Here is a 57,671-nt window from a genome sequence, read left to right as displayed (position 1 = left end):
GCAATAGAGAAGAGCTTGCACAGCTCCACACGGTTCTCAGCCGTCAGCGGGTCGATTTTGAGGTCCAGAGGTTTGGAGCGGTCCCATTGGTTATGTATCCTTCTGTAATTGTGTTCGCGGAAGAAATCGCCTTGTGCCATGGCCTCGACCGCCTCCTGCTTCAGATTGATCAAGGCCAGTTCCTTGCCTGCGGGCGGCAGCTTGCTTTGGGCGATGCTGTCCGATAGGGCCTGATAACGGCCGATGACATGCTGTGTGTATTCGGCAGCCGTCATCTTGTAGTCGGCAAACTCGCCTGTATATAAGTTCATACCATAATACTTATCCGAATACAAAGACGGCGCCGACAGGCCCGCGTATGTGCCCGAGAAGTAACAGAAAGGAATGGTCTCGAATGCCGGCAACTGTTTCTTTTCAGCCCGGCGCTTCAGAATATACTGCCCGCTACGCCGCATGTCCACGTAGAGGTCTATCTCCTCGCCCGGCGCCAGCCATATTTGTCCATTTCCCATGCCTACGCTAATCAAAGCCTGTGCAGGTCCGTATTGCCAGAACTTGAATTCGGCCCTACCCGTTGCAGAGTCGATAGCAGCTGTATAGGGCTGCTGGCCGTTCATCAGCGTATTGAGGTAAATATTAGCTTCCTTGGCCAGCTCCTTCCGATAGCCCGAAAGGTGCATGTGTACCACCGTTTCGCCCACCTTGAACTGAGGTTCGGGCACGGCATCGGGAGCGGTTTCCGAAGCACGGATGACGTCGGCAGGGATGTCAGAAAGGCGGTCGAAAGCCTTCTTGCCCGTCAGGTCGACACCGAACAGCTTGAAGCAATCCTCGCAATCACCCTCGATGAAATCGAACGAGCGCGTGCCGCGCGGCAACGGTTCGAAGGTCAGCTGGAAAGAAGCCTCGCCCGACTTGGGCATCCAGAAGAGCGAATCGGCCTCGATGCCTTGCGTGCCGGTCAGGGCGTAACGCTTGCCGTCGGCCAGCAGGTAGGATTCGGAAGTGATCTTGATCCAATAGCCCGGACGGAAATAGGCATCCGTATGAAGCACGGTGGCCGTGTCGCTCAGTTCTACCTTGGAAATGTCGAGCGTCATGGTGTTGGCCGACTCAATCAGGGGGTTCTCCACGCATTTGTCCCGTTGCGTGCACGAGGCGGCCAGCCACAGGGCTGCGGCTGCCGTCAGAAAGGCAATCTTGTTGTGCATAATGGTCTTGATTTAATGTTGCTACAAATATAAGTAATATTTATTTGCCACATACATCGGGAGCTGATAAAAAATCGGCCGACTTCGTCCGCCGCCTATTGACAGATTGACACTTTGATTTTCAAACCGCCCGAGAATCGCTTGTTTCGATCCGAAGGCAAGGCCGATGCAAAAGAACGGAGCGCGGAAGGCCTTACTTGTTCACCGACAAACGGATAGCGAAATCCTTACAAAAATTTTGGAAGAAAAAACGAGGCGGAAAGCCGCCCTTCGAGACTTCGGAAGCCCGAAGGCAGAGGTTTCGAAGCCCGAAAGCGGGGAAAACAGTGCCTTTTCCCTCGGAAAACAGTGCTTTTTCCGAGAGAAAACATACAACCTGACGAGGGGAAACAAGCAATCTGACGGGGGAAAACCTACGTTCTGCCCCGCTCAAACGGACGTTTTCGGCCGTCTGAACCTGCTGGTTGATGCCACGGACGAAAGGGACGTGTAAGCAGAAAGGCACGTTTCCGTACAAAAGGAAAGCAAAAAGACTGAAAACAAAGACAGACTGTCACTCACTTCTTCCCCGCCAGATAGACGCCGCACAGCACACAAGCCGCACCCAGCAGGGCCACAGGCGTCAACGGTTCGCCCAGAAAAAGCAGGGAGCCCACGGACGTGAAAATGGGGTTGAGATAAATGTAATTGGAAGCGCGGACGGTGCCCAGCCGCTTGAGGATGACGTTCCACACCGCAAAGCACACCAGCGAAGCCAGCACACTGAGGAACAACAGGTTCATCCACACGGCAGGACGGGCGAACGCCTCCAGCGGAAATTGCCACGGGCGCACCAGGAAAGCGGGCAGAATGGTGAGCACGCCATAGAAGAAGACCTTGCGGGTAATGAAGGCCGTGGAGTAACGGTCGGCCACCTGACGCATGATCAGGCTATAGAAAGCCCAGCAGAGGGCGGCCGTCAGCGAAAGCACGTCGCCCAGCGGCGAAAGCTTCAGCACGAAATTGCCGTTGAAGATGACCAGCCCCACGCCCAGCAGGGCCAGCAACGAACCGCCCACCAGCCACCACGTGGCCCGCTCGCTCCGATAGAAGAGCCTGGCCAGCAGCATGGTGAGTAGGGGCGTGCTGCACACGATGAAGGCCACGTTCGTGGTGAGCGTCACTTCGAGGGCCGTATTCTCCGTCAGGAAGTAGAGCGAACCGCCCGTCACGCCCGCCAGCAGCATCCAGCCCTCGTCGCGCCAGGTGCGGCACAGCAGCGTCCGAGGCGAGATGAACCAGATGCCCACGTAGGCGATGAGGAAGCGCAACAGGAAAATCTCCTGCGGCGTGAGCCCGTTCTCTATCAGCACACGCGTCGAGATGAACGTCATGCCCCAGATGCCTACCACTACGATGGCCGTCAGGTGCCACTTCCAATCCTTGCCGCCTTCCATCCTCTTCCCTCCTACTCTGCCTTTGTATCCAGATTTCCCTGCTGCTTCTCAGCCTCGTAGGCCTCCATCTCGGCACGGCTCTTGCTGGAAGTCACCAGCCAGACACCGCCGAAAATCATCACTACGGAAAAGACCTTGGTCAGGTTGAAGGTATCCATGCCCCAGCACACGGCCACAATCGTGGCGACCAGCGGCTGGATGTAGTTGTACATGCCCGCCACGGTAGGACGCAGGTTCTTCTGTCCCACGATGATCAGGATGTAGCTGAGGAACGTGGCGCCTACCACCACGAAAGCAATCGAGGCGATGCGCATCCCGTCGAGCGCCAGCCAGTCGGTGGCCAGCAAGCTGTCGTACGAGAAAGGAAGCAGGCAGATGAACGCGTAGGTGAACATCCACTTCATCACGGTAATGGCCGAATACTTGGCCACGAAATTCTTGAACAGCACAATGTAGAAGGCATAGCTGCACTGGGCCAGCAGCACGAGCAGGTCGCCCAGGATGGGATTGCCTCCCTTCGTGGCCGCCGAAGCCGACGCCTGCGAACTGCCCATGATGAGCAGCAACGCACCCGAGGCACCCAGGGCGATGCCCAGTATCTTCTTGGCCGTGACAGGTTCCTTCAGGAAGATGGCCGCCAGTATCATGGCGATGAGGGGCATGCTGGTGGTGATGATGGACGCATCGACGGGCGACGTCAGTCCCACACCGAAGATGTAGCTGCCCTGATTGAACACGATGGCCAGCAACGAAGCTCCGAAAAGTTTCATCAAATCCTTGTGACCCACATGCTCGGGCTTCTGGAAGAAGGAAAAGATCCAGAAAAGAATCATGGCGCCGAAGACGCGCAGGTCGGTCATCACCAGCGAGCTCACCGCTCCTCCTATCATCACGAATTTGGCCAGGGGAGCCATCAGTCCCCACATGCTGTTGGCGGCCAGCATGGAAGCATGGCCTTTCAATTTTGCTATGTTCATAACTCGAATCTTCTTTTTTCGGGCGCAAAATTACGAGAAAAGTAAGCAACGTATTCCCGCAACCCAATGTTTTTTATCGACTTGATAAGCAAATCTGAAAATAAACCTGTAAATTTGCAACGGTTTATTAACCGACCTATAAACCGAAAAAAGAAGATATAAACACGTTTTCAACAATTTATTAATAGATATCAGTATGGAATACAATTTCAGGGAGATTGAACAGAAATGGCAGAAACGATGGGTGGAAAACAAAACCTATCAGGTAACGGAAGACGACACAAAACAGAAATTCTATGTACTGAACATGTTCCCCTACCCCTCGGGTGCAGGCTTGCACGTGGGACATCCGCTGGGATACATCGCTTCGGACATCTACGCCCGCTACAAACGACTGCAAGGTTTCAACGTACTGAACCCCATGGGCTACGACGCCTACGGCCTGCCCGCCGAGCAGTATGCCATCCAGACCGGCCAACACCCTGCAATTACTACTTCCGCCAACATCAACCGCTATCGCGAACAGCTCGACAAGATAGGCTTCTCGTTCGACTGGAGCCGCGAGATACGCACCTGCGACCCCGAATACTACCACTGGACGCAATGGGCTTTCCAGCAGATGTTCCAGAGCTATTACGACAACAAGTTGCAGAAGGCACAGCCCATCACCCAGCTGGTGAAGGCTTTCGAAGCCAACGGCACCGAAGGACTGGACGTGGCTTGTAGCGAGGAACTGAGCTTCACGGCCGACGAGTGGAAGGCTATGAACGAAAAGCAGCAGCAGGAGACGCTGATGAACTACCGCATCGCCTACCTGGGCGAAACGATGGTGAACTGGTGTCCTCAGTTGGGCACGGTACTGGCCAACGACGAAGTGGTGGACGGCGTATCGGAGCGCGGCGGTTATCCTGTCGTACAGAAGAAGATGCGTCAGTGGTGTCTGCGCGTGTCGGCCTACGCCCAGCGTCTGCTCGACGGACTGGAGACCATCGACTGGACCGACTCGCTGAAGGAAACGCAGCGCAACTGGATAGGCCGCTCGGAAGGTACCGAGGTGCAGTTCAAGGTGAAGGACAGCGACCTGGAATTTACCATCTTTACCACCCGCGCCGATACGATGTTCGGCGTGACGTTCATGGTGCTGGCGCCTGAAAGCGAACTGGTTCCGCAAGTGACCACCGAATCCCAGAAGGCCGAAGTGGAAGCCTACCTGGACCGCACCAAGAAGCGTACGGAGCGCGAACGCATCAGCGACCGCAGCGTCAGCGGCGTGTTCTCGGGCTCGTATGCCATCAATCCTTTCACGGGCGAGGCAGTGCCCATCTGGATCAGCGACTACGTGCTGGCCGGATATGGAACGGGTGCCATCATGGCCGTACCTGCCCACGACTCGCGCGACTACGCCTTTGCCAAGCACTTCGGCCTGGAAATCCGTCCGCTGGTCGAGGGTTGTGACGTTTCCGAAGAAAGTTTCGACGCCAAGGAAGGCATCGTCTGCAACTCTCCGAAGGCCGGCGCCACTCCCTATTGCGACCTGTCGCTGAACGGACTCACCATCAAAGAAGCCATCGCCGCCACCAAGAAATACGTCAAGGAACACCACCTGGGCCGCGTCAAGGTGAACTACCGCCTGCGCGACGCCATCTTCAGCCGCCAGCGCTACTGGGGCGAACCGTTCCCCGTCTACTATAAGGACAACATGCCCTACATGATTCCTGAAAGCTGCCTGCCGCTGGAGCTGCCCGAAGTGGCCAAGTTCCTGCCTACCGAAACAGGCGAACCGCCATTGGGACATGCCACGAAGTGGGCTTGGGACACGGTGAACAACTGTGTCGTTGAGAACAGCAAGATTGATAACCAGACCGTCTTCCCGCTCGAACTGAACACCATGCCGGGCTTCGCAGGCTCCAGCGCCTACTACCTGCGCTACATGGATCCGCGCAACCACACGGCACTGGTTTCCAAGAAAGCCGACGAATACTGGCGCAACGTAGACCTCTATGTAGGCGGTACGGAGCACGCCACCGGCCACTTAATCTACTCCCGCTTCTGGAACAAGTTCCTGCACGACCTGGGCATCTCCGTTGTGGAAGAACCGTTCCAAAAGCTGGTGAACCAGGGCATGATCCAGGGACGAAGCAACTTCGTGTACCGCATCAAGGATACCAACACCTTCGTGTCGCTGGGCCTGAAAGACCAGTACGACACCACCCCACTCCACGTGGATGTGAACATCGTGTCGAACGACGTGCTCGACGTGGAAGCCTTCAAGAACTGGCGTCCTGAATACAATACCGCCGAGTTTATCCTCGAAGACGGCAAGTACATCTGCGGTTGGGCAGTTGAAAAGATGTCGAAATCGATGTTCAACGTCGTAAACCCCGACATGATTGTCGAAAAATACGGTGCCGATACGCTGCGTATGTACGAGATGTTCCTCGGCCCTGTAGAACAGTCCAAGCCCTGGGATACGAATGGTATCGACGGCGTACACCGCTTCCTCAAGAAATTCTGGTCGCTCTTCTACGACCGCTCGGGCCAGTACCTCGTGACCGACGAAGCCGCCACAAAGGACGAACTGAAGTCACTCCACAAGCTCATCAAAAAGGTGACAGGCGACATCGAGACCTTCTCATATAACACCAGCATCAGTGCCTTCATGATTTGTGTCAACGAACTGACCGGTCTGAAGTGCTACAAGAAGGAAATCCTGAACCCGCTGGTAGTTGTGCTGGCTCCCTTCGCTCCCCACGTCTGCGAAGAGTTGTGGGAGACGCTGGGCAATGCAGGTTCCGTATGCGATGCCCACTGGCCGGCCTACAACGAGGAATATCTGGTGGAAAACACCGTCAACTACACCATCTCCTTCAACGGCAAGGCCCGCTTCAACAAGGAATTCCCCGTTGACGCCACTTCCGAAACCATCCAGGCAGAAGTGCTGGCCGACGAACGTTCGTCCAAATGGATGGAAGGCAAGTCGGTTGTAAAGGTCATCGTCGTGCCGAAGAAGATTGTGAACGTGGTAGTGAAGTAAATCTAATTGAACTATGCATATCAGTAAACCAAGTAAAACAGCATTGATGAGGGAGCTGAAAGATTACATCGTAATCACCCTCGGACTTATCAGCTATTCGCTGGCATGGGCGGCTTTTCTGATTCCCTACCAGATAACAACGGGTGGAACGACAGGTATCGGTGCCATTATCTATTATGCCACCGGCTTTCCCATCCAATGGTCCTACTTCATCATCAATGCTGTACTGATGACTTTTGCCATCAAGATACTGGGTCCCAAATTCAGCATCAAGACGACCTATGCCATCTTCATGCTGACATTCCTGTTATGGCTGTTCCAAAAGCTGGTGAATGGCCCTGACGGCATCCCGCCCCAGATTCTGGGACCCGGACAGGACTTCATGGCCTGCCTCATCGGTGCCTCGATGTGCGGTGTCGGCCTGGGTGTAGTGTTCAACTGCAACGGAAGTACCGGCGGAACGGATATCATCGCCGCCATCATCAACAAGTACCGTGACGTAACACTGGGACGCATGATCATGGCTTGTGATGTGGTCATCATCAGTTCGTGCTACTTCATCTTCCACGACTGGCGCCGCGTGATATTCGGCTTTGTGACGCTGTTCGTCATCGGTTTTGTACTCGACTACATCGTAAATAGTGCCCGCCAGTCGGTCCAGTTCCTCATCTTCTCCAAAGAATACGAGAAGATAGCCGACCGTATCACCAAGGAAACCCATCGCGGCGTAACGATACTCGACGGTACGGGCTGGTACAGCAAGGGGCACGTCAAGGTGCTGGTAGTCCTGGCCTACAAGCGCCAGTCGGTCGAAATCTTCCGTCTGGTCAAGGACATCGACCCCAATGCCTTCATCTCGCAAAGCTCCGTCATCGGTGTATATGGTGAAGGCTTCGACAAACTGAAAGTAAAATAATTCTATCGCGATATGAAGAAATTTGTCTTTGCAACCAACAATGCCCACAAGCTGGAAGAAGTGAAAGACATCTTAGGTGACAAGATAGAACTTCTCAGCATGAAGGACATCAACTGCCAGGCAGACATTCCCGAAACAGCTGATACCCTGGCAGGAAACGCCTTGATAAAGGCAAGATACATTTATGACAATTACCACCTGAACTGCTTTGCCGACGATACCGGCCTCGAAGTGGAAGCGCTGAACGGGGCGCCGGGCGTCTACTCGGCCCGCTATGCAGGCGATACCCACAACTCCGAAGCCAACATGAAGAAGCTGCTTCATGACTTGGAAGGCGTGGAAAACCGCAAGGCACAGTTCCGCACCGTCTTCGCCCTGATTATCGACGGAAAGGAACATCTGTTCGAAGGCATCGTCAAGGGTGAGATTGTCAAAGCACGGAAAGGGACTTCCGGCTTCGGCTACGACCCCATCTTCGTGCCCGAAGGCTATACCCAGACCTTTGCGGAAATGGGCAATGCCGAAAAGAACAAGATCAGCCACCGGGCCAAAGCTACGCAGAAGCTCTGCAAGTTCCTAAAATCCATCTGAAACAACACAAAATAAAAACCTGTCATTATGTGGATTACCATAAGCATCCTCGCCCTCTCAGCCATATTTTTTGTAAACGGTAAAATCCGTTCCGACTTAGTAGCCTTATGCTCTCTCGTAGCCTTGCTGATATTTCAGATTTTGACTCCGGAAGAAGCGTTGTCGGGATTTTCAAGCTCGGTGGTCATCATGATGATAGGATTGTTCGTAGTAGGCGGTGCTATTTTTCAGACTGGACTGGCCCGGATGATAAGCTCGCACCTACTCAAATTTGCGGGAAACAGTGAAACCAAACTGTTCCTGCTTGTCATACTAGTCACTTCTGCCATCGGGGCGTTTGTAAGCAATACCGGTACCGTAGCATTGATGCTTCCCATCGTAGTAAGCCTGGCCGTCAGCGCAGAAATATCTTCCAGCCGCCTACTCATGCCGTTAGCCTTTGCCAGTAGCATGGGAGGCATGATGACTCTTATCGGTACGCCACCCAATCTGGTCATACAGGATACATTGGTATCAGCCGGATACGAATCACTTTCCTTCTTTTCTTTCCTGCCTGTCGGCATTGTCTGCGTCATTGTGGGCATCATCGTATTGATGCCGCTCAGTAAAATTTTTCTTTCGAAAAGAAAGAAAGAAGAAAAGAACCAAAGTGGAAAGTCACTACAGGAACTGGTAAACGAATATGGATTATCGACCAATCTCTTCCGCTTGCAGGTGAAAGAAAATTCAAATCTGCTAGGAAAGACCATCATCGAACTGGATATACGCCGAAAATATGAACTGAACATATTGGAAGTGAGACGCAAGGACTTATCAAAACATCGCTTCCTGAAGACTATCACACAAAAACTGGCCGACCCGGATACGAAACTCAACGAAGGAGATATTCTCTACGTGACAGGAGATTTCCACAAAATCAAGCAATTCGCTGAAGAACACCTGTTAAACTTACTAGACGGACACGCTTCGGAAGAGACTAATGGGAACTCACTCGACTTCTATGACATAGGCATCGCGGAAATCGTACTAATGCCTACCTCGAACCTGATAAACCGCACAGTGAAAGAAGCCGGATTCAGAGACAAATTCAACGTCAACGTACTGGGCATCCGACGCAAACGTGAATATCTGTTACAGGACTTGGGAAACAAATCCATACACAGCGGCGACGTACTGCTGGTACAAGGAACATGGGGAAATATCGCCCGTTTGAACAAAGATGAAAACGACTGGGTGGTATTAGGACAACCTCTCGCCGAAGCAGCCAAGGTGACATTGGATTACAAAGCACCGGTAGCCGCCCTCATCATGTTACTAATGATAGCCATGATGGTCTTCGACTTCATACCTGTCGCGCCGGTTACAGCCGTCATGATAGCCGGCATCCTGATGGTACTCACCGGATGTTTCCGCAACGTAGAAGCCGCCTACAAAACCATCAACTGGGAAAGTATCGTGTTAATAGCCGCCATGCTGCCCATGTCGCAAGCGCTGGAAAAGACAGGTGTATCAGATTTCGTATCAGACTCGTTGGTGCAAGGACTGGGCACATACGGACCTTTCGCCTTGATGGCAGGCATCTATTTCACTACCTCGCTACTCACCATGTTTATCAGCAATACGGCAACGGCTGTGCTCCTGGCTCCCATTGCATTACATAGCGCCGTGCAAATAGAAGCCAGTCCTGTGCCTTTCCTTTTCGCCGTAGCCGTAGGCGCCAGCATGTGTTTTGCCTCGCCTTTCTCCACCCCGCCCAACGCACTGGTGATGCCGGCCGGCCAATACACGTTCATGGATTACATCAAAGTAGGCCTGCCGTTACAAATCATCATGGGCATTGTCATGGTGTTTGTACTCCCTCTCCTATTCCCGTTCTGACAGACGGAATTTACAGCCCTAATTGTGCCGATATCTCCAGCATACGTCTAATGGGACGAACCGCCTTCTCGGCAATAGCGAAATCAACGGTAATCTCTGGAGTTTCGTTCTTAAGGCAGTTGTAGAGCTTTTCCATCGTGTTCAGACGCATGAAGTTGCATTCATTGCATCCGCAGGTGCTGTCCACGGGAGGAGCTGGGATGAAGGTGGTCTGCGGACACTTCTTACGCATTTCGTGCAAGATACCCGCTTCGGTAGCCACGATGTATTCTTTCTCCGGATGCGCTACGGCATACTTCAACAAAGCAGCGGTAGAACCTACGACATCGGCCAATTTCAGCACAGCACCCTTGCATTCGGGATGAGCCAAAATGACGGCCCGGGGGTGCTGTTTTTTTATTTCAACCATCTTTTCGACCGAGAACTGCTCGTGCACATGGCAAGCTCCATCCCATATCAGCATATTGCGACCAGTAACAGAGTTGATATAACTGCCCAAATTCCTGTCCGGACCAAAGATTATTTTCTCATCTTTTGGGAAGCTCTCCACGATTTGACGGGCATTGGTGGAAGTAACGACCACGTCAGTCAACGCCTTGACGGCTGCTGTCGTGTTAACGTATGAAATGACGGTATAGCCGGGATGCTCCTTGACAAACTGCTCGAACTTGTCGGCCGGACAGCTGTCGGCCAGCGAACAGCCGGCTGCCATGTCGGGCACCAGCACTTTCTTTTCAGGGCAGAGCACCTTGGCCGTCTCGCCCATGAAGTGAACACCACACATTACAATGATGTCGGCCGTCGTCTTGGCGGCCTGCTGGGCCAGAGCCAAACTGTCGCCGATGTAGTCGGCAATATCCTGTATTTCACTGCGCTGGTAGTAGTGGCCCATGATCAGGGCATTCTTCTCTTTCTTGAGCTGCTCGATGGCTTGTATCAGATTTTCCATAATCGTTAGTAATTTGTTCAGATGCAAAGTTAATAACTTTGGCAGACACCTGCTATATGTTTCCGTACAAATTCTATTTGCGTATCGCGCCCGTGCATGAAATCGGCTACGGTAGAAGGTACCACGTAATGGGGAACAATCCCCTCTCCTTCCAGCGGAAAGCCATGATGCGAACGGTCCGGCTCACGGGTGGGAATACGAAGCCAGATGCCGTGTGAGGTACAGAAATTCTTCGGTCCGTTGCCCGTATCTCCAGCGGTAGGTTCACCCACCAGCGTCACGTTACCGCTCTCCTTCATGTCCAAAGTAAAACTCTCGGCAGCCGAAAAAGTATCAGGTCCCGTCAACAGAAATACCTGTCCACGGTAAGCGTCTTGAGCGGGCTCCAACTGACGGGAATCGGAAAGGCAATGAAGCTGCGGACGGTTGATGAAATATTCGCATAGGAGTGCACCGTTGGCACTGCTTCCGCCTCCGTTGTCTCGAACGTCAACAATGAGATAAGGCAAGTGGCTCACCACAGGATAACACGTTGCAAACTCTTCCATGACGGGAGGCATCATGGTGTTGATGGCCAGGTAACCGATGCTGTCGTCCAACACTCTGGCCGCAACGGCAGGCTGTTCTTCATAGGAGACACAATCGTTCCGCCGTAACGGCAAGTTCCGTGTCAGCGTGTCGGTACCGCGCTGAACGGTGTAGCTGACCAGTGTATCGACATAACTGCGGAAAATGCTCCGTGCCGAACGGTAATGACGGTCGGAAGCCGTGGAGCCGCAGGCATATTTCTCGTGCTCGGCCACCCATTGTCCGACGGGGATGCCGTTAATGGCCGTAATGCGATCTTTATCACAAAAGCCGGCAGCACGCAGGTACTCGTTGGGCTTGCTTATGAACAACGAATCGTTGATAACCCTGGGTGCAGTAGCAGCCGTATATTTGCTGAAGAAACTGTTAGCGTGTCCTGCCCCCAAAGCAGCTATATATTCCTGTACCAACAGAACATATTCAGCCGGCTGCCTGGCAGCACCAATCCGAGGTGCAAAAACACGGTAAAGCGAATCCATGTCCAATCCCTTCTGACGGTAGAGCGAATAGTTGTCCACCACAATCTGATGGATTTCATCAAAGTCGGCAACATATTGGTCGGGAGTCAACGGGAGTTCGTCCGCATAATACCATACACCGGTACGGGAGTTATCCTTCTTATACGTATAATAGGCATAACCCACCAGTCCGCCAAACGCCAGCAGAAGCACCAGCACAACAATTCCTGCGATTTTCAATACCTTTTTCCAAATAAGACCATTGTTTTTCCATCGATAGTAGCTTTTTATCATTAAAAATTTTATTTCTCTTTTTTCTTTTTAAATCCCCATGGTGGTAATAATAGGCGGTTGATACGGTGGAAAAGAAAATCCGTTTTTTCTTGCAGAAATGGGTTATGAGTCTCCTGCCTCCGGTTATCACCAGCTTATCAACGGGGGAAGACGAGGTGAAAGGCTGATAATAAGCCCTCTTCCGTCTGTTATCAACATCCTGTTTATAACGTGCAAAGTTAATAACTTTCGTAAAATAACCTGCGGAAAAGATGCTGAAAAACCGGTTGAAGAATGGAGAGAAAAAAATGGCTATCTTTTTTGCATTATTCATAACTGGCAGCGCATATAGTTTCTTTTGAATCGTGCAAGAAAAAGTTTTCATTTTCTTTTCATCGAGTTTCCACATGTTTTCAACGGTTGTTAACCGCTCTATAAACGGAAAAGGGGCGCTTTGAACAAGACGGGCCGCACTTCGGTAGAATATTCGGGCGAGCTTGATGTTTCTGCCCTTGATTTGTCGTATCTTTGTGCAGCAATTTTAATACATTCAACTTATGGAGCATCGTAAACTGAAGATTACCGAACTGAACCGCATCAGTGCTGAAGAGTTCAAGAAGGCCGACAAACTGCCTCTGGTTGTGATACTTGACAACGTGCGCAGCCTGCACAACATTGGTTCGGTTTTCCGTACGTCCGATGCTTTCCGTGTGGAGTGTATCTATCTGTGCGGCATTACGGCCACTCCTCCCCACCCCGAGATGCACAAGACGGCCTTGGGAGCTGAATTCACGGTCGACTGGAAGTATGTTAATAACGCGGTTGAAGCTGTTGATAACTTGCGTCAGGAAGGCTACGTCGTGTTTTCGGTAGAGCAGGCCGAAAACAGCATCATGCTGGAAGACATACGGTTGAAGCAGGGGAAACGCTATGCCGTGGTGTTGGGCAACGAAGTGAAGGGTGTCCAACAGGAAGTGATTGACCATAGCGACGGTTGCATCGAAATCCCCCAATATGGCACCAAGCATTCGCTGAACGTGTCGGTAACGGCAGGTATCGTCATCTGGGACTTGTTCAAACAGTTGAAAACCTTGTAAGCATCCGCCTCTTTCCGTAGAGGCAATCCGAGGTATCTTTTAAAGGAAACGGAGGAAAGAAACCGCTTGCAGGAGGAGGCATGGTTCATAAGTTATGAACAGAACCAATTGTTTGATTCATAGCCTGCTGTATTCTTTCAGCTTTGATAGTTAACCGCTGTTTCAACAAGATATGAACATGTTTTTAAAGCCGGAAAGGGGCAGGAGCGGAGAAGGTTCAGAGCTGTCCGCTCTCCACAAGCAGGATGACGCGTTCCGTCAGGGCATCATCGCCTGTAGCGTCGTATTCTTTCTTGAGGCTGGCGCCGAACAGAGCGGCGAACGTCTGGTAGAAGCCGGCACGGAAGGGGCCGAGGAAAGCCTTTACCAATTCATATCCTGTTGAGCTGGTTTGTCTGTCCACCAGCTTTATTAACAGTTTTCCTTGGGCAAAAGTGAGCTTCTTCATGCGGGGCATGTATTGTTCCTTCAGTCCTTTTTCTACCCGCTTCAAGTGTTTCTGCCGTTCTTTGGGCGGAAGAGTCTGCAGGTATTCGTAGGTTTCGATGATAATCTGGTTCACCTCCTTGGCGATGGGCAATACCTTCTTGACGTCGCGCACCAGCCGGTAGTACTGCGTGCGTGCCCGTTTGTTTTTGAACTTCAGCGGTTTGAAGATATAGACGGTGGGCAGCTTGACGTAAGGAATGGTGTCTCCTTCGTAAACACACATGGGGGTGAGGTACACCTTGCCGGATTGTTTACTTCCCTTCTGTTGGGCACGGACGGAGGAAATGCCAGTTATCAACAGGAGAACGGTTAATATGAGGAGCTTTCTGTTCACAGACGCAAAAGTACATCATTCTTTGAAATCTTTTTTTAATACTTTTGCTTTTTCCTTGTGCCGTTAACTTATTTAAGGTAACTTAGACGGCCATAAACAAATTACGATACTATGAAATACATCAGAATAGCCGTCGGATGGATGCTGACCCTGTTTGCTTTGGCCTTGCAGGCACAGACTCCCGACCTGATGCTCTGGGAGGAAAACCTGGAGCAGCTGGCCGCCGAGGCCGAGAGCACCGACTGGGAAGACGAGCTGGAAGAGCTTTCCCGACGGATGGAACAGAAGCTGAACCTGAACGCGGCTACCCGCGAACAGCTGGAGCAGTTTCCCTTTCTGTCGGAAGAGCAGGTAGAGAATCTGTTGGCCTATGTGCATGTGCATGGAGCAATGCAGACGTTGTACGAACTCCAGCTGGTGGAAACGATGGACAAGGAGACCATCGGCCGCCTGTTGCCCTTTGTCTGCGTCCGTCCTCTGGAGGAAGAAACACGTTATCCTTCGTTGAAGAATATCCTGAAGTATGGCAGGCACGAGGCGACGGCCCGCTTCGACCTTCCCTTCTATAAGCGTAAGGGGTACGAGAAAGACTATCTGGGGCCTTCGATGTATCATTCCTTGCGTTACAGTTTCCGCTATGGCGACCGTCTGCAGGTGGGCGTGACGGGCGAGAAAGATGCGGGCGAGCCTTTCTTTGCTCTGCACGACCGGCAGGGATATGACTACTATTCATTCTATCTTCTGCTGAAAGGGTGGGGCAGGCTGGAAACGTTGGCTGTGGGCAATTACAGAGTCAGTTTCGGGCAGGGGCTGGTGCTGGGCAACGGATTCGGGTTGGGCAAGACCTTTTCGCTGGCTACGGCGGAGTATCGCACGGAAGGCTTCCGCAAGCACAGCTCGTCCGACGAATACAATTATTTTCGGGGAGTGGGAGCTACCGTCCGTCTGGCTTCCCGCTGGAGGGCATCGGCCTTCTATTCGCACCGCAACCTGGACGGCGTGGTAGAGGACGGCGAAATCACTTCCATCTACAAGACAGGCCTGCACCGCACGGCCAAGGAAGCGGCCAAGCGGCATGCCTTTGTGATGCAGGCGGCAGGAGGAAACGTTGCCTACGAAGGCACGCATCTGAAAGTGGGTGCGATAGGGCTCTATTACTTCTTCGACCGTCCCTACGAGCCGGACTTGAGGGAATATGCCCGCTACAACCTGCGGGGCAATCGTTTCTACAACGTCGGCGTAGATTATGCCTACCGTTTGGGGCGTTTTGCCTGGGTGGGCGAGGCGGCCAAGGGCAAGCAGGGATATGCCTTCCTCAACCAGCTCCGCTATCAGGCGGGCGGGCAGTATAAGGTGATGCTCATCCACCGCTACTATTCGCACGACTATTGGGGGATGTTTGCCCATTCGTTTGGAGAAAGCAGTGCTTTGCAGAACGAAAACGGCTGGTATCTGGCCGGCGAAGCATCGCCTTTCGCCCGCTGGCGTTTCTTCGGTGGCATCGACCTGTTCTCGTTTCCCTGGTGGAAGTACCGCATCAGCAAGCCGTCGCAGGGAGTGGACGGACTGTTTCAGGTAACCTTCACTCCCAACAAATGGTGGTCGATGTATGCCAACTACCGCCTCAAGCGCAAGGAGAGGGATGTGACGGGCAGCGGCGGCGAAACCATTCTGCCCACCCTGCATCACAAGGTACGCTATCGGCTCAGCTATGCGCAGGGCTTGTGGAGCCTGCGTACGACGGCCGACTACAACCGCTTCGTCCAGGCACCGCTACAATGCAGTCAGGGATGGCAGGTCACGCAGATGTGTGGCGTGCGCTTGCCTTTCCTTCCGCTGGCCGCCACGTTGCAGGGCACTTATTTCCATACAGACGACTACGACTCACGTGTCTATGCCTACGAGAAAGGGTTGCTGTATACTTTCTACACGCCTTCTTTCTACGGTCGCGGCTTCCGCTTCTCCGCCCACCTGCGCTATGACTTTCGCGACTGGCTGATGCTGATAGCCAAGTTCGGGCAGACCCTTTATCAGGACAGGCAGGAGATAGGTTCGGGCAACGACTTGATACGTGGAAACAAAAAGTTGGACCTGCAAGTGCAAGTCCGACTGAAATTCTGACCTATGGTTTCGTGTATTTATTTCTTTAGGAAGTCGGCTCTGTAAGGGCTGAAGCAGTCGATGAGCAGTCCGGGTTCGAGGCAGACGCAACCATGCTCTACGTTGGGTTCCATGTAGAGTGCGTCGCCGGCCTTCACAATTTTCTTTTCGCCGCCGATGGTAAATTCGAATGCGCCGCTGGCTACGTAGGTCACTTGGGTATGTTCGTGCTTGTGGGCACTACCGATACCACCCTTTTCAAACTTTACCTTTACCATCATGATGTCTTCGTTGTAACCTACAATCTGGCGGGTGGCTCCCTGGCCGGCAGGTTCCCATTCCATGTCCTTTTCATACATGAATACTTTGCTGTGATTAGTCATATCTTTCTGATTTTGTTGTTGGGCAAAGCTGCCGGTGGCAAACAGTGCCGAGAGAATGAATGCGGATGCAAAAATCTTGAATGTTTTCATATTCAGTGTCTTTATGATATTATTTTCGCAAATGTAGTTAACTTCAATCAGAATAGAGATGAATTTTTCGAAAAATAATGTATTTTGTTTTATTTTTGAAGGAAAAGGGAAGATTTCATCCTTTTTGCCTTACCTTTGTTCCTGCTATTCATGATTGATAAAAACAGGAGGTTTGTATGACTGTCATCTATCCTTCGCCCATCTTCGGGCCTATCCACTCCCGCCGCCTAGGAGTTTCGCTGGGCATCAACCTGATGCCGGCCGACGGCAAGGTATGTACGTTCAACTGCATCTATTGCGAATGCGGCTTCAACGAAGATTTTCGTCCGAAGCTTCCCCGCCCCACGCGTGAAGAAGTCCGGGCTGCTCTGGAGGCCCGCCTGCAGGATATGAAGGCCAACGGGCCCACTCCCGACGTGCTGACCTTTGCCGGCAATGGAGAGCCGACGGCTCATCCGCATTTTGCCGAGATCATCGACGATACGCTGGCCCTGCGCGACCATTATTTCCCTGATGCCAAGGTCAGTGTGCTCAGCAACTCCACCTTTATCCACAAGCCTGCCGTCTTTGCCGCGCTCAACAAGATAGACAACAACATCCTGAAGCTCGACACGGTGGATGAAGCCTATATCCGCAACCTCGACCGTCCGACAGGCAAATATGCCGTGGCCGACATCATCGAGGGCATGAAGGCGTTCAAAGGTCGTTGCATCATCCAGACGATGTTCCTCAAAGGCGGATACATGGGCAAGGATATGGACAATACGTCCGACAAATACGTGCTCCCCTGGCTGGAGAAGGTAAAGGAGATAGCGCCCCGCCAGGTGATGATCTATACCATCGACCGCGAGACGCCCGACCACGACCTGCGGAAGGCTACGCACGAAGAGCTCGACCGCATTGGTGCGCTGGTGAGGGAAGCGGGGATTGAGGTGAGTGTGTCGTATTGAGTCTTTATTAGTTCCACTTTTTCCAATCGTATGATGCTTCTACCTGTTTCTCCACGTCGTCGGGCAGGGCGGGGAAGAAGTCGATGCCTGTGATGCGCTCCACCTGGTCGACTGAGTTGGTGTAGCTGTCCAACGGATGGTTGCCCGAGGTGTTCTTGTAGATGAAACCAATGGCCCGAGGAGGGCGGCTGTCGGCACATAGGATGACCTTGAAGAAGGCTTCGGGCACGGTCACTTTGTGTTCTTTTCCGATGGTACGATGTTTCTGGTTGTAGAGGATAGGGCCGCAAACGATGTAGATGCGTCCTTCCTGTTCGGCCCACACGCGGCAGCGGTCTTCCAGTTCTTTCCAGTCGCCTCGGTTCAGGTTGTGGTGTTGGGGGCAGATGTTGGTCATGTAGAAACTCTCCTGCATGGCACGCCAGTGCCAACGATTGTCGGCGGCGGGGCACATGTGGCCGCGGTCCCAGCCTGAACCTTTGTAGTCGTCGGTAGTGACGGCCTCACTCTCGGGCAGGTTGGGGTCGGGCAGGAATTTGTCTGTGCGGCTTTCGCGCTCTACCAGCTTGTCGCGGTTCAGCTCCCACGCCACCCAGTTGGGCAAATTCAATGTACGGTTATAAGATACGGTATATCCTTTGCGCTTCAGGATAGTTTCGTCCGCGCCCTTCATCGGGGCGGGGATTTCAAGGCCTTGGGCGGCGGAGGCGTTTGTCTGTGTTTCAGATTTGTCTGTCTGTACGGCAGACTTTATACCTTCCGGCAGGTGGTCGAGGCTGATGAGCCCCGATTGCCAGGCATTGCTCAGCGGGCCGTAACCGATGAAGGCGGCACACACCAGCAGGATGAGGTACAGCAGACCTTTGGAGTCTTTCTTCTTCGTTTTTCTTTTGGGCATGACGATGAGTTTGTTCAGGCTCCAAAGGTAGTGAAAGTCGAAAGCAGAAAAAACAAGCTTGCTTGATTTTTTTGTTGAGGTGCATAAGGGTCAATTTTAATGTCATCCTGAACGAAGTGAAGGATCTCAATACACAAACAACTGCTTTCGAGATTCTTCGCTTTGCTCAGAATGACAAAATGTTAGATTTGAGGTATCCTCAACATTTGCGTCACTTCATCGGCTCCACCGTGTATCCTTGAGCTTCGAGCAGCTTCAACAGGCCGCGGGAGCCGGGCAGATGGCCGGCGCCTACCACGAACAGGGTGGGGGCCTGCTTCATGATGTTGGGTAACTGGCGGGCCCAGTCGGCATTGCGGTCGAATATCAGGACATCTTCCTCCTGGGGGGTGCTGTCGCAGGAGTCGTTCTGCTTTTCTTCCATGATTTCAAGCAGGGTGTCGAGGTCCTGGTTCATGTATGCCTCTGTCATGCGTTGGGCCTGTAGGGTGGCGTAGTCGATGGTGGTAGCCGCACAATAGAGCAGGTGGGCCTGGCGTTGCAAGCTCTGCGAACGGTAGAGGATATCTATCTGTTGCTCCATGCTCTCCAGCCCTCCTACCTTCTTTCCAGCTTGCTTGGCCTGCGCCTGAAACCAGGTGTCGAGTTGTTCTTGCGGATTAAAACCTTTTACGGACTTGGCGGCCAGTGCTACGGACAGCTGGGTAGTGAGGGCGGCGGGTTTCAGCTTGTCGAACAGAGCAAGGTCCATGCCGATGTATGTCTTCACGACCGAAGCGATGCTGTCGTATTCGGCCGGTTCGAAGAGGCTTTTCAGCGTGGTGTCGGCTGGCAGCATCATGGCCTGCTGCATCTTCATCAGCATGTCGGGCTTCATGGCGTTCTCCATAATGAGTTCGCCATAGACCTGTTGCGTTTCGTCCATTGCCTGCTTCATGCCTGCGATGCTGTCTTTGATGCTGAGGGGAGCCAGGTGGTGCGTACCCATGACGTACGAGGGTCGGTCGAGGCCGTTGCCCGATATTTTCCATAACAGTTGCGCCTGGGCGCCGAGGGCGATGCAAAGGAGCATCACAAGTACGAGTGTCTTTTTCATTATAGTGTTCTTTGGGGATTAATGGTTCTTTTTATAGATTGGTCGCAGAAGAGAGAGGTTTCTTGCAACTTCTCCGGCTTTTTATTTCAGCGCTTCGTTCGGGTTGAAGGTTTCCGTCTGTTGGAGGATGTAGTCCTGGCGGGCATCGCTCCACACGTAGGTCTTCTTGTCCGTCACCTGTCCCTGCGCGTTGTAGGTGAAGTCCATCTTGAAGAGGCGCTTCAAGTATTTGCCGTCTTCCACGCTGAACACTTCCTTGTTCGTCAGCCGGTTGTTTTCTATTTTTACGTTATATACTAAGTTGGTAGATACGCCTGCGGCCGAAATCAGTGAGGCCATGATGAGATTGGTAATCATATTCGTTTCAGTTTTATGAGTTAGACATTTCTATTTCTTTGTTTCGATGTCGCAAAGGTAGGGCGGCGCGGTGGGGATTCAGGTTAACGTTACGTTAAGTTTAGGTTAAGGTTGTTGTCTGTGGAAGGTGGCTTTGTTTTCTGTCAAAACATTGCTTTCTTTGTCGCAAAGCATTGCTTTCTTTGATGGAAAACATTGCTTCTTTTTCGGAAAGTCATTTAATTTGCTTTTCGGCTTTATTGGAGGGAAAATGATAAAAAATCGCCGGTCGCGTATAGTTTTCGGGCCGCTTTGTGGTCTAACAAGTAAAAACAGCAACGGAATGAATGCGAAAGAACAACAATTCATAACTGTCATCCGAGAACATGAGCGGACCATCTACACCGTCTGCTACATGTTTTCGAGTGATACGGACGAGGTAAACGATCTCTATCAGGACATCCTCGTCCGCTTGTGGCAGGGCTTCGATGCCTTCGAGGGGAAGAGCGACATCAAGACGTGGATTTACCGCGTCAGCCTGAACTATTGCATCAACTTCAGCAACCGCCGGAAGAAGCGGCGCGAACGGCTGGACTTGGGCGCAGGTTTCCCTTCGGAAGGAAGAAGTCTGGAAAAGAATTTGCAAATAAAGCAGCTTTATAAGCGGATCAATGCATTGGGACTGGTGGACAGAAGCGTGGTCCTGTTGTGGCTCGAAGGCCTGAGCTACGACGAGATTGGCGCTATCCTGGGTATTTCTGTCAAGAACGTCTCGTTTAAGCTGGTCCGTATCAAGGAACAACTCAAAAAAATGTCTAACATCTAAAAGTATGAATCGTATGGAAATCAATATCGAAAAAGAAATTCAGACGCTGAAATTGGAGTATAACGTGTTTAAGGAAGGGCTGGAAAAACAGGAAATGCTGAACGAAAAGTTCTTCAAATCCCTTAGAAGGCGCCCTGCGATGGCTATCAGCAAGGAAATCAAGGACCGGATATTGGGTGATATCGTGACAATACCCACGATTATCGTGATTTGTATCAACATAGACTGGCCCCTGCTGTTTGGCATATTGGTTTCATTGTGGGCTTTGATTGATTTGGGTGTCAGCCTGTGGGTCAGTCGCAAGCTGGGTATGGATCATCTGCTGGACGACGATGTGCGGACGGTGACAGGCAAGATTGCCGGTTATCGCAAATTCTATGCAGGGTCGCTCATTGCCGCCATAATTCCCCTGACGGCTATGGTCACCTATATCTTTATGCGCCTGTATGCCTTGGCGGACGATGCTGCTACCGTACAGCTCATCACCGTGTCGGGCATTGTTTCCATCCTTGTTGCCATTGCGATAACCCTATTGCAATATAAAAAGCACGTGAGAAAGTGCAGGGAACTGCTGGATCAGTTCGAGGAATAGTGGTCGATATAGAAATCCTTTCTACGGGATGGTTATGGATCTTCTCAAATAAGAAGAGGATGTATCAAATATAGATAGACTGACTTCCTGTTATTTTAGGCACGGATTACGCGGAAAAACGCTGAATATGTATAGATATTAATCCGTGAAATCCGTGTAATCCGTGCCTAAAGAAAGCGAACTCCTATTTTGATACATCCTCTTCTTTTTTTATGCAGAGGTCGTCTGTTTACAACAGCTTCTTGGCCCGCTCCAATGCTACGTTGATGTTGGGGCAGATGTTCTCCTCACCCAGCAGTTCGTAGAAGCCCGATTTTTCCAGTACCTTGTGTACCTTCTCGTTGACGCCCGAGAGGACGATGGTTATCTTTTCCTTCTGCGACATGCGGCAGAGGCTTTCCAGGTTGTGGATACCCGTAGAGTCGATGAACGGCACCTTACGCATGCGGATGACCCGTACCTTGGGTCGGTCGCCTAATTGGGCCATGGTTTCTTCAAACTTGGTGGCGATGCCGAAGAAGTAGGGGCCGTTGATTTCATATACTTCCACACCTTTCGGAATTATCAGATGCTCCTCGTGAGTGGCGATATCCGACTCCTTACTGGGATCTATCTCGTCTTTGATGACCGAGATTTCCGTCGTTTCCATCACGCGGCGCATGAAGAGCACGCAGGCGATGACCAGACCCATTTCGATGGCTACGGTCAGGTCGAAGATGACGGTCAGGAAGAAGGTGATGAGCAGCACCGTGACGTCCGACTTCGGATTGCGGAGAAGCGCCTTGAACGTGCGCCAGCCGCTCATGTTATAGGATACGACAACCAGTACACCTGCCAGACAGCCCATGGGGATGTATTGGGCCAGTGGCATGAGCAACAGCAGGATGAGCAGCAGTACGATGGCATGTACGATGCCGGCTACGGGCGACTTGCCGCCGTTGTTGATGTTGGCCATGGTACGGGCGATGGCTCCCGTGGCGGGGATACCTCCGAAGAGCGGAGTGATGATGTTGGCCGCACCTTGTGCGATAAGCTCCGTATTCGAGTCATGCTTGTCGCCAATCATACCGTCGGCTACGGTAGCCGAGAGCAGTGACTCGATGGCACCCAGTACGGCAATGGTCACCGCTACGGGGAAGAGGTTCTTTATTGCCTCCCAATCCAATGCGGGAATAGCGGCGTCGGGCAGCTCGGCACGGATGCTGAAACGGTCGCCGATGGTGTCGATGCAGGTGATGCCGCCGTAAGTCTTCATCAGCCAGACGGCCACGGTTACCACCACAATGGCGATAAGCGAGCCGGGTATCTTCTTCGAGAACTTGGGCGTCAGGGCGATGATGGCGATGCTCACTACGCTCACCAGCGTGTTCCACCAGTTTACCGTGTCGAAGTGACGGAAGTACACCAGCCATTTGCCTACGAAGTCGCCCGGTACCTTTTCACCACCGAACTGAAGGCCGAATACATCGGCCACCTGTGTGGTGAAGATGGTGACGGCGATACCGCTCGTAAAGCCCACGATGATGGGATAGGGGATGAATTTGATGACTGCTCCCAGCTTGAACACACCCAGCAGCACCAGGATGACGCCTGCCATCAGTGTGGCCACGATAAGTCCCGCTTCACCATATTGCTGGATGATGCCGTAGATGATGACGATGAACGCACCTGTAGGTCCGCCGATCTGCACCTTGCTGCCGCCCAGCAGGGAGATGATGAAACCCGCAATGATGGCGGTCACGATACCTTTCTCGGGCGATACACCCGAAGCGATGCCGAAGGCAATGGCCAGCGGAAGGGCCACGATGCCCACGATGATGCCGGCCATAAGGTCGGCCATAAACATTTCTTTGGAATAATTCTTCAGCGCCGTGTAGAGTTTCGGCTTGAATTCGAACGCTTTCATTTTCTGTTTAATAGAACTTTATTTTACCTATTGAGTTTGTTGCCTTTTTGAAAAAGAAAGTGCAAATTTAGGTAAAATAAAGCAAACAGACGCTATTATTCCGATTTTTTTATGAATGTGTCGTTGTCTCGATAGCGGTAAGTCACCGTTTGCTGGCGTGTGGAGTCGTTGGGGATGGCGGTAACGTCGCCCTGCGTGGTGAAGTAGACGTAGCTGCCCGAATAGGTGTCATAAAAGCGGTAAACGCGGCATCCGTCGTGTTCGAAGAGGTAGCTGACGGTATAGTCGGGATTGTTGACGGCTTTGCTGACCGAAACGGAACGCTGTACGAAACAGGCTGAAAAACTGATGCAGGCCAAAGCCAGCAAAAAGAGAGAACTGAGATGTATTTTCATGACCGATGGAATATTTATGAAGTTTCTATGAACCCAAAGATAGTGATATTTGTTTCTTTATAGCATGTGACCGTAGACAATTATTGTTAATGTCGCAAGCTATCCGGCGTTTGATAGATTTAATTTATGAAACGATAGAAAAATCCGATAAGGTTGGATGCAAGGCATTTGAAGCCTTTTGCCTACATTTGCAACACAGAAATCAACAAGAACAAAATATTAACCCTTTTAAAAACTGAATGATTATGACTAAGAGTATCAAAGGAACCCGCACAGAGAAGAATCTGATGACTTCGTTTGCCGGCGAATCGCAGGCACGCATGCGTTACACTTACTTTGCCAGTGTAGCCAAGAAGGAAGGTTACGAACAGATTGCCGCTATCTTCATGGAGACAGCCGACCAGGAGAAGGAGCACGCCAAGCGCATGTTCAAGTGGCTCGAAGGCGGCATGGTGGAGATTACGGCCAGCTATCCCGCAGGTGTCATCGGCACGACGCTCGAAAACCTTCAGGCAGCCGCTGCCGGTGAGAACGAGGAATGGTCGCTCGACTATCCCAAGTTTGCCGACATCGCCGACGAAGAAGGCTTCCCCGAAATCGCCCTGATGTACCGCAACATCGCCATCGCCGAGAAGGGACACGAAGAGCGCTACCTGGCTTTCGTGAAGAACATCGAGAATGCCGCCGTATTTGCCAAGGAAGGCGAAGTGGTATGGCAGTGCCGCAACTGCGGATTCATCCACGTGGGCAAGGAAGCTCCCGAGGTATGCCCCGCCTGCCTGCATCCGCAAGCCTACTTCGAGGTGAAGAAGGAGAACTGGTAAGACTTGGATTGACATCCACATATATCAGTAAGAGCTGTCTCGAGAACAAAGAAGCGCTAATATCTTGTCATCCCGGATCAAGGCCGGGATGACGTTGTATTTGCTTCTGACTTTATTTCTTGAGACAGCTCTTGCTCTTTTCAGAATATAGATACCTGTTACTGGTTAATTTATTTTACAAGGTAGAGCCTGCATCCAATTCTGCCCAAAGTCGGGTTTAAACCACAGGAGCCTTATGTTTCAAACCCACAGGGTGTATGTTTGAAACATAAGGCCTCCATGTTTGAAACATTCACGCGGGCCGTTGCCAAGGCCTTCTGAAGCCGGTGAGGAGAATGCTTTCTGCCGGTTGCGATGAATGTTTACAACCTGCTGTCATTTCTTTTTCCCGTCGGCCTCGTCGGCGTGGTGCGGATAGTCGATGGTGTAGTGCAGGCCGCGGCTTTCCTTGCGCTCCATGGCCTGCTTCGTGATGAGGTAGCCCACGTTGATCATGTTGCGCAGTTCGCACAGCTCGCGGGTGGCCTTGCAACGCTTGAAGAGGCGTTCGGTCTCCTCGTAGAGGATGTCCAGGCGGTTCCAGGCGCGGGTGAGGCGCACGTTGCTGCGCACGATGCCCACGTACGACTCCATAATCTGGTTCACCTCCTTCATGCTCTGCGTGATGAGCACGCGTTCCTCGTTGCTGATGGTGCCCTCGTCGTTCCATTCGGGGATGTCTTCGTTGAAGTCGTAGCGTTCCAGCACGCTCAGGGCATGCTTGGCGGCCGCGTCGGCATAGACCACGGCTTCGATGAGCGAGTTCGAGGCCAGGCGGTTGCCGCCGTGCAGGCCCGTGCACGAACATTCGCCGATGGCGTAGAGGCGGCGGATGCTGCTCTGCCCGTCGAGGTCCACCTTGATGCCTCCGCAGAGGTAGTGGGCGGCGGGAGCCACGGGGATGTAGTCCTTCGTGATGTCGATGCCGATGCTGAGGCATTTCTGGTAGATGTTGGGGAAGTGGCGCTTCGTTTCTTCGGGGTCCTTGTGGGTGACGTCCAGGTAGACGTGGTCCTCACCGCGGAGCTTCATCTCGTTGTCGATGGCGCGGGCCACGATGTCGCGCGGGGCGAGCGACAGGCGCGGGTCGTACTTCTGCATGAACTCCTTGCCGTCCATCGTGCGGAGCACGCCGCCGTAGCCGCGCATGGCCTCGGTGATGAGGAAGGCGGGGCGGTCGCCCGGATGGTAGAGGGCCGTGGGGTGGAACTGGATGAACTCCATGTCCTTCACCGCTCCCTTGGCGCGGTAGACCATGGCGATGCCGTCGCCCGTGGCCACCAGCGGGTTGGTGGTGTGGCGGTAGACGGCCTCACAGCCTCCGGTGGCCATGACGGTCACCTTGCTGAGGAAGGTGTCCACCTCGCCCGTGGCCTCGTTCAGCACGTAGGCGCCGTAGCACTTGATGCCCGGCGTGTAGCGTGTTACGATGATGCCCAGGTGGTGCTGCGTGATGATTTCTACGGCATAGAAGTTGGTGAATATGGTGATGTTGGGATGCTGCTTCACGGCTTCGATGAGCGAAGTCTGTATCTCGGCTCCCGTGTTGTCCTTGTGGTGCAGGATGCGGAACTCCGAGTGTCCGCCTTCCTTGTGCAGGTCGAATGTTCCGTCTTCCTTCTTGTCGAACTTCACGCCCCAGTTGATGAGCTCCTTGATTTGTGCGGGCGCGTTGCGCACCACCTTCTCCACGGCGGCGCGGTCGCTGATCCAGTCGCCCGCTATCATGGTGTCTTCGATGTGCTTCTCGAAATTGTCCACGGCCAGGTTGGTTACCGAGGCGATGCCTCCCTGTGCAAAATAGGTGTTGGCCTCTTCCATTCCGGCCTTACAGATGAGGGCTACCGTCCCCTTTTCCGCCACTTTCAGGGCGAAGCTCATACCGGCTATCCCAGAGCCGATGACGAGGAAATCGAACTTTCTTACCATAACGATTATGTATTAGCTGGATGCAAAACTACAAAATAAGTGCGTTGCTTGTGCGTTTTGCCGCCGAAAATCCATATCTTTACCGCAAAAAAAGAGAAATGATGGACCGAGTTTTCCATGCCCGCATCGGTGCGGCCCAGTATCTGGCACTGCTTCTGTTTACCTTCATGCTGGTCTACTGCCTGTGGGTGAAGTATATTCTGATAGCCGTGTTGTGGGGCATTCTGTTGCTCCGTTTCATTGAGAGAATCATCCATACCACCTATACGCTGACTGCCGACGGGCGGCTGATTGTTTACGGCGGGCGTTTTTCGCGCAGCCGCGAGCGCCGGTTGGCCGAGGTGGTGTCGGTGGAGCGCCGTTCGTCCATGCAGGTGGCAGGCCGTGCGCTGGTGCACTATGTGCTCGTGATCTATCAGGACGGCAAGCACGATGCCCTCCAGCCCGTCAACGAGGCGGAGTTCGTGCGGGTGTTGGAGAAGAGGAAGCGGGAGACGGCTTCCTGACACGGTGCTTCTGATTTCACTCTTTTGGAAAACAAACTGATGGAGAAAGCGCTTTTTGGCTGACCACACCTTTTCCCCATCCGTGCCAACGGAAGGGAGAAACAGGGTGTGGGCAGCCTTTTTTGATGGGAAAACGTCGGTTTGGGCGGGGTAAAGTGTATGTTTTCCCTCGGCAGCGTGCAGGTTTTCCCTCGACAAATCGGATGTTTTCCCTCGATAAAAGCATTGTTTTCCGAGGGGAAAGGCATTGTTTTCCCCGCTTTCGGGCTTCGGGGCGGCTGTTTTCATGGTTCCGGAGCCTGGAAGGGCGGCTTTCCGCTCCGTTTTTCTTCCAGAATTTTTGTAAGGATTTCGCTATCGCGTTGAAGCATAGCGGATAAGGCTCTCCGTGCTTCGTCCGTTGCCGCCGGCCTGTCCTTCGGGCCGAACGGAGCGATTCTCAGGCGGTCGGCGTGTCAAAGTGTCAATCTGTCAACGTTCCGTTTTCGATTCACTGGTTGGTCTCAAGCAGCCCGATGAGGAACTCGCGCTGGAGGGAATAGCTGCCGCTGTGCTGCTGGATGTATTTCAGCAGCTGGACGCCTTCCTGGCGGAGGCGCGACTTCAGCAGGGGATTGTCCTCGTCCACCTCTTCGGCCAGCTTCAGCATGTTGACGGCGGCCAGCTCCAGCTTCTCCATGCCGTCGGGCGTGCCGGCATAGCGGGCCGTCAGCTCGTCGGCACTGGTGTTGAGCAGGTCGCGGGTGTCGGTGCCCAGTATCTGGCGCGTCAGGTGGTCGTAGTCGTCCCAGTCCTTCTGGCGGATTTTCTTCTTGTGGAGCAGGGCCTCCACAATCATGGAGACAATCTGCTGTATCATGCGTATCAGGTAGTCTTGTTTGATCATCGTTCGGTGCTTTTCTGTTATCAGTCGTCGGCGGGGCGCGTTTATTGCAGCCGGGCGGCGAAAAAAACGTATTTCATCGTCAAAACTGCCCCGTTGGTCTATTCTGTTTTCATATTATCGGGCAGCCCGCTACATTTGTCGTGTCAAATCCAATGAACCCAAGGAGGAACAGCATATGAAACTGAATATGAAACCCGTTTTGCTTTGCATCGGCCTATCCATGTTAGCCCTGCAGGCACAGGCTCAGGAGCTTCCTGAGGCAGCTCCGGCTCCGGAGAGCCGGGCGTATCGCGAGGTGCCCAATCCCGAAAAGGCTGCACGGAAAGAAACGGACCGCCTGAAGGCTGCCCTGAACCTGACCGACAAGCAATATAAGAAAGTCTACAAGCTCTTGCTGAAAGAGCAGCGCGAACTGCTGGAGAACCGCATGCAGCGTCCGCCCCTGATGGATGGTGAAGGCGGCAGGGGTCCCCGTCCGCCCCACGGAGGCGGCATGCTGCCGATGGGTATGGGCGGAGGCCGTCCCGAAGGCATGCATCGTCCGCCGATGGGAGCTCCGAAGCCCGAAAGTGCCGACGACCTGCAGAAGCGAATCGAGAAGAAGAACAAGAAGATGAAGAAGATACTCACCGAAACCCAATACGACCAGTGGCTGGGCATGAGCCGCAAGCCGATGCCCGGACACAAGCCCGAGGGTGCGCCGAAGCAAGAAGACTGATGATGAGTGAGGAGTGATATCGCCGGCGCATGAAAGGTGAACCAGCCGTCGTTTCCTGTGTAAGGGTCAGGGAATGGCGGCTGTTTTTGTGAGGGAATGGTTGGGCCGCCGTTCGCGTACGGGCATAAAAAAAGGAGTACCGCTGTACTCCAACCTTTGTTAACCTTAAAATCTAATACTATGAAAACACATTGCAAAGGTACGGACTTTGGGGAAACCTGCAAATTATGGGGCGGGAAAAAGCTGTTTTATAACATGTATTAAAACATTTACAGCTTTATTTGGATGTTTTCCTGCATTTTGCAGATTCGTTTGCATCTCCGAGAGATTCGTTTTCTTATCTTTGTTGCATCCTGCCAGGGCGGGGTAAAACGATGTCATGTCCAACGATGTTATACGATTGCCTATGAAACCTTTGCTTTTTTTGTTCTGTCTGTTTCTGTGCAGCTTCGACGGCCTTTGGGCCGACAGTCACGAACCCCTCCGGACGGCTGTGGTACAGGGCCGCATCCTGAACCGGGAAGTCTATCCGAATGAAAAGGAACTGCAGCTGGTGCTGGTATCCTTTACCCCCAGTCAGGAGACGGTGTACAAGGCTCCTGTCAGGGAAGACGGCACCTTCTCGTTCAGCGTGCCGCTCTGCGGGGCGGTGTGCGAGTTTTCGCTTCGCAATTACGCACCGCGTCTGTATCTGGCGCCGGGCGACAGCCTCCGTCTGCAGATTGATTTCAAAGACCTGTTCCATCCGGTGGTGGAGGGGACTTCGGCCACACTGAATCAAGGTATGCTGGCTTTTACGGAAGGAGGTTTCTACAGGCCGGATTATGTTTATATGGACGATGTCGGCTCGTCGGCAGAGGCGTTCGGGCAGGCCGTGCAGGCGGAGTATGCGCTCCGGCAGCAGAAGCGGGAGGAGTTTCTGGAGCGTTACCATCCCACAGTCGAGGTGGCTGAGCTGACGGAGCGTCTGTTGCGGGCCGACTATTACGCCGAACGTTTCCGATATGCACAGCAACGGATCAGGAGGCTTTATGGGCAGAAGCAGGTGGACTGGCAGAAGGAGATGGCTGCCTGCGAGGCGCTGATGCCCGAGGTAGACGCGTTGCTGGCCGACAAGATTATCACCTCCGCTCATTTCCGGCTGATGTATCAGCTGAAGTTTTATTTGAGGTACCGTCGCGCCGTGGCGGGCGACCTTGATTTTACCGGCAAGGACCTGGTGGACGAGCAGCAGGGCAACAGGGTGGCCCAGTTCCTGCTGGCCGACCTGTTGGGCGCTTCGCTGGCGGCCAACGATACGGTGGCCATGGATTCCGCCCGTCAGGAATATGACGCGCTGGTACAGGTGCCCGTGCTCCGCCATTCCCTGAGCTTGCTTTACCGGCGGACGGCCGACTACTTGCGTCGTCCCGAAGCCTTTTCCCGCTACCTGCTGCATGGCGATGCCGACACTCCCGAGGCGGAACAGTATATGGCTCCCCTGCGGTCGCTGATAGACAAGCATCGGGGCAAGGTGCTCTACATCGATTTCTGGGGCGTGTTCTGCCCTCCCTGCCTGGCGGAGATGGAGCCGCTGAAGCAGTTGCGTGCCCGATACGACACGGACGAGGTGGCGATGGTCAGCCTCTGCGTCAGCGGGAAACGCGCTGATTACGAGCGGATATTGCAGCGTTTTTCGTTGAAGGAAACGGCGTTGGAATGTCTGTACTGGGAAGACTTTGCCACGCGTGAAGTCTTGCAGAAAATGTCCAATCATTTGGGGCAGGACAGAGTACCCTACTTCCTGCTGGTGAATAAAGAGGGGGTGATTGTGAATTACGGTTCGGCCCTCCGTCCCAGTTGGCCGGAGACGGCTGTCCAGATAGACGGCTGGAAGGCCCGGTGAGCAGGCCCGTTCGCGTACGGGCATAAAAAAAGGAGTACCGCTGTACTCCAACCTTTGTTAACCTTAAAATCTAATACTATGAAAAACACGATGCAAAGGTACGGACTTTTGGGAAATCTGCAAATTCTGCAAGAAAAAACTGATGTTATATAACATGTTTTATGAATATGCGCTATTTTGTTAAGGGTTACTAAGGAATGGGAGCCTGCAGATGCTTGTTTTCTAAAAAAGATTTATCTTTGTTTCTGTTTAGTTTTTAAGCCGATACACATGAACGAAGATATTGTCCTTACACCGATGATGAAGCAGTTTCTCGACCTCAAGGCCAAGCACCCTGACGCCGTGATGCTGTTCCGTTGCGGAGACTTCTACGAAACCTATTCGACCGACGCCATTGTGGCCTCCGAAATCCTGGGCATCACGCTGACCAAGCGTGCCAACGGCAAGGAGAAGACCATCGAGATGGCCGGTTTCCCCTACCATGCGCTCGACACGTACCTGCCCAAACTGATCCGCGCGGGCAAGCGCGTGGCCATTTGCGATCAGCTGGAAGACCCCAAACTGGCCAAGAAGCTGGTGAAGCGCGGCATCACGGAGCTGGTGACGCCCGGCGTCAGCATCAACGACAACGTGCTGAACTACCGCGAGAACAACTTCCTGGCTGCCGTGCACTTCGGCAAGGGGGCCTGCGGCGTGGCTTTTCTGGACATATCGACGGGAGAGTTTCTGACGGCGGAAGGTCCCTTCGACTACATCGACAAGCTGCTCAACAATTTCGGCCCCAAAGAGGTGCTCTTCGAACGGGGCAAGCGGCCGATGTTCGAGGGCAACTTCGGCAGCAAGTTCTTCACCTTCGAGCTGGACGACTGGGTGTTTACCGAGACGACGGCGCGCGAAAGGCTGCTGAAGCACTTCGAGGTGAAGAACCTGAAGGGCTTCGGCGTGGAGCACCTGAAGAACGGCATCATCGCTTCGGGTGCCATCCTGCAATACCTCATCATGACGCAGCACACGCAGATAGGCCACATCACGTCGCTGGCCCGCATCGAGGAAGACAAGTACGTCCGGCTGGACAAGTTCACCGTGCGCAGCCTCGAGCTGATGGGCTCGATGAACGACGGGGGTAGTTCGCTGCTCAGCGTCATCGACAAGACTATCTGCCCCATGGGTGCCCGCCTGATGAAGCGCTGGCTGGTGTTCCCGCTGAAGGATGTGCGCCCCATCAACGACCGCCTGGACGTGGTGGAATACTTCTTCCGCCAGCCCGACTTCCGCGACCTGGTGGAGGAGCAGCTGCACCGCATCGGCGACCTGGAGCGCATCCTGTCGAAGGTAGCCGTGGGTCGCGTCAGTCCCCGCGAGGTGGTGGCGCTGAAGGTGGCCCTGCAGGCCATTGAACCCATCAAGCAGGCCTGCCTGGAGGCCGACAATACCAGCCTGAACCGCATCGGCGAGCAGCTCAACGTCTGCCAGTCCATCCGCGACCGCATCGACCGTGAAATCAACAATGACCCGCCGCTGCTGGTCAACAAGGGCGGCGTCATCAAGCAGGGCGTCAGCGCCGAGCTCGACGAACTGCGCCAGATAGCCTACAGCGGCAAGGACTACCTGCTCCAGTTGCAGCAGCGCGAAAGCGAGCTGACGGGCATACCGAGCCTGAAGATAGGCTACAACAACGTCTTCGGCTACTACATCGAGGTGCGCAACGTCCACAAGGAGAAAGTACCCCAGGAGTGGATACGCAAGCAGACGCTGGTCAACGCCGAACGCTACATCACGCAGGAGCTGAAGGAATACGAAGAGAAGATACTCGGCGCGGAAGACAAGATACTGGTGCTCGAGACACAGCTCTACAACGAGCTGGTGCAGGCTCTGAGCGAGTTCATCCCCGCCATCCAGATCAACGCCAACCAGGTGGCCCGCCTCGACTGCCTCCTGTCGTTTGCCACGGCCGCGCGCGAGAACAACTACATCCGCCCCGTCCTCTCGGACGACGACGTGCTCGACATCCGTCAGGGCCGTCATCCCGTTATCGAGAAGCAGCTCCCCATCGGCGAGAAATACGTGGCCAACGACGTGATGCTCGACAGCCGGACGCAGCAGATCATCATCATCACCGGTCCCAACATGGCCGGTAAGTCGGCCCTGCTCCGCCAGACAGCCCTCATCACCCTCATGGCACAGATAGGCTGCTTCGTGCCCGCCGAGAGCGCGCACATCGGGCTGGTGGACAAGATATTCACCCGTGTGGGTGCCAGCGACAACATCTCCGTGGGCGAATCGACCTTCATGGTCGAGATGAACGAGGCGGCCGACATCCTGAACAACCTGTCGCCGCGCAGCCTCGTGCTCTTCGACGAGCTGGGACGCGGTACGTCGACCTACGACGGCATCTCCATCGCCTGGGCCATCGTGGAGTACATTCACGAACATCCCAAGGCCAAGGCACGTACCCTCTTTGCTACGCACTACCACGAGCTGAACGAGATGGAGAAGAGCTTCGCCCGCATCAAGAACTACAATGTGGCGGTGAAGGAGGTGGACGGCAAGGTCATCTTCCTGCGCAAGCTGGAGCGGGGCGGCAGCGAGCACTCCTTCGGTATCCACGTGGCCAAGCTGGCAGGCATGCCCAAGAGCATCGTGAAGCGCGCCGACGAAATCCTGAAGCAGCTGGAGCGCGAGAACCGCCAGACGGGCACCGTCACGGGCAAGACCATCACCGAAGGGCCTTCGTCGGCCGGCGGCATGCAGCTCAGCTTCTTCCAGCTGGACGACCCCGTGCTGTGCCAGATACGCGACGAGATACTGAACCTCGACGTGAACAACCTGACGCCCCTCGAAGCATTGAACAAGCTGAACGACATCAAGCGCATCGTCAAGGGGAAATAAGATATTCCGGTTTTTTGAAAATGATTGACAGGGTGGGGCTTTTCTCCATCCTGTTGTTTTTTGCTGCCGTAGGAGAGGTTTCAACCCCGAGGGGCTTATGTTTGAAACATAGAGGCCGAATGTTTGAAACATACCCCCCCTTAGGTTTGAAACATTCTCTGGGAGAATCAAAAATGCAAGGAGGGAGCCGGTGCGGGCATTGTCGCGGATGGTTGGTAAAAAATAGTTATCGATGTAAAACCCTTACTCTACTCTTATAGCTATGTTTCCATTGGCCGGCCAATTATATCAATTCTTATTTCGAACTTATGTTGTTATTATTTTTAAGAATTATCAATATGATATGGCATAATTTAATATATTTGTAAACGCACATGAAAAATCTGGCCTTTTTGTGTGTTCAAACAGTTAATGAGGTCTTAACTTAAAATGTTTTTATTATGATGGACAACAAGCTTTTTACTTTTTTCGAGTTGGTATGGGGGTATATTGACAGAGGAACTTTCTATCGTGAACCTTTCAGATGGCTGTATGGAACTGTATCTGTTTTGAATCTGTTATTTCCGCCTTACATCATCTACACTGTCACCGACAGCGGAGTATTTGAATTCCTCTCCGGCGGCGATATCGTTGCCTGCGTGCTGGTCTTCTTGCTGCTGATATTTTTGGGAATCATGAGTTTCAGCCTATGGATGGACCGGAAGAAAAAGATGAAAGACATCCTTTTGGACAATAGCGATTTTGTAGCTATCCCGATGGTTTCTCATTTCATTCAAACCTTGGGCGAATGGCTTGGTTTCTATTTTGGAGTGGGCGGATGTGTGATTTCGCTTTTTTTTGTCGTTTTCGGATTAGGAGACTCGTTGGGTCAGCTGTTTGGAATACTTCCTTTGGGAACAGGCTTGTCAATGGTTGTGATTTATCCTATTGTGGGTTATTTGATTGTTGTCTCCGGCCGTTTGATAGCTGAGTTGTACAGGGCATTGGCATCAATAGCCAATAATACGAAACGTACAAATCCCGCCAAGGGACAGGAAGATACTCCGGCCGATGAAGCACCGGTAGGCACTGAAGATTGATCCCCTCCTTTCAGAGGAAACAGAAAGCCATTATGCTGGCTGGTAAACCGGCATAATGGCTTTGTTTTGTTTTTCAGCGGTCCCGAAGCCACGGGGGCGTCATGCCTTCTTCTGCCGTCCGTAGAAGAACATGAAGTAAAGGCCGATGAGGACGAAGGGCACACTGAGCCACTGGCCCATGTTCAGCGTCATGCCGTCCTCGAAGTCCACCTGGTTCTCCTTGAGGAACTCGATGAAGAAGCGGAAGACGAAGATTTCCGTCAGACAGAGGCCGAAGAAGAAGCCGCGGTGATAGGGCGGGGCAACTTGTGCGTCGGCTTTCGCACCCTTGCTGAAGTCGGTACGCGGGGTGGCGGGAGCCTGTTTCTGCCCGCGCTTGTACAGCCACACCATGCCGAGGAAGAAGACGAAATAGGCCAGCGCCTCGTAGAACTGGGCCGGATGGCGGGGCACCATGTCCACCCGCTCGAAGACGAAAGCCCAGGGTACGTCTGTCGGCCGCCCGATAATCTCGGAGTTCATCAGGTTGGCCAGGCGGATGAAGCAGGCGGTGATGGGGGTGGCTACGGCTATCATGTCGAGCACGTCCATGTAGTGCATCTTCGTCTTGCGGCAGTAGAGCCACAGGGCAATGATGAGGCCCAGGGTACCGCCGTGGCTGGCCAGCCCCTCATAGCCGGTGAACTTCCATCCGCCGCCGGGCAGGAACTTCACGGGGAGAATCATCTCCCAGAAGTGGTGCAGGTAGTAGTCGGGCTGGTAGAAGAGGCAGTGCCCCAGCCGCGAGCCTATCAGGATGCCGAAGAAGCAGTAGAAGAACAGCGGTTCGAACTTGTCGTTGCCAATGCGCCGGTCGCGGTATTCTTTCTGCACGATGAAGTAGGCAAAAGCCAGGCCGATGACCCACAGCAGGCCGTAGTAACGGATGGAGATGCCGAAGAGGTTGAACAGTTCGGGATCGGGGTTCCAGTGGATGTTGAGTAACGGTAACATGACGTTTCTTTCTTGGTTTTATGGTTACGGTTGCCAAAAGTAATCTTTATCCGGCAAAGAACAAAATTCGCAGGTCAGAGATTTTTGAACTTTTCTGCCACCATCCGGTAGGTGGGGATGTCGATGCCCTGCGCTTCGGCGGCGGCAATCATGTCGAACAGCAGTCCCTGCACCTCGCTTTCGTGTCCGCGGGCCATGTCTTTCTGCATGGAGGCGGTGCTGTGCGGGTCGAGCTTGTCCATCACTTTCAGATTGTATTCCACCAGGTCTTCCTTCGGCTCTATGCCCAGTTTGCGGCCCAAGGCGGCACTTTCGCGCGAGAGGCCGATGAAGGTGTCGCGCACGGGGCCGGGCTTCTGTACTTCGCCCATAGGCACGTCGTAGTAGGCGCCCGTCACAGCCATGGCCGAGATGAACGACCACTTGACGAAGGTGTCGCGGTTGATGTCGTCCGAGATTTCGGCCTTGATGCCGCTGTCCTGCAGGTCGCGCTGCACGGCTTCGAGTGTTTCACGGGGAACATCCGTGCCTTGGTGCGCACCATAGACCAGGCGGAAGATCCGTCCCATCTGCGTGATTTCGCCCCGGCCACTGACGAAGCCCACGATGTAGATGCAGCCGTCGAGCACCTTGACGCCCGGCACCAGCCGCTGGATGCGGGGCCCCGTGCCATAGACGTTGAGGATGGGGATGACGATGGTTTCTGGTTTCGACGCGCGGCGGATAAGGTCGGTGATGGAGTCGACGGAATAGCCTTTGACGCAGACGAAGATGACGTCCGCCTTATCCTGATATTCCTCGGCCGTACAGGCGGGGATGTGCAGGGTGTGTTCGCCCTTGAGGTCGGAGTGGAGGCGGAGTCCATGTTCGCGGATGGCGGCCAGGTGTTCGCCGCGGGCAATGCAGCTGACGTTCTTTCCCGCCAGCGCCAGGAAGGCGGCGATGCTTCCGCCTACGCCGCCGGTACCTGCAATGAGATAGTTCTTCATGCTGTATTTGTTTTTGAGGGTTGGTGTGTATTAGTTCTGTTTACATACTTTTCTTTTTCTATATAGTAGAGCCCTTCGCCGCGGTCGCCGTCTGTGCCTGCAGGGGAAGAACCAGAAAGGAGAGGAGGAGTGGGAGAATGGCTTTCATGGAGTTATGGTTGTTTTTGTATCAGGGGGTATAGTTTGACGAGGCCGTCCGGGTGCTTGCCCCGTGGCCTCGTCCTTTATCTTGTCTTTGTCCTTACACGTTGAACCGGAAGTGCATGATGTCGCCGTCCTGCACCACGTAGTCCTTGCCTTCGACGCTGAGCTTGCCGGCTTCGCGAACGGCGGCTTCGGAGCCGTACTTGATGTAGTCGTCGTACTTGATGACCTCGGCGCGGATGAAGCCCTTCTCGAAGTCGGTGTGGATGACGCCGGCACATTGCGGAGCCTTCCAGCCCTTGTGGTAGGTCCAGGCCTTGACTTCCATCTCGCCGGCGGTGATGAACGTCTCAAGATTGAGCAGGCTGTAGATGGCCTTGATGAGGCGGTTGCAGCCGCTTTCCTTCAGGCCGAGGTCTTCGAGGAACATCTGCTTCTCCTCGTAGGTTTCCAGTTCGGCGATGTCGGCTTCGGTCTGGGCGGAGATGATCATCAGCTGGGCGTCCTCACCCTTGATGGCCTCGCGCACCTGCTCCACGTAGGCGTTGCCGGTGGCGGCGGAGGTATCGTCCACGTTGCACACGTAGAGCACGGGCTTGGTGGTGAGCAGGAACATCTGGCGGGCGCAGGTTTCTTCGTCCTCGTTCTGCGGAACGACGGTGCGGGCGCTCTTGCCCTGTTCCAGCGCTTCCTTGTAGCGGAGCAGCAGTTCGTATTCCAGCTTGGCGTTCTTGTCGCCACCTACCTTGGCAACTTTTTCCACGCGCTTGATGCGGTTTTCTACCGTCTCGAGGTCTTTCAGCTGGAGCTCGGTGTCGATGATTTCCTTGTCACGAACGGGATCAACGGAGCCGTCCACGTGGACGATGTTGCCGTTGTCGAAGCAGCGGAGCACGTGGATGATGGCGTCGCACTCGCGGATGTTGCCCAGGAACTGGTTGCCCAGGCCTTCACCCTTGCTGGCGCCCTTGACGAGGCCGGCGATGTCGACGATGTCGCACACGGCGGGCACGATGCGCCCCGGATGGACGATTTCGGCCAGGCGGGTCAGTCGCTCGTCGGGCACGGATACCTGGCCCATCTGGGCGTCGATGGTACAGAACGGGAAGTTGGCTGCCTGTGCCTTCGCGCTGGACAGGCAGTTGAAGAGTGTGGATTTTCCCACGTTGGGAAGGCCCACGATACCTGCTTTTAATGCCATAGTCTGTCTTCTATTTTAGAGTTATCTTCTTGTTGTCAGTCGTTTTCAGTCTGCAAAGATAGTGCAAACCGTGGGAAAGGCAAAGCGAAACGTCTGTTTTCGGCTTTCCTTTCCGGAGCGGCGGCAGGGGGAAATGAAAAAGCCGGAATGCGTCGCGCACTCCGGCTTTCTGCAGTTAACTAAAAAGGTTTGGTTTATTGTTAGGAGTAAAATAGTTTCTATGCGAGAGAGTATAACGGAAACCTGTGCAGGTTTATCGGGCAGTCAGGTACATGGTGACTGTCTTTTCGGGTACTTCCACGTAGCAGCCCTTGCGGTTGCTCCACTTGTAGTAGCTGGTGGTCACCTGGTTGTCGTCGTAGGCGTAGCGGACGCACATCACCTTCTTCCAGGTCTTCTGGTTTTCGTCCCAGCATACGGCTTCGTGCTCCACGATGCGCTGCTGGTCGTCGTATTTGAAGTGGTACTCCAGGTAGTTGGACAGCAGGTTGTTGTTGTTCTTGTAGACGCTTTGGCTTACCTTCAGTCCGTTGACTTCTTTCGAATTGTAAACAAAGTCGTTGTTCTGGAAGGCGAATGCGCTTACACCCAGTGTCAGGAACAAGGAGGACACAATCAGTTTCTTTAAGGATACTTTTGCTTTCATGATTAATATCAATTTATGTCTATTCTTTCTTTTTTCTACACTGCTTTTCTGAAAAGCGGTGCAAAGGTAGGCATTATATTGACACATTGTTCAATATTCGATGATTATTTTTCAAAGTGTAAGCATCTGACCGTTTTATACCCTTTCTTTTTGCCCGTTTTCTATCAAAAAAAATGTCCGGCAGATGGTTTGCCGGACATTTTGCATACAAAGTGCATTTTAATTAATTCCTTTTGGCTGCTTTCTGATTGTAAGTTAAAGTTTGTTATCCGCCGGTTTAGTGGGCCTCCAGCCAGTTCTTTCCCCACCCGCAATCGGCTCTGAGGGGCACGTGCATGCGATAGGCGTTCTCCATTTCCTCGATTACAATTTTTTGCACGAGCTCTTTTTCGGCCGTCGGAACGCTGAAATTCAGTTCGTCGTGGACCTGTAAAATCATCTTTGCTTTCAGATTGTTACTTTGGAAGCGCTGGTAGATGCGGGCCATGGCCACTTTAATGATGTCGGCGGCGCTGCCCTGGATGGGAGCGTTGATGGCGTTGCGTTCGGCATAGCCGCGCACGACGGAGTTGCGCGAGTTGATGTCGGGCAGGAAGCGCTTGCGGTGGAAGATGGTTTCCACGTAGCCCTGTTCGCGGGCCACCTGGATGCTGCGGTCCATGTAGGCCTTCACGCGGGGATAGGTGGCGAAGTAGCCGTCTATCAGTTCCTTGGCTTCCTGACGGGAGACGTTCATGCGCTCGGCCAGCCCGAAGACCGAGATGCCGTAGATGATGCCGAAGTTGGCTGTCTTGGCCTTGCGGCGCATGTCGGAGGTCACCTCGTCGATGCCCACCTTGTAGATCTTGGCGGCAGTGGCGGCATGGATGTCGTGGCCCTCGACGAAGGCTTCGATCATGTTGGGGTCTTCGCTGAGGTGGGCCATGATGCGCAGCTCGATCTGCGAGTAGTCGGCCGAGAAGAATTCGCAGCCGTCGTCGGGGATGAAGGCCTTGCGGATTTCCTTGCCGTCCTCGTCGCGGATGGGGATGTTCTGCAGGTTGGGGTTGCTCGAGCTGAGCCGGCCGGTGGCGGTGACGGCCTGGTTGAACGACGTATGGATGCGTCCCGTCCGCGGGTTGATGAGCTGGGGCAGGGCTTCGACGTAGGTGCCCAGCAGCTTCTTCAGGCCGCGGTGCTCCAGTATCTTGCCTACGATGTCGTGCTTGCCGCGGAGGCTTTCGAGCACTTCTTCGGAGGTGACGTACTGGCCGGTCTTGGTTTTCTTGGGTTTCTCCATCAGCTTGAGGCGGTCGAAGAGCACTTCGCCCACCTGCTTGGGCGAGGCGATGTTGAAGGGTCCGCCTGCCAGGGTGTAGATGTCTTCCTCGATTTGCCGGATGCGGGCGTTGAAGTGCGCGGCCGACTGCTTCAGGGCTTCCGTGTCCAGACGCACGCCGTTGCTCTCGATGTTCACGAGGACGGGCACGAGCGGCATCTCTATTTCATAGAAGAGGTGCTCCACGCCCTGCGCCTTGAGTTCCTTCTCGAGGACGTTCTTCAGCTTGAGGGTGACGTCGGCGTCTTCGCAGGCGTAGCGGTAGACTTCGGCGGGGGCGAGGTCGCGCATGCTCTTCTGTCCCTTGCCCCGCGGGCCGATGAGCTGGTCGATGTGGATGGTGCGGTAGTGCAGGTAGATTTCGGCCAGGTAGTCCATGTTGTGCCGCAGCTCGGGCTGGAGCACGTAGTGGGCGAGCATGGTGTCGAAGAGCGGACCTTGCACGCGGACGCCGTAGTTCTGCAGGACAATCATGTCGTACTTGATGTTCTGCCCCACCTTCACCGATTTCGGGTTTTCGTAGAGCGGGCGGAGCTCGTTCACAATTTTTAAGGCTTCTTCCCTGTTGGGCGGAACGGGCACGTACCAGGCCCGATTTTCGGCGTCGCTGAAGCTCATGCCCACCAGTTCGGCCTCCATCGGCTCGGTGCCGGTGGTTTCCGTATCTATTGAGAGAATTCCCGTTGTCAACAACTTTTGAAGAAATTCACGTCTTTTCTCTTCTGTATCAACGAGTTGGTAGTCCGTTTCTATCGTTTCTAAGCTGCTGAGAATCGAATTTTCGGCGCCGCCTGTCCCCTCGTCCGCAAATAACGCAAACAAATCGCCTTGGGTGGCGGCCTTCGGAGCGGCCTCTTTCGTGGCGGCGGGCTGGGCGAAGAGGGTACCGGCAAACGGGTCGGCCGGAGCGGCGGGGCGGGGGGCTTCGCCTTTTCCCAGCACGCGGTCGATGAGGGTGCGGAATTCCAGTTCCTCGAAAATCCGTCGCAACGCTTCCTGGTCCGGCTCTTCGCGGACGAGGGCCTGCATGTCGAGCTGGATGGGGACATCGGTCTTGATGGTGGCCAGGAACTTGGAGAAGACAATCTGCTCCCTGTTCGTCTCGACCTTCGTCTTCAGGGCACCCTTCAGCTGGTCGGTGTGGGCCAGCAGGTTCTCGATGCTGCCGAACTGGGCGATGAGTTTCTGTGCCGTCTTCTCGCCCACGCCCGGACAGCCTGGGATGTTGTCCGACGCGTCGCCCATCAGGCCCAGCATGTCGATGACCTGCAGGGTGGACTGGATGTTGAACTTCGCCTTGACTTCCTCCGTGCCCATCACCTCGAAGCCGCCCGTGTGCTTGGGACGGTACATGAAGACGTGTTCGCCCACCAGCTGGCCGTAGTCCTTGTCGGGCGTCATCATGTAGGTGGTGATGCCCTGCCGTCCGGCTTCGGTGGCCAGTGTGCCTATCACGTCGTCGGCCTCGTAGCCCGCCACCTCGAGGATGGGGATGCGGTAGGCGCGGATGATGTCCTTTATAATAGGTACGGAGAAGCGGATGGCTTCGGGCGTCTCCTCGCGCTGGGCCTTGTACTGTTCGTAGGCCTCGTGGCGGAAGGTGGGGCCTGCCGGGTCGAAGGCCACGCCGATGTGGGTGGGATTCTCCTTCTTGAGCACCTCCTCGAGGGTGTTGACGAAGCCCAGGATGGCCGAAGTGTTCTGCCCCTTGGAGTTGATTCGCGGATTCTTGATGAGCGCATAGTAGGCGCGGTAGATGAGCGCGTATGCGTCGAGCAGGAAGAGTTTATCGGTTGAATTCATACATGTATCTTTTTTGCAGGGTAAAAGTACAAAAAAATACCGTATGTACCGTTTTATTCGTATTTTTAAATGAAATGGGTGGAGGTTCGGGACGGGGAAAGGTCTCAAAAATTAAAGGAGACAGAAGTAAGTGTAACGTCATCCCGGCCTTGAGCCGGGATCCATGATTGGCTTTTCTGTGTGTGAGCTGGATCCCGCATCAAGTGCGGGATGACGATATGTTAGCGTTTCTGCCTTTTGACTTCTTTAAATTAAAATAAAATAGGATGCGGCTCGGCTCAGCCAAATGAAAAACAATGTTATTCATTTGTCTATGCGCTCGCCTTTCACTATTTTTGCACCCAAATTACGCCCCATGGATATAGCATCAGTGATACAATCCCCCATTTCTGCCGAACTGGAAGACTTCAGACAGCTGTTTGAACGTTCGCTCTCCAGCTCCAATCCGCTGCTGAACTGTGTGATAGAACACATCCGTCAGCGGAGCGGGAAGATGATGCGCCCCATCCTGGTGTTGCTCACGGCCAAGCTCCACGGCGGGGCGGGCCTGGAGGCTTTCCACTCGGCCGTGGCGCTGGAGCTGCTCCACAACGCCAGCCTGGTGCACGACGACGTGGTCGACGAGAGTGCCGAGCGTCGCGGACAGCTTTCGGTCAACGCCGTGTTCAACAACAAGGTAGCTGTGCTCTCGGGCGACTACCTGCTGGCTACGGCGCTGGTGCAGGTGGCCCTGACGCGCAACCATGACATTATCGACGTCGTGTCGGCCCTGGGGCAGGACCTGGCCGACGGCGAACTGCTCCAGCTCTCCAACGTGAGCAATCCCGATTTTTCCGAACAAGTCTATTTTGAGGTCATCCGCAAGAAGACGGCCGTGCTCTTTGCCGCCTGTACCAAGGCGGGCGCCCTGGCCGCCGGAGCCTCTGCCGAGGACGTGGAGAAGGCCCGTCAGTTCGGCGAGTGCATCGGCCTCTGCTTCCAGATCAAGGACGATATCTTCGACTACGACGAGAACGCTGAAATCGGCAAGCCCACGGGCAACGACATGCACGAAGGTAAGCTGACGCTCCCCGTGCTCTATGCGCTCAACTCGACGGGTGACGAAGAGGCGCGTCGGATTGCCCTGCGGGTGAAGTCGGGTGCTGCGTCTGCCGATGAAATCGAGCGTTTGGTGGCCTTCACCAAGCAGAACGGCGGCATCGAGTATGCCGAGCAGGTGATGCGCGACCTTCAGCGGAAAGCTTTCGCGCTGCTGCCTGCCGAGGGTGATGCGGAGGTGCGCCGGGCGCTGGAGGCTTACCTCAACTACGTGGTGGAACGGCAGAAATGACACTTCCCGAAACAAGGCCGCTTCCGGTCTGAAACAATGCTTTTTCCGGCGTAAAACTATGCCGGATGTGAGGCATGTGCGTTCTGCTCCGTCGGGGGTGGAGGCGGTGCTGTCTGTCGCAAAAATCAAAGGAACAGGGACAAAAAAACGTCATCCCGGCCTTGAGCCGGGATCCATAGCTGCACGACTGGCGGAGTGTGGATCCCGCATCAAGTGCGGGATGACGGAATGTTGGTATTTCTTCTTTTGGATTCAGCCTTCTTCAGACTTGGGGCACGTACCCTTTTTTAGAAGAACTTCGTCTCCTTGCCCAGGATGTCGCTCAGCAGCAGGTTGGCCAGGCGGCTGGTGCCCAGGCGGAACAGGGTGTTGTTGAGCCATTCCTCGCCCAGCACTTCCTTGACGATGGTGTAGTAGACGAGGGCGTCGTGCACCGTATTGATGCCTCCGGCAGGCTTGAATCCCACTTTATTGCCCGTTTCATCGAAATATTCCTTGATGGCCTGGCACATGACGTAGGCCGCTTCGGGCGTGGCGGCAGGCTCCAGCTTGCCGGTAGAGGTCTTGATGAAGTCGGCGCCGGCATACATCGACAGGATGGACGCGGCCTTGATGTTCGAGGCCGTGCGCAAGGCGCCTGTCTCGAGAATCACCTTCAGGTGCTTGTCCTTGCACGTCTCCTTCAGTTCCTGAATCTCGTCGCACATGCTTTCATAGTCGCCCACGAGGAATTTGCCTACGGAGATCACGATGTCTATCTCGTCGGCGCCGTCCATGACGGCCATGGCCGTTTCGGCCACCTTGACTTCGGTGAAGGTCTGCGAGGAGGGGAAACCGCCCGATACGCAGGCTATCTTCACGTCTTCCACTTCGAGCGTGTCCTTCACAATCTCGGCGAAGTTGGGGTAAACGCAGATGGCGGCCACGTTCTTCAGGTCGGGGAACTCTTCGTCGAAGCGGTTCACGTTCTGGGTGAAGCGCATCACGCTCTCGTCGCTGTCGGTGGTCTTCAGCGTGGTGAGGTCGATGCAGTGGAAGAGGAACTTCTTGACCTCGGGGGTATTGTTGGCGGCCACCTTTTCGTCGATGATGGCCTTTACTTGCGCAGCCACTTCCGCGTCGTCGAGGCGGGTGTTGTACTTGGCCAGCGCTTCATCATACTTGCTTTTGGTAGGTTCATTTTTCTCCATGTTCCTTCAGTTTAGGGTTATTGATATGTCTTTCCTTGTCTCTTTTCGTCTTCTTCTCGATGCTGCGGGCGAAGGCCTGGGTAAGGTCGGTGCCGGTCTGGTTGGCGATGCAGAGCAGCACCCAGAAGACGTCGGCTATCTCTTCGTCCAGATTGTCCTTTTCACCGCTTTTGAACGACTGGTCGCCGTACTTGCGGGCCATGACGCGGGCCAGTTCGCCCACTTCTTCGGTCAGTACGGCCATATTGGTCAGTTCGCTGAAGTAGCGCACGCCGTACGTCCGGATCCAGTTGTCCACTTGTTTCTGTGCTTCTTCCAGTGTCATGTCGATATGTTTTGGGGGTTATTCCTTGTTCTTGGTGTCGATGCAGATGGTGACGGGGCCGTCGTTGAGCAGCTCCACCTTCATGTCGGCACCGAATTCTCCCGTACCCACTTCCTTGCCCAGGGCCGTCGAGAGGTCCTTGCAGAAGCGCTCGTACAGGGGGATGGAGATTTCGTGCCTGGCTGCGCGGATGTACGAGGGGCGGTTTCCTTTCTTGGTCGAGGCGTGCAGGGTGAACTGGCTGACGACCAGTATGTCGCCTCCCGTGTCGAGGACGGAGCGGTTCATTACGCCGTTTTCATCGTCAAAGATGCGGAGGTTCACGATCTTCTTGCAGAGCCAGTCGATGTCTTCCTGTCCGTCGGCTTCCTCGATGCCTACCAGTACCAGCAGGCCCCGTCCGATGGACGCCTTGCAATGTCCGTTGATGGTCACCGACGCGTGTGCGGTGCGTTGTATCACTACTCTCATGTCTTGGTATCTTGATTTCCGGTCGACAAAGGTACAAATTTTTTGTGACGTTTTCGCGCTTGCCGGCTGTTTTTCGGCAGAAGGGGGCCGGGTCAGTCGGCTTCTGTCCCTTCCTTGTGTGTGGCGAAGTGTTCCTGCAGGATGCGTGCCCGGGCTTCGCCCACGACGGCGGCCCATTGCTGCGGGGTGGCTTCGCGGAGGCGCTTCACGCTCTTGAACTCCTTCAGCAGTGCATTTTTGCTCTTTTCACCGATGCCTTTTATCTCGTCCAGCTCCGAGGCGGTCTGCCGCTTGCTGCGCTTGTCGCGGTGGAAGCTGATGGCGTAGCGGTGCACTTCGTCCTGGATGCGGGTCAGGAGGTGGAAGAGGGGCGTGCCCTGTTTCAGTCCGATGGTCTGCGGCGGGAAGCCGTAGAGCAGTTCGTTCGTGCGGTGGCGGTTGTCCTTGGCCAGTCCGGCGATGGGGATGTCCAGCCCCAGTTCGTCGACAACCTCCTTTACGGCTCCCATTTGACCCTTTCCACCGTCGGTGATGAGGAGGTCGGGCAGGGGTGCGTTCTCTTCCATAGCGCGCTTGTATCGCCTCCATACGACCTCTTTCATCGAGGCATAGTCGTCCGGACCTTCCACCGTCTTGATGTTGTACTTGCGGTAGTCCTTTTTCGACGGCTTTCCCTTGACGAAGACCACGCATCCGGCCACGGGGTCGGAACCCTGGATGTTCGAGTTGTCGAAGCATTCGATGCGCAGGGGCAGGCGGTCCATGTGCAGCTGCTCTTGGATTTCTTTCAGCAGGCGGGTGGTGCGCTGTTCGGGGTTCAGCTTTTCCTGCTGCTTCAGGCGGTCCACTTTGTACTGCTTTACGTTCTGGATGGATAGGTCGAGCAGTTTCTTCTTGTCGCCCCGCTGGGGGACGGTGAAGGTGACGTCCTTCAGCTCCATGTCCAGTTCGAAGGGCACGATGATTTCGCGCGAAAGGCTCTTGTAGCGTTCCCTCATCTCGACGATGCCCAGCTGGAGCAGTTCTTCCTTGCTCTCGTCCAGCTTCTTCTTGTATTCGAAGGTGAACGCCTGGTTGATGGCGCCGTTGGTGATGTGCAGATAGTTGATGAAAGCCACCTTTTCATCGTCGTCCTCCTCGATGGAGAAGACGTCGATGTTGTGGAGCACGTTGCTCACCACCTCCGACCGCGAGCGGTAGTTCTCGATCAGCAGGTACTTTTCCTTCACTTTTTGTGCTTCCTCGAACTTCATTTCGGCAGCCAGGTCCTGCATGCGGCGGTAGAGCATCTGTTCGATGTCGCGGGTGTTCCCTTTGAGGATTTCCTTGATTTCACCGATGTTCTGCAGGTATTCCTCCTGTGTCTGCCGCCCGATGCAAGGGCCTGCGCAGTTCTTCAGGTGATACTCCAGGCAGACGTTGAACTTGCCGGCCCGTATGTTCTCGGGCGTGAGGTTGAGGTGGCAGGTGCGGATGGGATACAGGTGCTTGATGAGGTCGAGCACGGCATACATGGACGGCAGGTGGCTGTAGGGTCCGTAGTACGACGAGCCGTTGCGGATGATGCGGCGGGTCTTGAAGATGCGCGGGAAGTATTCGTTCTGGATGCAGATGCTGGGGTAGGTCTTGTCGTCCTTCAGCAGGACGTTGTAGCGCGGCTTGTATTTCTTGATGAGGTTGTTCTCCAGCAGCAGGGCGTCTTCTTCGGTGTTGACCACGATGTAGCGGATGTCGGCTATCTTGCTTACCAGTACGCGGGTCTTGCCGGGCCCGTGGTCGCGGTTGAAGTAAGAGGAAACTCTCCTTTTCAGATTTTTGGCCTTTCCAACGTAGATAATGGTTCCTTCGCTGTTCAGGTACTGGTAGATGCCGGGTCCTTCGGGCAGGTTCAGCACGATGCCTTTCAGGTAGTCGTTGAGCTTCAGTTCGGGGTCTTTGTCCATGCGCGTATCGTTTGGTGGGGAGTGGTGGAACGGATCAGGGCACGGACGGGACGTCGGCCAGCCTGCGTAGAGCAGGAGTGCGTCCGGTTCGTGCCCGTGTCTATTTTATAAGGAAAGCACGCTTTCAACGTCGATGTCCTTGTCGAAGACATCCTTGCCGTGCAGATCCTTCAGCTCGATGATGAAGTTTACGTAGATCTTCTTCGGGTTCATCTGCTTCACCAGCTTGCAGGCTGCAGCCATGGTACCGCCGGTAGCCAGCAGGTCGTCGTGCAGCAGGATGACGTCGTTTTCATCGATGGCGTCCTTGTGCATCTGCACCGTGTCCTTGCCGTATTCCTTCTCGTAGCTTTCCTCGATGGTTTCGGCAGGCAGCTTGCCGGGCTTGCGGATGGGCACGAAGCCGGCACCCAAGCGGGTGGCGAGGATGGGGCCCATGATGAAGCCGCGCGACTCAATGCCTACGACCTTTGTGATGCCCTTGTCCTTGTACATCTCGTACATCGTGTCCGAAAGTTCCTGCAGGGCAGCAGGGTCCTTGAACAGGGTAGTCACGTCGTAGAACAAGATGCCCGGGATGGGGAAATCGGGAATCTCACGGATGCTTTTCTTGAGAGTTTCTTTGCTCATAATCAGTTGTTTTATTAGGTTTATTGAACTTTTTGTTTCACGTGGAACGTAAGGCCCGTCAGCGGCCGCAAAGCACCAGCAATACGTTGATGTCGCTGGGCGACACGCCGGGGATGCGGCTGGCTTGGGCAATGGTCTCAGGATCAATCTTCACCAGCTTCTGCCGTGCCTCGGTGGAGAGGGACTGCAGAGAGTTGTAGTCGAACTTGCCCTTGATCTTGATGCTCTCCAGACGGCCCAGCTTGTCGGCAATCATGCGCTCGCGTCCGATGTAGCCCTCGTACTTGATGAGGATTTCGACCGCTTCGAGGATTTCCTCGCGGCGTTCGGTCACCTTGTCCAGCTCGCGCTTGAAGGCGCTGACGTGTTCGGCAATGTTGGCGATGGTCACTTGCGGGCGGTTGATGAGGTCCACCAGCTTGCAGCCCTGGCGGAGCGGGGTGGTGCCCAGTGCTTCGAGTGCAGGGTTGATGAGTGCCGGCTTGATGGAATAGCTGCGGGCGAAGTCCAAGATGCGGTGGATGGCGTCGCGCTTGCTGGTCAGCAGGTCGTAGCGGTGGCGTGTGGCCAGGCCCAGGCGGTAGGCGCGTTCCGTGAGGCGCATGTCGGCGTCGTCCATGCGGAGCAGGATGCGGTATTCGGCGCGCGAGGTAAACATGCGGTAGGGCTCGTCTACACCTTTTGTCACCAGGTCGTCGATGAGTACGCCAATATACGCTTCGTCGCGTGCCAGGGTGAAGGGTTCACCGCCGTGGCAGTTGATGTGGGCGTTGATGCCTGCGATGATGCCCTGTCCGGCCGCTTCTTCATAGCCCGTGGTGCCGTTCACCTGTCCGGCCAGGAAGAGGTTCTTGATTTTCTTCGTTTCCAGCGTATGCTTCAGCTGCGTGGGGTCGAAGTAATCGTATTCGATGGCGTAGCCGGGGCGGTAGACCACCAGGTCGCGGAAGGCGGGAATCTTCTCCAGCGCTTCCAGCTGGATGTCCATCGGCAGGGACGACGAGAAGCCGTTCAGGTAGAGCTCGCGGGTCGTTTCGCCTTCGGGTTCCAGGAAGAGCTGGTGCTGCGGTTTGTCGGGGAAGGTGACGATCTTCGTCTCGATGCTGGGGCAGTAGCGCGGCCCGATGCTCTGGATCTGTCCGTTGTAGAGGGGTGAGTCGGGCAGGCCGCGGCGCAGCACCTCGTGCACTTCCTCGTTGGTGTAGCACGTCCAGCAGGGCAGCTGCTTGAGTTGTCGGGTGGGGGTATCGAGGAAGGAGAACTTGTGGAAATCCGCCTCGCCGTCCTGTACCTCCATGTCCTCGTAGTGAACGCTGCGTCCGTCGATGCGCACGGGCGTACCGGTCTTCATGCGGCCGTAGGTGATGCCGTGGGAGGCGATGGATTCGGTCAGTTCGTATGAAGCCGGTTCGGCCATGCGTCCGCCGGGCAGCATGGTGCGGCCCACGTGCATCAGTCCGTTCAGGAAGGTACCGGCGGTGACGATGACGCAACGGGCATGGAACGTCACGCCCCACACCGTCTCCACGCCCCGCACTTCGCCGTCTTCGACAAGCAGGCGACGTACGGTGTCCTGCCAGATGTGCAGGTTGGGCGTATTCTCCAGCACTTCGCGCCAGGCCCAGATGAACTTGCCGCGGTCGCACTGGGCGCGGGGGCTCCACATGGCGGGGCCTTTCGAGCGGTTGAGCAGGCGGAACTGGATGGCGGTGCGGTCCGTCACCAGACCCATGTGCCCGCCCAGGGCGTCGATTTCGCGGACAATCTGTCCTTTGGCGATGCCGCCCACAGCGGGGTTGCAGCTCATCTGCCCGATCTTGTTCATGTCCATCGTAATGAGACACGTCTTCGAACCCAGGCGGGCGGCAGCGGCAGCGGCTTCACATCCCGCATGTCCGGCGCCTATCACGATTACGTCGTAGTTGAATTCCATTTCTTTGCTAACTTTTTACGCCACAAAGGTACGAAATTTCTTGTTTCTACGTACGTAAGTTCCTCGTCTATTGCGGGGAGGCCCGGCATAATCGGACTGAAAATCTTTGTTTTCGTTTTTGTACTTCCCTCGGTTTGCACTATCTTTGGATAAGACAGGCTGCACCTCGGATGTAAAAAGCCGAAAACTTTGTTTTCGTTTTTGTACTTCTCTCGGTTTGCACTATCTTTGCCCTATAACAAATTGTCTGCTTATGAAGTACCCCATCGGAATCCAGAGCTTTGACCGTATCATCGAGGACGGATATGTCTATGTCGACAAGACGGAACTGATTTACAACCTGACGCACGAGAGCAGCATCTATTTCCTGAGCCGCCCCCGCCGCTTCGGCAAGAGTCTGCTCGTGTCCACGCTGAAGAACTATTACCTGGGCCGCAGGGAGCTGTTCCGCGGGCTGGCCATGGAACGGCTGGAAACGGAATGGGCTGTGCATCCCGTGTTTCATGTGGATTTCAATGGGGCTGTGTTCAGCAATGCCGGGCAGCTGGAAGCAATGCTGCGCGACTATGTGGAAGGGTGGGAAAGGATGTACGGCCTGGTACCTGACAAAGAGTTGGGATTGGGGCTCCGTTTCCGCCATGTGCTCCGTGCCGCCCACGAACAGACGGGACGCCGGGCCGTGGTGCTCATCGACGAATACGACAAGCCGATACTGGACGTGCTCGACGTGGACGCCTCGCTCGAAGACCGGCACCGCAACGTGCTCAAGGCCTTCTACTCCGTGTTCAAGGCGGCGGACGAACACCTGCAGTTCGTGCTGCTGACGGGCGTGACGAAGTTCTCGCAGGTGAGCGTGTTCAGCGGCTTCAACCAGCCGAAGGATATCAGCATGGACGGACGCTACGAGGCGCTGTGCGGCATCACGCAGGACGAGATAGACCGCTACTTCCCGCAACCCATTGCTGACATGGCCGCGGACTACCGCTGCACGCCCGGGGAGATGAAGCAGCGGCTGAAGCAGCAGTATGACGGCTACCACTTCAGCGACCGGCTGACGGACGTGTACAACCCCTTCAGCCTGCTCAACGCGCTGGACAGCCGGCGGATATACGACTACTGGTTCCGCTCGGGCACACCCACATACCTCATCCGCCTGCTCGCCCACTTCAACGAGAACATCAACGAGCTGACGGGCAAGTATTACCGCCCCGAGGAGTTCGTGGACTACAAGGCCGACGTGGAGCGTCCGCTGCCCATGATTTTCCAGAGCGGATACCTGACCATCAAGAACTATAATTTTCAATTCAACACCTTCCTGCTGGACTTCCCCAACAACGAGGTGAAGAACGGCTTCCTGACGATGCTGGCCACGTCGTATCTGAAACCGCAGGAGGAAATGGGCACGTGGATACGCAGCGTGGTCATGACCCTCCAGGAGGGTGACACCGACCGCCTCCGCACCCTGTTCACCTCGTTCCTGGCCAGCATCCCCTACACCATGCGGCGCAAGGAGGGCGAGGCCGAACGCGAACGCTACTTCCAGTACACGTTCTACCTCATCATGCGCCTGGTGAGCGTCTACACCGTCTACGTGGAGAAGGCGCAGAGTCAGGGCCGTGTGGACTGCGTGGTGGAGACGCCGCAGTATGTCTACATCTTCGAGTTCAAGCTGGACGGCACGGCCGCCGAGGCCCTGCAGCAGATCGAGGACCGCGGCTATGCCCGCGAGTATGCCGCCGACGCCCGGCAGCTCTACCGCGTGGGCGTGGGCTTCTCGTCGGAGACCGGTACCGTCAGCGACTGGGCGGTGGTGCAGGCGTGACGGGCTTCCCTTACTCTTTTCTTAAAAACCTTTAAAACACAGGGCCGGAGGAACGCCGCAGTTTCTTCGGCCTAATTTATTGCATGCCAGCCGGATGGGCGGGCAAAAGTGCGGTATCCGCCAAAATCCCTTTGTTGTTTTCTTGCGTGCTTTGCGTCCGTGCAAGGGCAATGGTGCCCCTGCCTGACTTTAAAAAATTACAAGAATGTATGGAAACAACTACTGAAACATCCATCGGCTTCTCGCACTTCAGCAGCGTGAGGAGCAAGTGTGCTACGGCGACCACGCTCGAGCAGTTCGTGGCCGACATCCGCAGCGACCGTTTCCGTCCGCAGGTGGAGCGGTACCGCCGCCTGCGCTCGCAGGGCGGACAGGAAGCCGAGGCGCAGCGCGTCAAGTCGGCCATGCCCTGTGTGACGCCTTCGGCCCACTGCTTCGGCGGGCATGCCGTGAGCGACCTGAGGCAGTACAGCGGCCTGCTGTGCATCGACCTGGACCACACGGCAGACCGCACGGACGCCATCGTGGCGCTGGCCGCCGGACTGCCCTATGTGGCTGCCGTCTTCCGCAGCATTTCGGGCGAAGGGGTGAAGGTCTTCGTCCGCATCCGCACGGAGGACCTGGACCGCGGCTACGCGCCACTTTATGCCGCCGTGGGCCGGGCCGTGAGCCGCTGTGTGGGCCATGCCTACGACGAGAAATGTGCCCCCGTCACCCAGCCCTGCTACTACTCGTGGGACCCTGCCGCCCACTTCCGGCCCGACGCCTCGACCTTCCCCTACCGTCCGGAGGAGGAGGCGCCGGCGGCTGGCACGCCCTGTCCCGTCGCTCCGCAGGGAGCGGCCGGAGCCGTTGCCGTCCCCGCTCCCGTTGCCTCTGCGGGCAAGGACGGAACGGACGGCGGGGAGGCCGCTGCCGATGTGCCGGGCGAAGGCTTCCTGGAAGCTTTTGTCCACCGCTTCGAGCAGGAATATCCCTTCCGTTCCGGGCAGCGCAACGACATCGCCCTGCGCCTGGGACGCTCGGCCCGTCGTAAAGGTTTTTCGCGGCAGGAGCTGGACGGGGTCATCGGGCTTTACGCTTCCCGCCACGCCGCGCCCGATTTCAATGCCGACGACATCCGTCAGCGGGTAGTGTCTGGCTATCAGTACGTTAGTCGGCAAAAATCGTCGGAAAAGGCGGTCAGGAGGGACCAAAGTTGGTATCAGGGTTCTTTTAAACCCGGTTTTTCCGCGAAACCGGAGGAAGACGAGGGAGAGGTGTTGGAAAAAAATGAAGCCCTCATGGCCGCCCTGCCCCTCATTCCCCAGGAAGTGTATGCCGCCCTGCCGCCGCTGTTGGAGCGGTGTGTCCGCCCCGCGGCCAATGCCTACGAGCGCGACTTCCTGCTGCTGGGTTCGCTCAACAGCTGCAGCGCGCTGCTACCCCGCGTGCGCTTCCTCTACAAGCGGGTGGAGTATTCGCCCCACTTCTACCTGGCCGTCGTGGCCCCGGCCGGTACGGGCAAGGGAGTCGTGGCCTTCACCGCCTCGCTGCTCGACGCCACCGAGGACTGGTATGCCCGCCTGCGCAGCGAGCGGAAGCGGAAGGACGAGGAGGCGCAGACGCTGTGGGAGCAGGAACTGGCCGAAGCCCGCAAGCAGCACCGCAAGCCCGACTTCGCCCTGAAGCCCGAGGAGGAGAAAATGCCCTACTTCAAGCTGCCCGCCACCATCAGCAAGAGCCGCCTGATCGAGTGCCTGGCCGCGGCGGGTGAGGCCGGCTGTGCCATGGCCACCACCGAGATGGCCACGCTGACCGAAGCCATCGGGACGGACTACGGCCGCTTCGAGGACATCCTGCTGAAGGCGGCCCACCACGAAGAGGTGGCCTCGTCCTACAAGGTAGACGGGCTGCCGCTGGTGGCCCGCCGTCCGCGGCTGGCGCTGGCCATGTCCGGCACGCCCGAACAGTTTGCCCGCTTCTTCCGCTCGCTGGAGACGGGCCTCTACAGCCGCTTCGCCGTGTGCACCCGTCCGCTGTCGGTCTGCTGGGAGTCGTGTGCGCCGGACAGCACGCAGCCCGACCTGGGCTCGTACTTCCACACCCTGGGCGAGGAGCTGCAGGGTATGCACCTGGGACTGCTGGAAAGCCCCACGCAGGTGAACTTCACCCCTGCGCAGTGGAAGCTGCACACCGCCTTCTTCAGCCGCCTGCTGGCCGAGACCCACGCCGAGGGACGCGACACGAAGCTGGGCATCATCTTCCGCCACGGCCTGCTGGCCATGCGTCTGGCAGCGCTGCTCACGGTCTTCCGCAAGTGGGACGGCTTCCGCCGCTCGCCCGAATACACCTGCACGGACGACGACTTCCGCTCGGCGCTGCTCGTCACGCGGACGGTGCTGGAGCACAGCCTGCTGCTCTGCACCTCGCTTCCGGACAGCAACCACCCCGTGCCCGTGCTGCGCAAGAGCCACCTGCTGGAGCGCGTGCTGTCCGTTCTTCCGAAGAAATTTTCGTACACTGAATTTGTGGAGACGGCCATGACATGCGACATGTCCATCAGCACGGCCAAGCGTATGCTTCAGCGGGCGCATAAATCGCAACTGATTGTGAAACAGAAAGATAAGTACCGGAAGAAGCGTGCGTGGCGCCAAACGTTGGGTTTAAGTGAACCTGAACCCAAAAAACGAACCCTCCAATCGCCGAAACCGGCAGAGAGAACGATGAAAAGAACAGACAACCCCGTAAATACTGAAGCCCATGAAGAAGCCTGACCTCCCTTTGCTGCCTGCCGACGACGCCCCGTTCGTCCTCCGTCCCTACCTGAAGATGGACCTGGCGCGCCTCTACAGTCCCGGCCTGGCCGACCGCTCGGCCATGAACCGGCTGAACCGCTGGATCCGCCACAACCGCGACCTGCACGACCGCCTCTACTCCGGCCGTGAGGGGAAGAACGACGTGTGCTTCTCCCTCCGCCAGGTGCGGCTGCTGGTGGCGTATCTGGGGGAACCGTAAACAGCTAACCGCCGTCACATTTGCCTCCTCCCGCAGTCACACTTTGCTTTCATCGGGACACGCTGTACATAGCTGTGTGGCATCTTCCAAATTTTTGGAGTCACACTTTGCCTATGCAGGTATCACACATCCAGCCTGCCGTCCACTTTTGGCACGCTTGTTGCAAGGGCGGCGAAGGAGCGGGAGGGTGGAGCGCTGCGGCTGCGGGGGAGGCGAATGGAAAGCGGATGTCCCGTCAGGGATGTGTCAACATGAGGTGAAGCTATTCAACTTAGGGTGTGTCAACATGAAGTGAGGCTATTCAACTCCCCTCCTTCCCGAAGGAGGGGTGCCCAAAGGGCGGGGTGGTAGGTTTTCGCGCAAGGCTGTCAATCAATGCGTCATGTATTCACCTACCACCTCCCCCTGTCGGGTACTCCTCCTTCCCGAAGGAGGAGAGTCGCAGATACCTCTATTTTGAGACATCTCCCCATGATCTTGTTTTGCACGTGTGTGCTGGATCCCGCATCAAGTGCGGGATGACGGGACTTAAGAATCCTCAACGGCTCCTCAAGAATCCTCAACAGCTCCTCAAGAATTCTCAACGACTCCTCAAAAATCCTCAAAACCGCTGCATGCTCACCGCTAACCGTTCACCGCTCACCGCTAACCTTCACCGCTCTTTTGGTACTATGTTTTGCATGAAAAACGGCATAGTTTCGGGGGAAAACTATGCCGCATGTGGCCGCTCACCAGGCCGCATTCCGCTTGGCCCGTAGCTGCTCTTTTTCTTCTTCCTGCTCAATCTGTTTCCTGATTTTTTCCTTCTCCCTTCTTTCCCGCTTCAGGGCGCGGTCGTTTTCCTCCAGTCGTTGGTCGATGAACTTCCTGATGTACCGCAGCAGGATGCAGAGGCGTTCGCTCAGTATCCNGTGTTTCATGTGGATTTCAATGGGGCTGTGTTCAGCAATGCCGGGCAGCTGGAAGCAATGCTGCGCGACTATGTGGAAGGGTGGGAAAGGATGTACGGCCTGGTACCTGACAAAGAGTTGGGATTGGGGCTCCGTTTCCGCCATGTGCTCCGTGCCGCCCACGAGCAGACGGGACGCCGGGCCGTGGTGCTCATCGACGAATACGACAAGCCGATACTGGACGTGCTCGATGTGGACACCTCGCTCGAAGACCGGCACCGCAACGTGCTCAAGGCCTTCTACTCCGTGTTCAAGGCGGCGGACGAGNATTCAACTTAGGGTGTGTCAACATGAAGTGAGGCTATTCAACTCCCCTCCTTCCCGAAGGAGGGGTGCCCAAAGGGCGGGGTGGTAGGTTTTCGCGCAAGGCTGTCAATCAATGCGTCATGTATTCACCTACCACCTCCCCCTGTCGGGTACTCCTCCTTCCCGAAGGAGGAGAGTCGCAGATACCTCTATTTTGAGACATCTCCCCATGATCTTGTTTTGCACGTGTGTGCTGGATCCCGCATCAAGTGCGGGATGACGGGACTTAAGAATCCTCAACGGCTCCTCAAGAATCCTCAACAGCTCCTCAAGAATTCTCAACGACTCCTCAAAAATCCTCAAAACCGCTGCATGCTCACCGCTAACCGTTCACCGCTCACCGCTAACCTTCACCGCTCTTTTGGTACTATGTTTTGCATGAAAAACGGCATAGTTTCGGGGGAAAACTATGCCGCATGTGGCCGCTCACCAGGCCGCATTCCGCTTGGCCCGTAGCTGCTCTTTTTCTTCTTCCTGCTCAATCTGTTTCCTGATTTTTTCCTTCTCCCTTCTTTCCCGCTTCAGGGCGCGGTCGTTTTCCTCCAGTCGTTGGTCGATGAACTTCCTGATGTACCGCAGCAGGATGCAGAGGCGTTCGCTCAGTATCCTGTCCGTAGGCAGCAGCTTCTGCTGCAGGCGGAAGAGGGCTTGCAATTGCTTCATTTCATGTTGGGTGGTGCGCGGGCGCAGGGCGGCCCGTGTCCTGGTCAGGAGCCTGTTCCGGGCCTCGGTCAACGGCCCCGGACGGACGGCTGCGGGGATGTCTGTCCGGCGGCTTCAAACGGGAGGAAAGGCCGTTCGGTTCGTCTTGTCAGGTTGACCGGTCTGCTGTGTTCGTTCATTGGTTATTATCTTTAAGGTTGTTAACTCTCTCTCTGCCGTGCGGGGCGGCACAAGTAAGCACAAGTGCGCACAAGTCTGCACGGGTACACACGGGTCCGCATCCTGCCGCCGCGGGTTTCCCCACCTTTGTGGTGTCGGCCGGAAGACAGGGCGAAGGCGTATATGCCCATTGTACAAACATACGCCAAAACTTTTAAAAAAACAAACAATTATGTCAGTAACCTACAAACGCGTATTCCGCAAGAACCCCGCGCTGAAGGACGGCACGGGGAAGTACCACCCCCAGCTCATCGTCTGGGGAAAGTCGACCACGCTGGACACGCTGGCGCAGCAGATGAAGGAAAGCAGCTCGCTGACGCTGGGCGACATCCGCAGCGTGCTGACCAACTTCGTCACCGCCATGCGGGCCGAGCTCTACAACGGACACTCGGTGAACATCGACGGCTTTGGTGTCTTCAGCCTCTCGGCCACCACCGGCGGCGTGGACACGAAGGAGGAGTGCAACGCGGACCTCATCAAGTCCGTCCGCATCAACTTCCGCGCTTCGAGCGCCATCCGCCCCAACCTGGACCCCGCCACCACCCGTGTGGAAGACCGCATCGATTTCGTCGACCTGGAGTCGCAGCTCAAGAAGCTGAACATGCAGGGCGGCGAGGACGGCGGCTCTACCGGACCTGCCGGCGGCGGAGGGGACGACCAGGAGGGGAGCCCGCTGTAATTTAGCGGTTAACGGTTAGTGGTAAGCGGTTAGCAGCCATCCGGAGGGAATACTAACCGCTTACCACTAACCGCTAACCGCTCACAATTAACCATTTATCATTAACCATTAACCATTTATCATTATGGCAATCAAGAAATCTGTTTGGGACACGATCCTGAAAGTCATCATCGCCGTGGCTTCGGCCATTGCGGGCGCGCTGGGCGCCCAGGCGGCGAACCTGATGTAAGCAAGGCGGGTGTTTCCGCCCGCACACGGCGGGGTGCCGGACGTGGAGCGTACCGCTTCGCTCCGGCGCCCTTTCCGTTTTCGTTAAAGATGCTGAAATGACGGGCCGGACTGTAGAGAATGTGTCCGTTTTCCGCTATCTTTAGAGAGAAGTATCATTCATCGGAACAATCGGATAAAAACAAGCGAATTATGAAAAGACATACTGCAAGATACATCGTCCGGCTGGCGTGGCTGCTGGCCGTGCTGCTGCTGGGCGTGCAGACCGCCGCGGGGCAGGAAGACAGTACGCGCGTGCGCCGCGACAGCCTCCGCACGGGGACGGGCGCCGGC

48 protein-coding genes and 1 pseudogene (1 of these 49 cut by a window edge) are annotated in these 57,671 nt (G+C 55.1%); 22 read left to right on the top strand and 27 right to left on the bottom strand.

What is annotated here, in order from left to right:
* From BQ7483_RS14865 to BQ7483_RS14850, 3 genes are all read right to left on the bottom strand, one after another.
* Window positions 1-1,211, bottom strand: partial view of a TlpA family protein disulfide reductase gene (locus BQ7483_RS14865; RefSeq protein ID WP_072546430.1) — the 5' portion only. 688 nt of this gene lie to the left of the window's left edge; 1,211 of the gene's 1,899 nt are visible here — the first part of the coding sequence; the start codon lies at window positions 1,209-1,211; its stop codon lies off the left edge, out of view.
* A 557-nt stretch (window positions 1,212-1,768) separates the two neighbouring features.
* On the bottom strand, window positions 1,769-2,647 hold the full coding sequence (locus BQ7483_RS14855) for a DMT family transporter (RefSeq protein WP_072546428.1): 879 nt from the start codon (window positions 2,645-2,647) through the stop codon (window positions 1,769-1,771).
* Between the two features lie 11 nt (window positions 2,648-2,658).
* A complete protein-coding gene (locus BQ7483_RS14850; protein ID WP_072546427.1) occupies window positions 2,659-3,624 on the bottom strand; it encodes a DMT family transporter in 966 nt (321 codons plus the stop codon).
* Window positions 3,625-3,820: 196 nt separating this feature from the next.
* Here BQ7483_RS14850 and leuS point away from each other — a divergent pair, with 196 nt between their 5' ends.
* Genes leuS through BQ7483_RS14830 form a run of 4 tightly spaced genes read left to right on the top strand, consistent with a single transcriptional unit; the run spans window position 3,821 to window position 10,043 of the window.
* Window positions 3,821-6,658 (top strand): leucine--tRNA ligase, encoded by a 2,838-nt coding sequence (gene leuS, locus BQ7483_RS14845; protein WP_072546426.1) that lies wholly within the window; start codon window positions 3,821-3,823, stop codon window positions 6,656-6,658.
* 13 nt (window positions 6,659-6,671) lie between these two features.
* The gene (locus tag BQ7483_RS14840) at window positions 6,672-7,574 is read left to right on the top strand and encodes a YitT family protein (protein WP_072546425.1); all 903 of its coding nucleotides are present in this window, start codon (window positions 6,672-6,674) and stop codon (window positions 7,572-7,574) included.
* A 12-nt stretch (window positions 7,575-7,586) separates the two neighbouring features.
* Window positions 7,587-8,165, top strand: coding sequence for a non-canonical purine NTP diphosphatase (locus tag BQ7483_RS14835; RefSeq protein ID WP_072546424.1), 579 nt, complete (start codon window positions 7,587-7,589; stop codon window positions 8,163-8,165).
* Between the two features lie 27 nt (window positions 8,166-8,192).
* The gene (locus BQ7483_RS14830; protein ID WP_072546423.1) at window positions 8,193-10,043 is read left to right on the top strand and encodes an SLC13 family permease; all 1,851 of its coding nucleotides are present in this window, start codon (window positions 8,193-8,195) and stop codon (window positions 10,041-10,043) included.
* Between the two features lie 10 nt (window positions 10,044-10,053).
* On the opposite strand, the gene nadA is transcribed toward BQ7483_RS14830, so the two are convergent.
* Genes nadA through BQ7483_RS18075 form a run of 3 tightly spaced genes read right to left on the bottom strand, consistent with a single transcriptional unit; the run spans window position 10,054 to window position 12,720 of the window.
* Entirely contained in the window at window positions 10,054-10,992 is a 939-nt protein-coding gene (nadA, locus tag BQ7483_RS14825; protein ID WP_022021753.1) for a quinolinate synthase NadA, read from the bottom strand.
* A 29-nt stretch (window positions 10,993-11,021) separates the two neighbouring features.
* On the bottom strand, window positions 11,022-12,278 hold the full coding sequence (locus tag BQ7483_RS14820) for a S41 family peptidase (RefSeq protein ID WP_235847376.1): 1,257 nt from the start codon (window positions 12,276-12,278) through the stop codon (window positions 11,022-11,024).
* Window positions 12,199-12,720, bottom strand: coding sequence for a hypothetical protein (locus BQ7483_RS18075; protein WP_235847375.1), 522 nt, complete (start codon window positions 12,718-12,720; stop codon window positions 12,199-12,201). Before BQ7483_RS18075 ends, BQ7483_RS14820 begins: the two co-directional genes overlap by 80 nt.
* Window positions 12,721-12,868: 148 nt before the next feature.
* Between BQ7483_RS18075 and BQ7483_RS14815 the strand changes: the two genes are divergently transcribed.
* On the top strand, window positions 12,869-13,408 hold the full coding sequence (locus BQ7483_RS14815) for an RNA methyltransferase (protein WP_072546421.1): 540 nt from the start codon (window positions 12,869-12,871) through the stop codon (window positions 13,406-13,408).
* A 217-nt stretch (window positions 13,409-13,625) separates the two neighbouring features.
* Here the strand turns inward: BQ7483_RS14815 and BQ7483_RS14810 are convergent, their stop codons facing one another.
* On the bottom strand, window positions 13,626-14,195 hold the full coding sequence (locus BQ7483_RS14810) for a DUF4294 domain-containing protein (RefSeq protein ID WP_235847374.1): 570 nt from the start codon (window positions 14,193-14,195) through the stop codon (window positions 13,626-13,628).
* 147 nt (window positions 14,196-14,342) lie between these two features.
* Between BQ7483_RS14810 and BQ7483_RS14805 the strand changes: the two genes are divergently transcribed.
* Window positions 14,343-16,352 (top strand): helix-hairpin-helix domain-containing protein, encoded by a 2,010-nt coding sequence (locus BQ7483_RS14805; protein WP_072546419.1) that lies wholly within the window; start codon window positions 14,343-14,345, stop codon window positions 16,350-16,352.
* Window positions 16,353-16,369: 17 nt separating this feature from the next.
* Here BQ7483_RS14805 and BQ7483_RS14800 read toward each other — a convergent pair whose 3' ends face one another.
* Window positions 16,370-16,804 carry a cupin domain-containing protein gene (locus BQ7483_RS14800; protein WP_317041278.1) on the bottom strand — a complete coding sequence of 145 codons (435 nt, stop codon included), beginning with the start codon at window positions 16,802-16,804 and terminating at the stop codon, window positions 16,370-16,372.
* A gap of 176 nt (window positions 16,805-16,980) precedes the next feature.
* On the opposite strand from BQ7483_RS14800, the gene BQ7483_RS14795 reads away from it, so the two are divergent.
* Window positions 16,981-17,754: a radical SAM protein gene (locus BQ7483_RS14795; protein ID WP_072546418.1), complete on the top strand. Its 774-nt coding sequence runs from the start codon at window positions 16,981-16,983 to the stop codon at window positions 17,752-17,754.
* 7 nt (window positions 17,755-17,761) lie between these two features.
* On the opposite strand, the gene BQ7483_RS14790 is transcribed toward BQ7483_RS14795, so the two are convergent.
* The 3 genes from BQ7483_RS14790 to BQ7483_RS14780 form a co-directional block, all read right to left on the bottom strand.
* Window positions 17,762-18,652 (bottom strand): DNA/RNA non-specific endonuclease, encoded by an 891-nt coding sequence (locus BQ7483_RS14790; protein ID WP_072546417.1) that lies wholly within the window; start codon window positions 18,650-18,652, stop codon window positions 17,762-17,764.
* A gap of 211 nt (window positions 18,653-18,863) precedes the next feature.
* A complete protein-coding gene (locus tag BQ7483_RS14785) occupies window positions 18,864-19,748 on the bottom strand; it encodes a TraB/GumN family protein (RefSeq protein WP_072546416.1) in 885 nt (294 codons plus the stop codon).
* Window positions 19,749-19,829: 81 nt separating this feature from the next.
* Window positions 19,830-20,105 (bottom strand): DUF3836 domain-containing protein, encoded by a 276-nt coding sequence (locus tag BQ7483_RS14780; protein ID WP_072546415.1) that lies wholly within the window; start codon window positions 20,103-20,105, stop codon window positions 19,830-19,832.
* A gap of 322 nt (window positions 20,106-20,427) precedes the next feature.
* Between BQ7483_RS14780 and BQ7483_RS14775 the strand changes: the two genes are divergently transcribed.
* Together BQ7483_RS14775 and BQ7483_RS14770 are read left to right on the top strand one after the other, a co-directional pair.
* Window positions 20,428-20,910: an RNA polymerase sigma factor gene (locus BQ7483_RS14775; protein ID WP_072546414.1), complete on the top strand. Its 483-nt coding sequence runs from the start codon at window positions 20,428-20,430 to the stop codon at window positions 20,908-20,910.
* Window positions 20,911-20,923: 13 nt separating this feature from the next.
* Entirely contained in the window at window positions 20,924-21,502 is a 579-nt protein-coding gene (locus tag BQ7483_RS14770) for a hypothetical protein (protein WP_072546413.1), read from the top strand.
* A gap of 229 nt (window positions 21,503-21,731) precedes the next feature.
* Here BQ7483_RS14770 and BQ7483_RS14765 read toward each other — a convergent pair whose 3' ends face one another.
* Together BQ7483_RS14765 and BQ7483_RS14760 are read right to left on the bottom strand one after the other, a co-directional pair.
* A complete protein-coding gene (locus BQ7483_RS14765) occupies window positions 21,732-23,408 on the bottom strand; it encodes a SulP family inorganic anion transporter (protein WP_072546412.1) in 1,677 nt (558 codons plus the stop codon).
* A gap of 95 nt (window positions 23,409-23,503) precedes the next feature.
* Window positions 23,504-23,803: a DUF4884 domain-containing protein gene (locus BQ7483_RS14760; protein ID WP_072546411.1), complete on the bottom strand. Its 300-nt coding sequence runs from the start codon at window positions 23,801-23,803 to the stop codon at window positions 23,504-23,506.
* Between the two features lie 245 nt (window positions 23,804-24,048).
* Between BQ7483_RS14760 and rbr the strand changes: the two genes are divergently transcribed.
* Entirely contained in the window at window positions 24,049-24,627 is a 579-nt protein-coding gene (gene rbr, locus BQ7483_RS14755; protein WP_072546410.1) for a rubrerythrin, read from the top strand.
* A 375-nt stretch (window positions 24,628-25,002) separates the two neighbouring features.
* On the opposite strand, the gene nadB is transcribed toward rbr, so the two are convergent.
* A complete protein-coding gene (gene nadB, locus BQ7483_RS14750) occupies window positions 25,003-26,595 on the bottom strand; it encodes an L-aspartate oxidase (RefSeq protein ID WP_022020805.1) in 1,593 nt (530 codons plus the stop codon).
* A gap of 98 nt (window positions 26,596-26,693) precedes the next feature.
* On the opposite strand from nadB, the gene BQ7483_RS14745 reads away from it, so the two are divergent.
* Window positions 26,694-27,101 carry a PH domain-containing protein gene (locus tag BQ7483_RS14745; protein ID WP_022020804.1) on the top strand — a complete coding sequence of 136 codons (408 nt, stop codon included), beginning with the start codon at window positions 26,694-26,696 and terminating at the stop codon, window positions 27,099-27,101.
* A gap of 490 nt (window positions 27,102-27,591) precedes the next feature.
* On the opposite strand, the gene BQ7483_RS14740 is transcribed toward BQ7483_RS14745, so the two are convergent.
* Entirely contained in the window at window positions 27,592-27,987 is a 396-nt protein-coding gene (locus BQ7483_RS14740) for a hypothetical protein (protein WP_022020803.1), read from the bottom strand.
* 175 nt (window positions 27,988-28,162) lie between these two features.
* Here BQ7483_RS14740 and BQ7483_RS17620 point away from each other — a divergent pair, with 175 nt between their 5' ends.
* The 4 genes from BQ7483_RS17620 to BQ7483_RS14720 all read left to right on the top strand — a co-directional run bounded on the left by BQ7483_RS17620 (window position 28,163) and on the right by BQ7483_RS14720 (window position 34,558).
* Entirely contained in the window at window positions 28,163-28,705 is a 543-nt protein-coding gene (locus BQ7483_RS17620; RefSeq protein ID WP_139247671.1) for a DUF4890 domain-containing protein, read from the top strand.
* A 406-nt stretch (window positions 28,706-29,111) separates the two neighbouring features.
* On the top strand, window positions 29,112-30,590 hold the full coding sequence (locus BQ7483_RS14730; RefSeq protein ID WP_072546408.1) for a TlpA family protein disulfide reductase: 1,479 nt from the start codon (window positions 29,112-29,114) through the stop codon (window positions 30,588-30,590).
* Between the two features lie 270 nt (window positions 30,591-30,860).
* Window positions 30,861-33,479, top strand: coding sequence for a DNA mismatch repair protein MutS (gene mutS / locus BQ7483_RS14725; protein ID WP_072546407.1), 2,619 nt, complete (start codon window positions 30,861-30,863; stop codon window positions 33,477-33,479).
* A gap of 440 nt (window positions 33,480-33,919) precedes the next feature.
* Entirely contained in the window at window positions 33,920-34,558 is a 639-nt protein-coding gene (locus BQ7483_RS14720) for a hypothetical protein (protein ID WP_072546406.1), read from the top strand.
* A gap of 99 nt (window positions 34,559-34,657) precedes the next feature.
* Here the strand turns inward: BQ7483_RS14720 and lgt are convergent, their stop codons facing one another.
* The 5 genes from lgt to polA all read right to left on the bottom strand — a co-directional run bounded on the left by lgt (window position 34,658) and on the right by polA (window position 41,652).
* Window positions 34,658-35,551, bottom strand: coding sequence for a prolipoprotein diacylglyceryl transferase (gene lgt / locus BQ7483_RS14715; protein WP_072546405.1), 894 nt, complete (start codon window positions 35,549-35,551; stop codon window positions 34,658-34,660).
* A gap of 74 nt (window positions 35,552-35,625) precedes the next feature.
* Window positions 35,626-36,540, bottom strand: a complete 915-nt coding sequence (locus BQ7483_RS14710; protein WP_072546404.1) for a ketopantoate reductase family protein — start codon at window positions 36,538-36,540, stop codon at window positions 35,626-35,628.
* Window positions 36,541-36,781: 241 nt separating this feature from the next.
* The gene (gene ychF / locus BQ7483_RS14705; RefSeq protein ID WP_072546403.1) at window positions 36,782-37,885 is read right to left on the bottom strand and encodes a redox-regulated ATPase YchF; all 1,104 of its coding nucleotides are present in this window, start codon (window positions 37,883-37,885) and stop codon (window positions 36,782-36,784) included.
* 253 nt (window positions 37,886-38,138) lie between these two features.
* On the bottom strand, window positions 38,139-38,531 hold the full coding sequence (locus BQ7483_RS14700; protein WP_022020795.1) for a DUF3836 domain-containing protein: 393 nt from the start codon (window positions 38,529-38,531) through the stop codon (window positions 38,139-38,141).
* Between the two features lie 277 nt (window positions 38,532-38,808).
* Entirely contained in the window at window positions 38,809-41,652 is a 2,844-nt protein-coding gene (gene polA / locus BQ7483_RS14695; RefSeq protein WP_072546402.1) for a DNA polymerase I, read from the bottom strand.
* A gap of 355 nt (window positions 41,653-42,007) precedes the next feature.
* Between polA and BQ7483_RS14690 the strand changes: the two genes are divergently transcribed.
* Complete coding sequence (locus BQ7483_RS14690; protein WP_072546752.1) at window positions 42,008-42,982, top strand: polyprenyl synthetase family protein; 975 nt, start codon at window positions 42,008-42,010, stop codon at window positions 42,980-42,982.
* A gap of 287 nt (window positions 42,983-43,269) precedes the next feature.
* On the opposite strand, the gene deoC is transcribed toward BQ7483_RS14690, so the two are convergent.
* From deoC to mnmG, 6 genes are all read right to left on the bottom strand, one after another.
* Entirely contained in the window at window positions 43,270-44,172 is a 903-nt protein-coding gene (gene deoC, locus BQ7483_RS14685; RefSeq protein ID WP_072546401.1) for a deoxyribose-phosphate aldolase, read from the bottom strand.
* The gene (locus tag BQ7483_RS14680; protein WP_022020791.1) at window positions 44,159-44,497 is read right to left on the bottom strand and encodes a nucleotide pyrophosphohydrolase; all 339 of its coding nucleotides are present in this window, start codon (window positions 44,495-44,497) and stop codon (window positions 44,159-44,161) included. Before BQ7483_RS14680 ends, deoC begins: the two co-directional genes overlap by 14 nt.
* Before the next feature lie 18 nt (window positions 44,498-44,515).
* Window positions 44,516-44,968 carry a D-aminoacyl-tRNA deacylase gene (dtd, locus tag BQ7483_RS14675; protein ID WP_072546400.1) on the bottom strand — a complete coding sequence of 151 codons (453 nt, stop codon included), beginning with the start codon at window positions 44,966-44,968 and terminating at the stop codon, window positions 44,516-44,518.
* 92 nt (window positions 44,969-45,060) lie between these two features.
* Window positions 45,061-46,911: an excinuclease ABC subunit UvrC gene (gene uvrC / locus BQ7483_RS14670; RefSeq protein ID WP_072546399.1), complete on the bottom strand. Its 1,851-nt coding sequence runs from the start codon at window positions 46,909-46,911 to the stop codon at window positions 45,061-45,063.
* 105 nt (window positions 46,912-47,016) lie between these two features.
* Complete coding sequence (locus BQ7483_RS14665; RefSeq protein ID WP_022020788.1) at window positions 47,017-47,541, bottom strand: adenine phosphoribosyltransferase; 525 nt, start codon at window positions 47,539-47,541, stop codon at window positions 47,017-47,019.
* Between the two features lie 58 nt (window positions 47,542-47,599).
* A complete protein-coding gene (gene mnmG, locus BQ7483_RS14660) occupies window positions 47,600-49,474 on the bottom strand; it encodes a tRNA uridine-5-carboxymethylaminomethyl(34) synthesis enzyme MnmG (RefSeq protein WP_072546398.1) in 1,875 nt (624 codons plus the stop codon).
* Window positions 49,475-49,727: 253 nt separating this feature from the next.
* Between mnmG and BQ7483_RS14655 the strand changes: the two genes are divergently transcribed.
* The 4 genes and pseudogenes from BQ7483_RS14655 to BQ7483_RS14630 all read left to right on the top strand — a co-directional run.
* Complete coding sequence (locus tag BQ7483_RS14655; RefSeq protein ID WP_072546397.1) at window positions 49,728-51,296, top strand: ATP-binding protein; 1,569 nt, start codon at window positions 49,728-49,730, stop codon at window positions 51,294-51,296.
* 209 nt (window positions 51,297-51,505) lie between these two features.
* Entirely contained in the window at window positions 51,506-54,052 is a 2,547-nt protein-coding gene (locus BQ7483_RS14650) for a DUF3987 domain-containing protein (RefSeq protein ID WP_072546396.1), read from the top strand.
* The gene (locus BQ7483_RS14645; RefSeq protein WP_072546395.1) at window positions 54,039-54,293 is read left to right on the top strand and encodes a DUF4248 domain-containing protein; all 255 of its coding nucleotides are present in this window, start codon (window positions 54,039-54,041) and stop codon (window positions 54,291-54,293) included. The genes BQ7483_RS14650 and BQ7483_RS14645 overlap by 14 nt, the downstream gene beginning before the upstream one ends.
* A gap of 905 nt (window positions 54,294-55,198) precedes the next feature.
* Window positions 55,199-55,507 (top strand): annotated as a pseudogene (locus BQ7483_RS14630) (AAA family ATPase); the annotation flags it as partial.
* 468 nt (window positions 55,508-55,975) lie between these two features.
* On the opposite strand, the gene BQ7483_RS14620 reads toward BQ7483_RS14630, so the two are convergent.
* Window positions 55,976-56,212 (bottom strand): hypothetical protein, encoded by a 237-nt coding sequence (locus BQ7483_RS14620; RefSeq protein ID WP_139247670.1) that lies wholly within the window; start codon window positions 56,210-56,212, stop codon window positions 55,976-55,978.
* Between the two features lie 391 nt (window positions 56,213-56,603).
* On the opposite strand from BQ7483_RS14620, the gene BQ7483_RS14615 reads away from it, so the two are divergent.
* Window positions 56,604-57,110: an HU family DNA-binding protein gene (locus BQ7483_RS14615; RefSeq protein WP_072546390.1), complete on the top strand. Its 507-nt coding sequence runs from the start codon at window positions 56,604-56,606 to the stop codon at window positions 57,108-57,110.
* 130 nt (window positions 57,111-57,240) lie between these two features.
* Window positions 57,241-57,339, top strand: coding sequence for a smalltalk protein (locus tag BQ7483_RS17775; protein WP_154673579.1), 99 nt, complete (start codon window positions 57,241-57,243; stop codon window positions 57,337-57,339).
* The last annotated feature ends 332 nt before the right edge of the window (window positions 57,340-57,671 follow it).

It is taken from the genome of Mediterranea massiliensis (assembly GCF_900128475.1).
In the GTDB taxonomy this organism is placed as follows: Bacteria; Bacteroidota; Bacteroidia; order Bacteroidales; family Bacteroidaceae; genus Bacteroides; species Bacteroides massiliensis_E.
This window is presented reverse-complemented; position numbering and strand designations above follow the sequence as displayed.

Bases quoted from the DNA above. Each gene is read 5' to 3' on its own strand.
- BQ7483_RS14855 (WP_072546428.1), bottom strand. From the start codon at position 2,647: ATGGAAGGCGGCAAGGATTGGAAGTGGCACCTGACGGCCATCGTAGTG.
- BQ7483_RS14850 (WP_072546427.1), bottom strand. From the start codon at position 3,624: ATGAACATAGCAAAATTGAAAGGCCATGCTTCCATGCTGGCCGCCAAC.
- leuS (WP_072546426.1), top strand. From the start codon at position 3,821: ATGGAATACAATTTCAGGGAGATTGAACAGAAATGGCAGAAACGATGG.
- BQ7483_RS14840 (WP_072546425.1), top strand. From the start codon at position 6,672: ATGCATATCAGTAAACCAAGTAAAACAGCATTGATGAGGGAGCTGAAA.
- BQ7483_RS14835 (WP_072546424.1), top strand. From the start codon at position 7,587: ATGAAGAAATTTGTCTTTGCAACCAACAATGCCCACAAGCTGGAAGAA.
- BQ7483_RS14830 (WP_072546423.1), top strand. From the start codon at position 8,193: ATGTGGATTACCATAAGCATCCTCGCCCTCTCAGCCATATTTTTTGTA.
- nadA (WP_022021753.1), bottom strand. From the start codon at position 10,992: ATGGAAAATCTGATACAAGCCATCGAGCAGCTCAAGAAAGAGAAGAAT.
- BQ7483_RS18075 (WP_235847375.1), bottom strand. From the start codon at position 12,720: ATGTGGAAACTCGATGAAAAGAAAATGAAAACTTTTTCTTGCACGATT.
- BQ7483_RS14815 (WP_072546421.1), top strand. From the start codon at position 12,869: ATGGAGCATCGTAAACTGAAGATTACCGAACTGAACCGCATCAGTGCT.
- BQ7483_RS14805 (WP_072546419.1), top strand. From the start codon at position 14,343: ATGAAATACATCAGAATAGCCGTCGGATGGATGCTGACCCTGTTTGCT.
- BQ7483_RS14800 (WP_317041278.1), bottom strand. From the start codon at position 16,804: ATGAAAACATTCAAGATTTTTGCATCCGCATTCATTCTCTCGGCACTG.
- BQ7483_RS14795 (WP_072546418.1), top strand. From the start codon at position 16,981: ATGACTGTCATCTATCCTTCGCCCATCTTCGGGCCTATCCACTCCCGC.
- BQ7483_RS14790 (WP_072546417.1), bottom strand. From the start codon at position 18,652: ATGCCCAAAAGAAAAACGAAGAAGAAAGACTCCAAAGGTCTGCTGTAC.
- BQ7483_RS14785 (WP_072546416.1), bottom strand. From the start codon at position 19,748: ATGAAAAAGACACTCGTACTTGTGATGCTCCTTTGCATCGCCCTCGGC.
- BQ7483_RS14780 (WP_072546415.1), bottom strand. From the start codon at position 20,105: ATGATTACCAATCTCATCATGGCCTCACTGATTTCGGCCGCAGGCGTA.
- BQ7483_RS14775 (WP_072546414.1), top strand. From the start codon at position 20,428: ATGAATGCGAAAGAACAACAATTCATAACTGTCATCCGAGAACATGAG.
- BQ7483_RS14770 (WP_072546413.1), top strand. From the start codon at position 20,924: ATGGAAATCAATATCGAAAAAGAAATTCAGACGCTGAAATTGGAGTAT.
- BQ7483_RS14765 (WP_072546412.1), bottom strand. From the start codon at position 23,408: ATGAAAGCGTTCGAATTCAAGCCGAAACTCTACACGGCGCTGAAGAAT.
- BQ7483_RS14760 (WP_072546411.1), bottom strand. From the start codon at position 23,803: ATGAAAATACATCTCAGTTCTCTCTTTTTGCTGGCTTTGGCCTGCATC.
- rbr (WP_072546410.1), top strand. From the start codon at position 24,049: ATGACTAAGAGTATCAAAGGAACCCGCACAGAGAAGAATCTGATGACT.
- nadB (WP_022020805.1), bottom strand. From the start codon at position 26,595: ATGGTAAGAAAGTTCGATTTCCTCGTCATCGGCTCTGGGATAGCCGGT.
- BQ7483_RS14745 (WP_022020804.1), top strand. From the start codon at position 26,694: ATGATGGACCGAGTTTTCCATGCCCGCATCGGTGCGGCCCAGTATCTG.
- BQ7483_RS14740 (WP_022020803.1), bottom strand. From the start codon at position 27,987: ATGATCAAACAAGACTACCTGATACGCATGATACAGCAGATTGTCTCC.
- BQ7483_RS17620 (WP_139247671.1), top strand. From the start codon at position 28,163: ATGAAACTGAATATGAAACCCGTTTTGCTTTGCATCGGCCTATCCATG.
- BQ7483_RS14730 (WP_072546408.1), top strand. From the start codon at position 29,112: ATGAAACCTTTGCTTTTTTTGTTCTGTCTGTTTCTGTGCAGCTTCGAC.
- mutS (WP_072546407.1), top strand. From the start codon at position 30,861: ATGAACGAAGATATTGTCCTTACACCGATGATGAAGCAGTTTCTCGAC.
- BQ7483_RS14720 (WP_072546406.1), top strand. From the start codon at position 33,920: ATGATGGACAACAAGCTTTTTACTTTTTTCGAGTTGGTATGGGGGTAT.
- lgt (WP_072546405.1), bottom strand. From the start codon at position 35,551: ATGTTACCGTTACTCAACATCCACTGGAACCCCGATCCCGAACTGTTC.
- BQ7483_RS14710 (WP_072546404.1), bottom strand. From the start codon at position 36,540: ATGAAGAACTATCTCATTGCAGGTACCGGCGGCGTAGGCGGAAGCATC.
- ychF (WP_072546403.1), bottom strand. From the start codon at position 37,885: ATGGCATTAAAAGCAGGTATCGTGGGCCTTCCCAACGTGGGAAAATCC.
- BQ7483_RS14700 (WP_022020795.1), bottom strand. From the start codon at position 38,531: ATGAAAGCAAAAGTATCCTTAAAGAAACTGATTGTGTCCTCCTTGTTC.
- polA (WP_072546402.1), bottom strand. From the start codon at position 41,652: ATGAATTCAACCGATAAACTCTTCCTGCTCGACGCATACGCGCTCATC.
- BQ7483_RS14690 (WP_072546752.1), top strand. From the start codon at position 42,008: ATGGATATAGCATCAGTGATACAATCCCCCATTTCTGCCGAACTGGAA.
- deoC (WP_072546401.1), bottom strand. From the start codon at position 44,172: ATGGAGAAAAATGAACCTACCAAAAGCAAGTATGATGAAGCGCTGGCC.
- BQ7483_RS14680 (WP_022020791.1), bottom strand. From the start codon at position 44,497: ATGACACTGGAAGAAGCACAGAAACAAGTGGACAACTGGATCCGGACG.
- dtd (WP_072546400.1), bottom strand. From the start codon at position 44,968: ATGAGAGTAGTGATACAACGCACCGCACACGCGTCGGTGACCATCAAC.
- uvrC (WP_072546399.1), bottom strand. From the start codon at position 46,911: ATGGACAAAGACCCCGAACTGAAGCTCAACGACTACCTGAAAGGCATC.
- BQ7483_RS14665 (WP_022020788.1), bottom strand. From the start codon at position 47,541: ATGAGCAAAGAAACTCTCAAGAAAAGCATCCGTGAGATTCCCGATTTC.
- mnmG (WP_072546398.1), bottom strand. From the start codon at position 49,474: ATGGAATTCAACTACGACGTAATCGTGATAGGCGCCGGACATGCGGGA.
- BQ7483_RS14655 (WP_072546397.1), top strand. From the start codon at position 49,728: ATGAAGTACCCCATCGGAATCCAGAGCTTTGACCGTATCATCGAGGAC.
- BQ7483_RS14650 (WP_072546396.1), top strand. From the start codon at position 51,506: ATGGAAACAACTACTGAAACATCCATCGGCTTCTCGCACTTCAGCAGC.
- BQ7483_RS14645 (WP_072546395.1), top strand. From the start codon at position 54,039: ATGAAGAAGCCTGACCTCCCTTTGCTGCCTGCCGACGACGCCCCGTTC.
- BQ7483_RS14620 (WP_139247670.1), bottom strand. From the start codon at position 56,212: ATGAAGCAATTGCAAGCCCTCTTCCGCCTGCAGCAGAAGCTGCTGCCT.
- BQ7483_RS14615 (WP_072546390.1), top strand. From the start codon at position 56,604: ATGTCAGTAACCTACAAACGCGTATTCCGCAAGAACCCCGCGCTGAAG.